52 protein-coding genes and 1 tRNA gene (1 of these 53 running past the window's edge) are annotated in these 57,671 nt (G+C 42.1%); 28 read left to right on the top strand and 25 right to left on the bottom strand.

What is annotated here, in order from left to right; translation table 11 throughout:
- A protein-coding gene (gene folB / locus IEV61_RS13195; RefSeq protein ID WP_188417410.1) for a dihydroneopterin aldolase crosses the window boundary here: on the top strand, positions 1-102 show its 3' end. The gene continues 258 nt to the left of window position 1, outside the view; the window shows 102 of its 360 coding nt (coding positions 259-360); the start codon falls outside the window, past its left edge; the stop codon is at positions 100-102.
- Here the strand turns inward: folB and IEV61_RS13190 are convergent.
- Positions 99-545: an acyl-CoA thioesterase gene (locus tag IEV61_RS13190; RefSeq protein WP_188417408.1), complete on the bottom strand. Its 447-nt coding sequence runs from the start codon at positions 543-545 to the stop codon at positions 99-101. The genes folB and IEV61_RS13190 overlap by 4 nt on opposite strands.
- 135 nt (positions 546-680) lie before the next feature.
- Here IEV61_RS13190 and IEV61_RS13185 point away from each other — a divergent pair, with 135 nt between their 5' ends.
- Positions 681-1,121: an Hsp20/alpha crystallin family protein gene (locus IEV61_RS13185; protein WP_188417406.1), complete on the top strand. Its 441-nt coding sequence runs from the start codon at positions 681-683 to the stop codon at positions 1,119-1,121.
- A 158-nt stretch (positions 1,122-1,279) separates the two neighbouring features.
- Here IEV61_RS13185 and IEV61_RS13180 read toward each other — a convergent pair whose 3' ends face one another.
- A complete protein-coding gene (locus tag IEV61_RS13180) occupies positions 1,280-1,771 on the bottom strand; it encodes a YajQ family cyclic di-GMP-binding protein (protein ID WP_188417404.1) in 492 nt (163 codons plus the stop codon).
- Between the two features lie 146 nt (positions 1,772-1,917).
- Between IEV61_RS13180 and ppk1 the strand changes: the two genes are divergently transcribed.
- The 10 genes from ppk1 (at position 1,918) to rpmA (ending at position 10,853) form a co-directional block, all read left to right on the top strand.
- Positions 1,918-3,975, top strand: a complete 2,058-nt coding sequence (gene ppk1, locus IEV61_RS13175; RefSeq protein WP_188417402.1) for a polyphosphate kinase 1 — start codon at positions 1,918-1,920, stop codon at positions 3,973-3,975.
- Positions 3,972-4,853, top strand: coding sequence for a Ppx/GppA phosphatase family protein (locus IEV61_RS13170; RefSeq protein ID WP_188417400.1), 882 nt, complete (start codon positions 3,972-3,974; stop codon positions 4,851-4,853). The genes ppk1 and IEV61_RS13170 overlap by 4 nt, the downstream gene beginning before the upstream one ends.
- A gap of 154 nt (positions 4,854-5,007) precedes the next feature.
- Positions 5,008-5,571 (top strand): UbiX family flavin prenyltransferase, encoded by a 564-nt coding sequence (locus tag IEV61_RS13165; protein WP_188417398.1) that lies wholly within the window; start codon positions 5,008-5,010, stop codon positions 5,569-5,571.
- Between the two features lie 22 nt (positions 5,572-5,593).
- Positions 5,594-6,082: a DUF6265 family protein gene (locus IEV61_RS13160; protein WP_188417396.1), complete on the top strand. Its 489-nt coding sequence runs from the start codon at positions 5,594-5,596 to the stop codon at positions 6,080-6,082.
- A gap of 87 nt (positions 6,083-6,169) precedes the next feature.
- Positions 6,170-7,489 carry a tRNA (N(6)-L-threonylcarbamoyladenosine(37)-C(2))-methylthiotransferase MtaB gene (gene mtaB, locus IEV61_RS13155; protein WP_188417394.1) on the top strand — a complete coding sequence of 440 codons (1,320 nt, stop codon included), beginning with the start codon at positions 6,170-6,172 and terminating at the stop codon, positions 7,487-7,489.
- A 28-nt stretch (positions 7,490-7,517) separates the two neighbouring features.
- A complete protein-coding gene (locus IEV61_RS13150; protein ID WP_188417392.1) occupies positions 7,518-8,711 on the top strand; it encodes a prolipoprotein diacylglyceryl transferase in 1,194 nt (397 codons plus the stop codon).
- Positions 8,683-9,174 carry a GtrA family protein gene (locus IEV61_RS13145; RefSeq protein ID WP_188417390.1) on the top strand — a complete coding sequence of 164 codons (492 nt, stop codon included), beginning with the start codon at positions 8,683-8,685 and terminating at the stop codon, positions 9,172-9,174. The genes IEV61_RS13150 and IEV61_RS13145 overlap by 29 nt, the downstream gene beginning before the upstream one ends.
- The gene (locus tag IEV61_RS13140; RefSeq protein WP_188417388.1) at positions 9,155-9,943 is read left to right on the top strand and encodes an inositol monophosphatase family protein; all 789 of its coding nucleotides are present in this window, start codon (positions 9,155-9,157) and stop codon (positions 9,941-9,943) included. The genes IEV61_RS13145 and IEV61_RS13140 overlap by 20 nt, the downstream gene beginning before the upstream one ends.
- A 123-nt stretch (positions 9,944-10,066) precedes the next feature.
- The gene (gene rplU, locus IEV61_RS13135) at positions 10,067-10,375 is read left to right on the top strand and encodes a 50S ribosomal protein L21 (protein ID WP_188417386.1); all 309 of its coding nucleotides are present in this window, start codon (positions 10,067-10,069) and stop codon (positions 10,373-10,375) included.
- 49 nt (positions 10,376-10,424) lie between these two features.
- Positions 10,425-10,853, top strand: a complete 429-nt coding sequence (gene rpmA, locus IEV61_RS13130; RefSeq protein ID WP_188417384.1) for a 50S ribosomal protein L27 — start codon at positions 10,425-10,427, stop codon at positions 10,851-10,853.
- A 64-nt stretch (positions 10,854-10,917) separates the two neighbouring features.
- Here rpmA and IEV61_RS13125 read toward each other — a convergent pair whose 3' ends face one another.
- From IEV61_RS13125 to IEV61_RS13105, 5 genes are all read right to left on the bottom strand, one after another.
- Complete coding sequence (locus IEV61_RS13125) at positions 10,918-11,289, bottom strand: energy transducer TonB (RefSeq protein WP_188417382.1); 372 nt, start codon at positions 11,287-11,289, stop codon at positions 10,918-10,920.
- A 64-nt stretch (positions 11,290-11,353) separates the two neighbouring features.
- On the bottom strand, positions 11,354-12,328 hold the full coding sequence (locus IEV61_RS13120) for a polyprenyl synthetase family protein (RefSeq protein ID WP_188417380.1): 975 nt from the start codon (positions 12,326-12,328) through the stop codon (positions 11,354-11,356).
- Between the two features lie 21 nt (positions 12,329-12,349).
- The gene (gene rnr, locus IEV61_RS13115) at positions 12,350-14,488 is read right to left on the bottom strand and encodes a ribonuclease R (protein WP_188417378.1); all 2,139 of its coding nucleotides are present in this window, start codon (positions 14,486-14,488) and stop codon (positions 12,350-12,352) included.
- Between the two features lie 109 nt (positions 14,489-14,597).
- A complete protein-coding gene (locus IEV61_RS13110) occupies positions 14,598-16,322 on the bottom strand; it encodes an ABC transporter ATP-binding protein (RefSeq protein WP_188417376.1) in 1,725 nt (574 codons plus the stop codon).
- A 122-nt stretch (positions 16,323-16,444) separates the two neighbouring features.
- Positions 16,445-17,146 carry a 3'-5' exonuclease gene (locus tag IEV61_RS13105; protein ID WP_188417374.1) on the bottom strand — a complete coding sequence of 234 codons (702 nt, stop codon included), beginning with the start codon at positions 17,144-17,146 and terminating at the stop codon, positions 16,445-16,447.
- Between the two features lie 182 nt (positions 17,147-17,328).
- On the opposite strand from IEV61_RS13105, the gene IEV61_RS13100 reads away from it, so the two are divergent.
- On the top strand, positions 17,329-18,054 hold the full coding sequence (locus IEV61_RS13100) for a glycosyltransferase family 2 protein (RefSeq protein WP_188417372.1): 726 nt from the start codon (positions 17,329-17,331) through the stop codon (positions 18,052-18,054).
- Positions 18,055-18,148: 94 nt separating this feature from the next.
- On the opposite strand, the gene IEV61_RS13095 is transcribed toward IEV61_RS13100, so the two are convergent.
- Entirely contained in the window at positions 18,149-18,562 is a 414-nt protein-coding gene (locus IEV61_RS13095) for an organic hydroperoxide resistance protein (RefSeq protein WP_188417370.1), read from the bottom strand.
- A 51-nt stretch (positions 18,563-18,613) separates the two neighbouring features.
- Here IEV61_RS13095 and IEV61_RS13090 point away from each other — a divergent pair, with 51 nt between their 5' ends.
- From IEV61_RS13090 to IEV61_RS13080, 3 genes are all read left to right on the top strand, one after another.
- A complete protein-coding gene (locus tag IEV61_RS13090) occupies positions 18,614-19,912 on the top strand; it encodes a putative DNA modification/repair radical SAM protein (RefSeq protein WP_373867842.1) in 1,299 nt (432 codons plus the stop codon).
- Positions 19,913-19,914: 2 nt separating this feature from the next.
- Entirely contained in the window at positions 19,915-20,670 is a 756-nt protein-coding gene (locus IEV61_RS13085; RefSeq protein WP_188417368.1) for a TIGR03915 family putative DNA repair protein, read from the top strand.
- Positions 20,671-21,815: 1,145 nt separating this feature from the next.
- Positions 21,816-23,168 carry a PhoH family protein gene (locus tag IEV61_RS13080; protein WP_188417366.1) on the top strand — a complete coding sequence of 451 codons (1,353 nt, stop codon included), beginning with the start codon at positions 21,816-21,818 and terminating at the stop codon, positions 23,166-23,168.
- Between the two features lie 67 nt (positions 23,169-23,235).
- Here the strand turns inward: IEV61_RS13080 and IEV61_RS13075 are convergent, their stop codons facing one another.
- Entirely contained in the window at positions 23,236-25,434 is a 2,199-nt protein-coding gene (locus IEV61_RS13075; RefSeq protein WP_188417364.1) for an FUSC family protein, read from the bottom strand.
- 186 nt (positions 25,435-25,620) lie between these two features.
- On the opposite strand from IEV61_RS13075, the gene IEV61_RS13070 reads away from it, so the two are divergent.
- Positions 25,621-28,218: a phosphoenolpyruvate carboxylase gene (locus tag IEV61_RS13070; RefSeq protein WP_188417362.1), complete on the top strand. Its 2,598-nt coding sequence runs from the start codon at positions 25,621-25,623 to the stop codon at positions 28,216-28,218.
- A 100-nt stretch (positions 28,219-28,318) separates the two neighbouring features.
- Complete coding sequence (locus tag IEV61_RS13065) at positions 28,319-28,861, top strand: DUF4142 domain-containing protein (RefSeq protein WP_188417360.1); 543 nt, start codon at positions 28,319-28,321, stop codon at positions 28,859-28,861.
- 162 nt (positions 28,862-29,023) lie between these two features.
- On the opposite strand, the gene IEV61_RS13060 is transcribed toward IEV61_RS13065, so the two are convergent.
- From IEV61_RS13060 to IEV61_RS13030, 7 genes are all read right to left on the bottom strand, one after another.
- Positions 29,024-30,277, bottom strand: a complete 1,254-nt coding sequence (locus IEV61_RS13060) for a tetratricopeptide repeat protein (protein ID WP_188417358.1) — start codon at positions 30,275-30,277, stop codon at positions 29,024-29,026.
- Between the two features lie 8 nt (positions 30,278-30,285).
- Positions 30,286-31,410, bottom strand: coding sequence for a tetratricopeptide repeat protein (locus tag IEV61_RS13055; RefSeq protein WP_188417357.1), 1,125 nt, complete (start codon positions 31,408-31,410; stop codon positions 30,286-30,288).
- A gap of 3 nt (positions 31,411-31,413) precedes the next feature.
- Positions 31,414-33,990 carry a DNA gyrase subunit A gene (gene gyrA, locus IEV61_RS13050; RefSeq protein WP_188417355.1) on the bottom strand — a complete coding sequence of 859 codons (2,577 nt, stop codon included), beginning with the start codon at positions 33,988-33,990 and terminating at the stop codon, positions 31,414-31,416.
- 172 nt (positions 33,991-34,162) lie between these two features.
- Positions 34,163-34,564: a hypothetical protein gene (locus IEV61_RS13045; RefSeq protein WP_188417353.1), complete on the bottom strand. Its 402-nt coding sequence runs from the start codon at positions 34,562-34,564 to the stop codon at positions 34,163-34,165.
- 8 nt (positions 34,565-34,572) lie between these two features.
- Positions 34,573-35,484 carry an oxygen-dependent coproporphyrinogen oxidase gene (gene hemF / locus IEV61_RS13040; protein ID WP_188417352.1) on the bottom strand — a complete coding sequence of 304 codons (912 nt, stop codon included), beginning with the start codon at positions 35,482-35,484 and terminating at the stop codon, positions 34,573-34,575.
- A 31-nt stretch (positions 35,485-35,515) separates the two neighbouring features.
- Complete coding sequence (locus IEV61_RS13035; protein WP_188417350.1) at positions 35,516-36,817, bottom strand: MFS transporter; 1,302 nt, start codon at positions 36,815-36,817, stop codon at positions 35,516-35,518.
- A 94-nt stretch (positions 36,818-36,911) separates the two neighbouring features.
- The gene (locus IEV61_RS13030; RefSeq protein ID WP_188417348.1) at positions 36,912-37,109 is read right to left on the bottom strand and encodes a cold-shock protein; all 198 of its coding nucleotides are present in this window, start codon (positions 37,107-37,109) and stop codon (positions 36,912-36,914) included.
- Positions 37,110-37,457: 348 nt separating this feature from the next.
- Between IEV61_RS13030 and IEV61_RS13025 the strand changes: the two genes are divergently transcribed.
- On the top strand, positions 37,458-39,236 hold the full coding sequence (locus IEV61_RS13025; RefSeq protein ID WP_188417346.1) for a glycoside hydrolase family 15 protein: 1,779 nt from the start codon (positions 37,458-37,460) through the stop codon (positions 39,234-39,236).
- A gap of 61 nt (positions 39,237-39,297) precedes the next feature.
- Here IEV61_RS13025 and IEV61_RS13020 read toward each other — a convergent pair whose 3' ends face one another.
- The 6 genes from IEV61_RS13020 to alaS form a co-directional block, all read right to left on the bottom strand.
- On the bottom strand, positions 39,298-41,487 hold the full coding sequence (locus IEV61_RS13020; RefSeq protein ID WP_188417344.1) for a bifunctional alpha,alpha-trehalose-phosphate synthase (UDP-forming)/trehalose-phosphatase: 2,190 nt from the start codon (positions 41,485-41,487) through the stop codon (positions 39,298-39,300).
- A 147-nt stretch (positions 41,488-41,634) separates the two neighbouring features.
- A complete protein-coding gene (locus tag IEV61_RS13015; RefSeq protein WP_188417342.1) occupies positions 41,635-42,135 on the bottom strand; it encodes a hypothetical protein in 501 nt (166 codons plus the stop codon).
- Between the two features lie 235 nt (positions 42,136-42,370).
- Entirely contained in the window at positions 42,371-43,114 is a 744-nt protein-coding gene (locus IEV61_RS13010) for a menaquinone biosynthetic enzyme MqnA/MqnD family protein (RefSeq protein WP_188417341.1), read from the bottom strand.
- Between the two features lie 9 nt (positions 43,115-43,123).
- The gene (locus IEV61_RS13005; protein ID WP_188417340.1) at positions 43,124-43,744 is read right to left on the bottom strand and encodes a histidine phosphatase family protein; all 621 of its coding nucleotides are present in this window, start codon (positions 43,742-43,744) and stop codon (positions 43,124-43,126) included.
- A gap of 3 nt (positions 43,745-43,747) precedes the next feature.
- Complete coding sequence (gene mqnE, locus IEV61_RS13000; protein WP_188417339.1) at positions 43,748-44,941, bottom strand: aminofutalosine synthase MqnE; 1,194 nt, start codon at positions 44,939-44,941, stop codon at positions 43,748-43,750.
- Between the two features lie 239 nt (positions 44,942-45,180).
- A complete protein-coding gene (gene alaS, locus IEV61_RS12995) occupies positions 45,181-47,916 on the bottom strand; it encodes an alanine--tRNA ligase (protein ID WP_188417338.1) in 2,736 nt (911 codons plus the stop codon).
- 1,064 nt (positions 47,917-48,980) lie between these two features.
- On the opposite strand from alaS, the gene IEV61_RS12990 reads away from it, so the two are divergent.
- From IEV61_RS12990 to IEV61_RS12955, 9 genes are all read left to right on the top strand, one after another.
- Entirely contained in the window at positions 48,981-49,790 is an 810-nt protein-coding gene (locus IEV61_RS12990; RefSeq protein ID WP_188417337.1) for a PASTA domain-containing protein, read from the top strand.
- Positions 49,753-50,085 (top strand): rhodanese-like domain-containing protein, encoded by a 333-nt coding sequence (locus tag IEV61_RS12985; protein ID WP_188417336.1) that lies wholly within the window; start codon positions 49,753-49,755, stop codon positions 50,083-50,085. The genes IEV61_RS12990 and IEV61_RS12985 overlap by 38 nt, the downstream gene beginning before the upstream one ends.
- Positions 50,086-50,280: 195 nt before the next feature.
- Positions 50,281-51,336 (top strand): endolytic transglycosylase MltG, encoded by a 1,056-nt coding sequence (mltG, locus tag IEV61_RS12980; RefSeq protein WP_188417335.1) that lies wholly within the window; start codon positions 50,281-50,283, stop codon positions 51,334-51,336.
- On the top strand, positions 51,336-51,743 hold the full coding sequence (locus tag IEV61_RS12975; RefSeq protein ID WP_188417333.1) for an acyl-CoA thioesterase: 408 nt from the start codon (positions 51,336-51,338) through the stop codon (positions 51,741-51,743). Before mltG ends, IEV61_RS12975 begins: the two co-directional genes overlap by 1 nt.
- A 9-nt stretch (positions 51,744-51,752) precedes the next feature.
- Positions 51,753-52,730: a YihY/virulence factor BrkB family protein gene (locus IEV61_RS12970; protein WP_188417332.1), complete on the top strand. Its 978-nt coding sequence runs from the start codon at positions 51,753-51,755 to the stop codon at positions 52,728-52,730.
- 103 nt (positions 52,731-52,833) lie between these two features.
- Positions 52,834-52,920, top strand: a tRNA-Ser gene (locus tag IEV61_RS12965).
- Between the two features lie 248 nt (positions 52,921-53,168).
- Positions 53,169-53,909 carry a phage integrase SAM-like domain and Arm DNA-binding domain-containing protein gene (locus IEV61_RS20600; protein WP_229747132.1) on the top strand — a complete coding sequence of 247 codons (741 nt, stop codon included), beginning with the start codon at positions 53,169-53,171 and terminating at the stop codon, positions 53,907-53,909.
- Positions 53,882-54,403, top strand: a complete 522-nt coding sequence (locus tag IEV61_RS20595; RefSeq protein WP_229747131.1) for a site-specific integrase — start codon at positions 53,882-53,884, stop codon at positions 54,401-54,403. Before IEV61_RS20600 ends, IEV61_RS20595 begins: the two co-directional genes overlap by 28 nt.
- A 473-nt stretch (positions 54,404-54,876) precedes the next feature.
- Complete coding sequence (locus tag IEV61_RS12955; RefSeq protein ID WP_188417330.1) at positions 54,877-55,149, top strand: helix-turn-helix domain-containing protein; 273 nt, start codon at positions 54,877-54,879, stop codon at positions 55,147-55,149.
- 67 nt (positions 55,150-55,216) lie between these two features.
- Here the strand turns inward: IEV61_RS12955 and IEV61_RS12950 are convergent, their stop codons facing one another.
- From IEV61_RS12950 to IEV61_RS12940, 3 genes are read right to left on the bottom strand one after another with little or no spacing between them, the layout of a single operon-like run.
- Complete coding sequence (locus IEV61_RS12950) at positions 55,217-55,870, bottom strand: AI-2E family transporter (protein WP_188417329.1); 654 nt, start codon at positions 55,868-55,870, stop codon at positions 55,217-55,219.
- Between the two features lie 11 nt (positions 55,871-55,881).
- The gene (locus IEV61_RS12945; protein ID WP_188417327.1) at positions 55,882-56,961 is read right to left on the bottom strand and encodes a glycoside hydrolase family 130 protein; all 1,080 of its coding nucleotides are present in this window, start codon (positions 56,959-56,961) and stop codon (positions 55,882-55,884) included.
- A 4-nt stretch (positions 56,962-56,965) separates the two neighbouring features.
- Positions 56,966-57,511: an HAD-IIB family hydrolase gene (locus tag IEV61_RS12940; RefSeq protein WP_229747130.1), complete on the bottom strand. Its 546-nt coding sequence runs from the start codon at positions 57,509-57,511 to the stop codon at positions 56,966-56,968.
- Between the last annotated feature and the right edge of the window lie 160 nt (positions 57,512-57,671).

Genomic DNA, 57,671 nt, shown 5'->3' with positions numbered 1-57,671 from the left:
CCTTACATAAATACCTTGGAAGTAGAGGTAAAAAAATTAAATCCTCCGCTCAAAGGTAAAGTTGCTGCCTCGGGTATAACGGTTTATATAACCAACAATTAATTAGTGTTGGTTATAAGGCCCGGCTCATCATATTCAATCATACGCTGTCTCTCACGTAAAGGAATAGGTACCGATTTATAGTTTTTGTAATCGTAGCTAATGCAAACCGATTTTCCGGTAGTACATATCTCTTCACCCTCGGGTGTCATTTTTACAAGCACATACATCACGTCAAAGCTGCTGTTACCAATGCGCGATGTGCGCAGGTAGCAGGCAATTTGATCATTAACGGTCATAGGTTTAAGGTAATTTACTTCAGATCTGCCTAATATAACACCGCAATTTTCCCAATCCCACTCTACAATTTCTTTCCAATAGCTCAAACGGGCAATCTCAAAGTAGGTAAGATATATGGTGTTGCTTACATTTCCGTAGGCATCAATATCTGAAAAACGGATAGGGATAAATGTTCTGTATTTGTAATTAGCTAAATTTTCAGTCATTAGATGTCAGATTGTCTGATGTGATTTATATTTTGCGACACAATGTCATTGTAAATATAGAAATACCACATTGGTATAACGCTTGTACATATCTCAACGAAAATAAATAAAAGAAACTTTTTGGAGGATATAAAAATGACTTTAGTGAAATTTAACAACGGACAAAGAAGAAACACTGCAGGCCCACGCTTTATTGACGTGTTTGATTCAATTTTGAATGACCAGTTTGTAAACCGTGCGACTGTAAATAAGACCCCTGCCGTAAACATTTTAGAAACAGAAACCGGCTTTGATATTGAGTTGGCAGCTCCGGGTTTAAAGAAAGAAGATTTTAAAATTAATCTGGATAAAAACTTGCTGACCGTAGCCGCAGAAGTGAAAAAAGACGAAACTGCTGAAGCTAAAAACTACAGCAAAAAAGAATTTGGTTACCAAAATTTTAGCAGGTCATTTACCTTGCCCGATAGTGTTGACCCAAACAAAATTGAGGCTGCTTATACCGACGGTATCTTAAAGTTAACCGTTGCTAAAAAAGAAGAAGCCAAATTACAAGCCCGCGAAATTGAGGTGAAGTAATTGAAGAACGTTTTCATAAGTTAGCGTTGGTTTAGTTTGATAAAGGCCGCTTCCATAACAGGAGCGGCCTCTTTCTTTTCAATAACGATGTTGCTTTTCATCTTCAATAGCAATTACTAAAAAATATCTAATTCTTCAAAATTTCATCAGAAAAGTACTTAATTCCTCATATTTATATATTGCAGCGGCTGGCCAAAATCTTCGCCTCGGCAAAGTGTAATTACGGCTTGCAGGTCGTCAATTTTTTTGGCCTGTACGCGTACCTGGTCATCCATAATGCTGGCCTGAACTTTTAGTCCGCTATCTTTAATTTTCTTTACTATTTTTTTGGCAACTTCTTTGTCAACGCCTTCTTTAATGGTAACTTCTTTACGTACCATGTTGCCCGAAGCATATTCTTCTTTTCCAAAGTCGAGTGCCTTGGGGTCTAACTGCTGCTTCACCATACGGCTGATAATAGAATCCTGGATGGCCTTTAGGCGCATATCATTTTCGGTAACAATAGTTATGGAGTTGGTTTTCTTGTCAAGGTCAACCGTGCTTTTCGAATCGTTAAAATCGAAACGGTTCAAAATTTCCTTTTTAGCGGTATTTATCGCATTATCGAGCGTTTGCCCGTCTATTTTGCTTACTATATCAAAAGATGGCATAGGGTGATGTGTTTATTATTTACTTTGCAAAGGTATGCGATGTTAAAAGGTTTTAACAAACACATTAAAAATATTTAAGTTAATATTATCTTAACATCTAAATAGGCAGCTTTGCATACACATGCATTGTATGCTGTGTTCAATCTATGGCTCATAAAACTATTCCTCTGATCAATCGCGAAATAAGCTGGTTGTATTTCAACGACCGCGTTTTACAAGAAGCGGCCGACATAACCGTACCGCTGATTGATCGTGTAAAGTTTTTGGCTATATTTTCTTCCAACCTCGATGAGTTTTACCGTGTAAGGGTTGCTACGCTCACGAGGCTGGCCAATTTGAATGAGAAATCAAAAGCATTATTAGGTTACAATCCTAAAAAGATACTGAACCAAATTAAGACACTGGTAGTAAAGCAGGAAAAAAAATTCAACAACCTCTACGAAAACATTATTGTTAAACAGCTGGCCGAGGAAAAAATATTTCTTTTGAACGAAAAGCAACTCAACGTAGTGCGTGGTGCTTTCGTGAAAAAGCATTTCCGCGAAAAGCTGCTGTCTACACTGGTGCCCATCATGCTGGATGATGCTATGCCCATGCCCGAGCTGCACGACCGGGCCATATACTTTTTTGTAAAGCTAACTAAGGGTAAAAAAACGAGGCTGGCTTTAATTGAATTGCCAGGTAATTTATCTCGTTTCTTAATCCTGCCCGAAACTAATCAGCTGAAGTTTATTATCCTGGTCGATGACATTATCAGGTACAGTTTAGAAGATATTTTTTTCATTTTTGAGTATGACAGCATGGAGGCTTACTCTATACAGCTTACGCGCGATGCCGAACTGGATTTGGATAAAGAAGTAAGCGGAAAGTTTATTGATGCCCTTGCCAAGAGCTTGCAAAAGCGCCGTAAAGGTAAACCTATGCGTTTGCTATATGATGCTGAAATGCCAGCAGATATGGTTAGCCAGCTTATGGTAAAGTTGAACTTAGGTGCCGAAAATTTAATACCAGGCAACCGCTACCATAACTTTAAAGATTTTATCAACTTCCCTAACGTAGGCGGGCCCGAACTGGAGTATAAACGCGTTAAAAGCCTGTCTGTTGATGGCTTATCATTCGGTAAGAGTTTGATGGGGTTAATTGCTGTAAAAGACTACCTTATCAGCACGCCATACCAAAGTTACGATTACGTTATTCACTTCCTGCGCGAAGCTGCCATAGACCCTAAAGTGGTAGAGATCAATATTTCGGTTTACCGCCTGGCCGAAAACTCAAGGGTGATGCATGCGCTTATTAACGCTGCTCAAAACGGTAAAAAAGTGAACTGCTTAATTGAGCTAAGAGCCCGTTTTGACGAGCAAAACAATATACAGTGGACCCGCCGACTGGAAGATGAGGGCATTAAGGTATTGCACGGTATACCCGGCTATAAAGTACATGCTAAAATTTGCATGGTAACCCGTATGGAAAAAGGTAAACCAGCTTATTATGCTTGCTTATCTACGGGTAACTTTAACGAGAAAACAGCGCAGATCTACGCAGATCATACTTTACTCACTGCCAATAAAAAACTCACCGACGACTTAGTACATCTGTTCAGAGCCATTAACAAGGGAGCGTTGCCCAAGGGTATGAAAAGTATGATCGTATCGCCAATTGACTCGCGCCCGGCTATTTACGGCTTAATAGAAACCGAGATAAAAAATGTAAAAGCAGGAAAACAGGCTTACATGATCTTAAAGATGAACAGCCTGGCCGATGAACAATTGATTGCTAAATTATATGAAGCCAGCAATGCAGGCGTCAAAATTCAGCTTATTATACGGGGTATGTGTTGCCTGGTACCCGGCGTTGAAGGATTTAGTAAAAACATCAAGGTAGTTAGTATTGTTGATAAATACCTGGAGCACGCACGGATACATATATTTGCCAACGGCGGTAATGAGATCATTTACTTAACCTCGGCCGATTTTATGACCCGTAATATTGATAACAGGGTGGAGGCAGGTTTCCCAGTTTATGATCCGGCTTTGCACAAGCAGATCAAAGATATGGTGAACATTCAGCTTAAAGACAATACCAAATCTCGCGAGATCAACAAAACCAATACGAACAAATACCACCGCACCCATACAGATATGCAACACCGTGCACAGGTAGAAATTTATGAATATTTGAAACAACTAAATACACCTACACCTTGAGATACGCCGCAATAGATACAGGTTCGAATGCAGTAAGACTGCTCATTGCCGATGTTACCGACAACGACGGTACTTATACTTTCAAAAAGAATACCTTAATTCGTGTACCCTTACGACTGGGTGATGACGCGTTCCTGGAGCAGCACATCTCCGACCGCAAGGCTAACGATCTGGTAAAAACTATGGCTGCCTTTAAAAACCTTATGGATGTTTATAAGGTGAACGACTATATGGCTTGTGCTACTTCTGCCATGCGCGAAGCTAAGAACGGCCCCGAGATTATTAAACGCATTAAAGAAGAAGCTAACCTTGACCTCGAAATTATTCACGGTGAACGTGAGGCAGGTATTATTTACGCCAGCCATACCGGTATAGATCTGGATGAAAGTAAGAATTATTTATACATTGACGTGGGTGGGGGCAGTACAGAACTCACGCTTTTTTCAGATGGTGAACTCGTAGCCTCACAATCCTTTAACATCGGAACTATCCGTATTTTGGATAATCAGGACAAGGATGAAACCTGGAAAGAAATGCAGGATTTTGTACGCAAACATACTAAAGCATTCAAAGATATTTATGGCGTAGGTACCGGTGGAAATATCAATAAGCTATTTAAGCTGAGCAATGAAAAAGACGGGGAACCAATGAGTTATAGTAAATTGAAATCACTGTACTCTTACTTGTCGTCTTACTCGTTAAAAGACCGCATTAATGTACTGAAGCTCAACCAGGATAGGGCGGATGTAATTATACCTGCCTGCGAAATTTATACTACCGTAATGAAGTGGGCCAATATCAAGCAGATATATGTTCCTAGCGTGGGCATGGCCGATGGAATCATTCAAACGCTCATAGAAAAAAATCTAATAAAATAAGCTTCAATTATTTTATTAATTAAAAAAGAGTTATTACATTTGTAATGCCCTCCAAAAGGGCATGTTTTTCATAGGTAGATGTAGGGTCGGGTACAAGTTATTCGACCCTTTTTTATGCTCTAACTTTTTTAGCTTTGTTCTGTTAATCAACCGTATGAAAAAGAAGATCGTAGTTGCTATTACCGGTGCCAGTGGCTCAATTTATGCTCAACAATTGCTTCAGCAGCTACAACACCTTCAAAGCCAGATTGCTGATGTTGGTGTGGTAATGTCTAACAACGCCAAACAGGTTTGGGAGTTTGAGTTAGGAAACGAAACTTACAAAGACTTTCCGTTTAAATTTTACGACAAGCACGACTTCATGGCTCCCTTTGCATCAGGGTCGGCCCGGTACGATACCATGGTGGTTATTCCCTGTTCTATGGGTACAATGGGCCGTATAGCCGGTGGTATATCTGATGATTTGATCACACGTGCTGCTGATGTAATACTGAAAGAGCGACGCAGGCTGATACTGGTAGCGCGCGATACGCCTTTGAACCTCATCCAAATCCGTAACATGCAAACCGTTACCGAGGCTGGTGGTGTAATTTGTCCGGCAGTACCATCTTTCTACAGCCTACCAAAAACGGTTGAAGAAGTGGCCATGACGGTTGTGAACCGGGTAATAGACTTGATAGGGCTGGAGCAAGACACCTACCGGTGGAGCGAAAACTAAAACAAGCAATTATATTTAAGCAATGAAAAAGCTTCTACTCTTAATTGGATTTCTATTCATAGTGGCTATTGGGTATGCTCAAACCATTAAGGCCGAAGTAAAAGATCTGTCCTTCATGTCGGGCATCTGGACCTTGAAACACAAATGGGGTGACATGGAAGAATTTTGGGGACCGCCCATGGGCGATAATATGGTGAGTAGTTACCGCTGCGTAAAAGATGGCAAAGTTGTTTTTTACGAGTTTGTAGTCATAGAGCAAACTAACGGATTGCCTGTGATGAAAATGCGCCACTTTAATCCCGGAAATATAGGGTGGGAAGAAAAAGACAAGCCTTTGATGTATAAACTCATTGCCCTGACAAAATCTAAAGTCGTTTTTGAATCGCCTGATAAAAACCTGAAACTCTCCTACGAGCGCTTAAACCCATCAAAAATGAATGTCGTTTTAGACGAAAGGGATAAGAAAGGTGTTTGGCAAAAAGAGGTGTTCAGTTACACGCTCAAGCCATAGCACCGTCATTAAAACAATTCTATAAAAGCTTATCGTAATAGCTGTTTTTTACTACTCAATCAAAATTCTTATCTTTGCCGGCTGATAATGAATAAGAAAGTAGCTTTTTATACGCTTGGCTGTAAGCTCAATTACTCCGAAACTTCTACGTTGGGGCGCTTGCTCAATAACGCTGGCTTTGAGACGGTTGAATTTACTGATATGCCCGATATTTTTGTGATTAATACCTGCTCGGTAACCGAGAATGCCGACAAGAAATGCAAGAAGATCGTAAAAGAAGCGCTTAAGATTTCTCCCGCTGCACATGTAACTATAGTAGGTTGCTATGCTCAGTTGAAACCGCAGGAAATTGCCGAAATACCAGGTGTGGATTTAGTTTTGGGGGCTGCAGAAAAGTTTCAGCTGGTTGATCACTTAACCGATTTGACCAAGCAGACCAAGGCAGCCGTATTCAATCAGCCAGTATCTGAGGCTAATCAGTTTGTATCCTCTTATTCCTTTGGCGACCGCACCCGTACTTTCTTAAAAGTTCAGGACGGTTGCGACTATTCGTGCACGTTTTGTACCATACCTATGGCCCGTGGGGCAAGCCGGAGCGATACCATTGAAAGCGCCGTAGCGCAGGCTTATGAAATTGCCGCATCGGGTGTAAAAGAGATCGTGCTAACCGGTGTAAACCTGGGCGATTTTGGTATACGTGATGGCCAGCGTCATGATAAGTTTTATGATTTGGTCAAGGCATTAGATGAAGTAGAAGGTATAGACCGCATTCGCATTTCTTCAATAGAGCCAAATTTATTGACCGATGAGATCATCGAATTTGTAGCCACTTCAAAGCGCTTTGTGCCTCACTTTCATATCCCGTTGCAATCAGGTTCCAATAAAATTCTAAGCTTAATGCGCAGGCGTTACAAACGCGAATTGTATACCGACAGGGTAGCCAGAATAAAAGAACTGATGCCGCATTGCTGCATTGGGGTTGATGTAATTGTGGGTTTCCCCGGTGAAACGCGAGAAGACTTTATTGATACCTATAACTTCCTGAACGATTTAGATGTGTCTTACCTGCATGTGTTCACATACTCTGAGCGTGAAAAAACCTTAGCCGCCGAAATGGCTGGCGTTGTACCGGGATCTACCCGTGCTGACAGAAGTAAGATGCTGCACATTCTTTCTGATAAAAAGCGCCGTGCTTTTTATGATTCTCAGTTAGGTAAAGAGTTTGAGGTGTTGTTTGAAAAAGAAAGTAACGAAGGTATTATGCACGGTTTTACGCGTAATTATGTAAAGGTGAAAACCAAGTTCGACCCCATATTGGTGAACGAACTAAAGACCGTGAAACTTACCGCTATAAGCGCCGACGGCGACGTTGAAATAACCGAAAGCGAAGAAATATTAGTGCATTAAGCTTATATTCGCTGCAAATTACTACCTGATGTTTCCAACCATATCCGACCTTCTTCATTATTTAACCGGGTTAAATATACCACCGCTGCCTATTCAAACTTTTGGTTTTTTTGTGGCGTTGGCCTTTATGGCCGGGTATTGGGCTTTTACACAAGAGTTTAAACGTAAGGAGCAGTTAGGGTATGTTCACCCTTTTCAGCAAACTGTAACTGTGGGCCAGCCGGCATCGGCAGGAGAGCTCATAGGTAACGGGATATTTGGTTTCCTGTTAGGCTATAAGTTGGTTGATGCTGTATTGAACTATAGCCTGCTCATTCAAAATACGCAGGAGTTTTTACTATCCAGCAGGGGTAACTTGTTGGGAGGTATCATAGGTGCAGCGCTTATTGCTTACTGGGCCTATTACGAAAAAAAGAAGGAACAACTGGCTGAACCCGTTACTAAGCAAGTAACGGTTCATCCGCACGAGTTAATGGGAAGCATATTGGTTTGGGCTGCCATTTGGGGCTTTGCCGGTGCTAAACTGTTCAATGCCCTGGAAAACTGGGGCGAGTTTATGGCCGACCCTGTGGGCATGCTCATAGGTTTAAGCGGTTTAACTTTTTACGGTGGTTTAATTTGTGGTGGCGCAGCAGTGCTTTACATTGCTAATAAGCACGGTATAAAACCCTTAACCATGCTTGATATTGGTGGCCCGGGTATGATGCTGGCCTATGCGGTTGGCCGTATTGGCTGCCAAATGGCCGGCGATGGCGATTGGGGCATTCCTAACCTGGATGCTAAACCTAACTGGTTAAGCTGGGCACCCGATTGGATGTGGTCTTTCAAATACCCGCACAACGTTAACGGTGCCGATCAGGGTAATTTTATTCCGGGTTGCGTAGGCAAATTTTGTAACGAGTTAAAACTACCTGTATATCCTACGCCATTCTATGAAACGGTGGCTTGTCTGCTATTGTTCCTGTTTTTATGGAGCCTTCGCAACAAGCTTAAAACACCCGGAATGATGTTTGGTATCTACCTTATACTTACCGGTGTTGAGCGTTTCTTTATCGAACTCATCAGGGTAAATACTCGTTATGAAGTAGCAGGCATTTCGTTTACCCAGGCCGAAATGATCTCGTTGTTCCTGGTTTTGGCCGGTATTATCATGATCGTGAGCGTACGTAGCAAGAAACCTTCCATTGCTGCCGATGCCGAACACAGCAGTATTAATGGCTAACTCTTCTACCTGGCAGCGCATTCTGCAAAACAAGTTTGCCCGCTTCCTGCTTTCGGCTGGTACAGGCTTTTTGGTAGATATACTGGCATTCTACTTTTTTGATGGATTTGTGTTCACTCAAAAGACCTACACTATCTTAGGTCATGTTACCAGTAATCATGCACTATCGTTAATTGTGTCATTTTCGCTTGGCGTATTAGTAAACTTTCTTATTACCCGTTACCTGGTGTTCTCCGAATCACGGTTGCCATTTGCACAGCAATTAATGCGGTTTGGCCTGGTGGCGTTCATTGGGTATTTTGCCAATCTCGAAGTATTAAAGCTCTTTATTCGCTATTTGAATTTTGCGCCGCCCGTTGCCCGTATCACTGCTGCATTAAGCTTGTTTTTAGCCAGTTATTTTATTCATAAAATATTTTCGTTTAACTTATCGTTACGTAATCATGCTGCAAAATCTAACTAATCAAGTCACCGAGGTTGCTAAAGAAGCAGGTGAGTTTATTCGCCAGGAGCGTAAAAGTTTCAGTGCAGACCGCATCGAGTTCAAAGGCCTGAACGATCTGGTTTCTTATGTCGACAAAACAGCCGAACAAAAAATAGTAGCATCGCTCGAAAAAATTCTGCCCGAGGCAGGTTTTATCACAGAAGAAAAAACGACCACCAAGGTTGGAGAACGTTATAACTGGATCATTGATCCGTTGGATGGAACTACGAACTTTATACATGGGTTGCCTGTATTTTCGGTAAGTATTGCTTTGCAGGACAAAGATAAGCTGGTGGCAGGTGTAGTATACGAGGTAAACTTGGATGAGTGCTTTTATGCCAGCATAGATACGCCTGCTTATTTAAACGGTAACGAGATCAAAGTTAGTAATGCACCAACTATAGCAGATAGTTTACTGGCAACCGGCTTTCCGTATTATGATTTTAGCAAGCAGCAGCAATATATAAACCTGTTTAGCGAATTAATGAAAAGCTGCCATGGCTTACGTCGCATGGGCTCGGCCGCAGTAGATTTGGTGTACACTGCCTGCGGACGGTTTGAGTCGTTTTACGAATACAATTTAAATCCGTGGGACATAGCTGCAGGTGTAGTCATCGTTAAGCAGGCTGGGGGAGATGTGGTTAACTTCAGCGGTGGGGAAGAGGTATTGAACAGTCGCGAGCTTTTAGCTACCAATGGCAAGATCACAGCCGAGATGCTTTCAATGATAGACAGGTTCTTTAAATAGATTATAACCTGCTGTTTGAAAGGTATATTTTACCAGCCAAAAATAATATTAGGGCAATTGTAATTGTAAAAAGCAATTCATATATTTGCACCTCAAATTTTTAAACAATTTAATTAACAAACAATGTACGCAATAGTAGATATAGCCGGACAGCAATTTAAAGTTGCAAAAGACCAGCACCTCTTTGTACACCGCTTGCAGGGAGATGAGGGCGCTAGTATTGAATTTGACAAAGTATTGTTAGCTGAAAACGAAGGTAAATTTTCGTTAGGTAGTGCCCTTTCAGGTGCTAAAGTATCTGCTACGATCGTGTCTCATGTTAAAGGTGAAAAAGTTCTTATTTTCAAGAAGAAGAGAAGAAAAGGTTACAAAAAGAAAAATGGTCACCGCCAGCAGTTCACTAAAATAACCATTACAGGCATCACATTATAATTGAAGGTTTAACGCGGGACTGTTTACAGTTTCGATAAAATATTAAAAAATGGCTCACAAAAAAGGTGCGGGTAGTTCCAGAAACGGCCGCGAATCTCATAGTAAACGTTTAGGTATCAAAATATTTGGTGGTCAGGTAGCAATTGCCGGTAACATCATCGTTCGTCAGCGTGGTACCCGTCATAACCCAGGTCTTAACGTAGGTATCGGTCGCGATCATACCTTGTTCGCTTTGATCGATGGTCAGGTAGTATTCAAAAAGAAAGCTGATAACCGTTCATATGTATCGGTGTTACCTTACGAAACTGCTGATGTAGCTGTTGAAACTGCTCCTGTTGTAAATGTACAATTAGAAGCTGCAGAAGTTGCTGCCCCAACTAACGGTAAAGCTAAGAAAGCTGCCGCAACACCAGCTGTAGAAGAAGAAGCTCCTAAGGCTGAAACTGCTACTGAAGGTGAAGAAGTTGTAGCTGAGTAATTTTAGAAACACTTAAAATATAAGAAAGGCTTACATCATTTGATGTAAGCCTTTTTTCGTTATGTTACTTGTCAAATGGCGACTGGTATGGAAACGTTATTGGTATTATCGATGATCTGCTCTTAGTAGTTGGTTCGCCAGGTTGTTGACTGATAGGCTCATATTTTGGCAAGAGTTTAATTACACGCAATGCTTCAGCATCGGTTTCAGGAGTGAGGCTTCTTACTACTTCAAATTGAGTAAGCGTACCATCATTTTCAATGGTATATTTAACCTCGACTGTTCCGGTGACACCAGAAGCATTAATCTCTTCGGGAGATTTTATGTTATCTCTGATAGTAGTAAACATCTTTTTTAAATTAATAACAGGAGGTGCTAAAACAAATTCAGCAACTTTTACTTTGTGAATCTCATCATCAAACTTTGACTCTTCCATAAATAGGTTTTAACTTAAGTTTTGCTCTGACTTGTGCTCTTAAAGAATCACTTACAATTTCTTGCTATTTTTCTCTAACCATTAGCCCATCCGCAAAATCTCGCAAGTATTGTTTACGGTCTTCGGGCAAGCTTATTTGATCAAGGGCGTCAAAAGCCTTAGCAGCAAACTCTTGCATAGCTTGTTCGGCATATTGTCTTACATCGAGTTGATTATATAGCGCTGTTACCGCTGCAACTTTATCTGTTACGCTAAAATCGGTTGCTGTAAGCCATTGATCAAGTTCTTTCTTTTCTGCCGGGCCGGCAAGTTCTAATGCTTTTATAAGCAGGTAAGTTTTTTTATTAGCGATAATATCACCACCTACTTGCTTGCCAAACTTGTCTGGATCCCCATAAACATCCAAAATATCGTCTTGCAGTTGAAAAGCTGTACCAAGTTTTTCTCCGAAAGAACAAAGCAGGTCCGCATCAACCGGGCTGGCACCACCTATCAATGCCCCGATCTTTAAAGCTCCGCCTAATAAAACGGCGGTTTTGAGACGAATCATATTCAGGTAATCATCAATTTGTACCTGGTCTTGCTGCTCAAAGTTCATATCAAACTGTTGGCCCTCACAAACGCCTACAGCAGTATTGCTGAACACTTCAAGCACTTGGCGCAGGACAGTAGTTTCAACCTGCATCATGAGCTTGTAGGCTTCCACAAGCATTACATCGCCTGATAGGATGGCTACATTAGGGTTCCACTTTTCGTGTACCGTAACTTTGCCGCGCCTTAATGGGGCATTATCCATAATATCATCATGTACCAGCGTAAAATTATGGAACACTTCAATAGCCAAAGCAGGTGGAACTGCTGCTTTAACATCGCCATCAAATAGATCACAGGCCATGAGCAACAGTGCAGGGCGCATGCGTTTTCCTCCTACAGAAAGTATGTAGGTAATGGGTTCATAAAGTTCAGCCGGATATAGGGGATATTGCAGTTTAGTTACTGCATCCTCAATAAGAATTTGTAAATCTTTAATTGTATTCATAAAATGCTTCGCCTGATGCAATTAGTCTTGAACCAGCGAAAAGTCGATTTGCTTTTTAGTTAGATCTACGTTTTTTACCTTGATTCGGATTTCATCACCCAGCTGGTAAACCTTCTTTTTTCGCTGACCTATGATTGCGTAGTTCTTTTCATCCCAGGTATAAAAATCGTCGGCTATATCGCGCAGGCGTATCATTCCCTCGCAGTTGTTTTCTGTAATTTGTACATACATACCCCATTCTGTTACGCCCGATATAACACCACTGTATATACTGCCGATATGATCTTTTAAGTATTCGGCCTGTTTGTACTTAACCGAAGCACGTTCCGCATCAGCAGCCTTTTTTTCTTTTTCAGAGCTATGTTTACATAACGCCTCGTAATGTTCTGCATTAGCAGATTCACCTCCGTTTAAATAATGTAATAACAGACGGTGCACCATTACATCGGGGTAGCGACGGATGGGAGAGGTAAAGTGGGTGTAATGGTCAAACGCCAAGCCGTAGTGACTACTGCTTTTGGTGGTATATACCGCTTTAGCCATAGACCGGATAGCCAGTTGAGTAAGTACATTTTGCTCTTTCTTACCCTCCACATCGGCCATTAAATGGTTTAGCGAGCGGGCAACTTCCCTATCCGATTTCATGTTGATCTTATAACCAAAGCGCGCTGCAAATTGGGCAAAGTTACCTAAGGTTTCGGGGTTAGGCGCGTCGTGTGCACGATAAACAAAAGTGTATTTCTTTTTGCCTTTGCCTTTTTTGCTTACAAATTCGGCCACCTTGCGGTTGGCCAGCAGCATAAAATCTTCAACCAGTTTATGCGCATCTTTGCGTTCTTTTACGAATACGCCGATAGGTTTACCTGTTTCGTCGAGCTTAAATTTAACTTCGGTACTCTCAAAACTTATGGCACCATTCTTAAACTTTTGCTCGCGTAGCTTATAGGCTAAAGCATTGAGTTGATGTATCTCCTCCACATATTCGCCTTCGCTGTTTTCAATTACTTCCTGTACTTCTTCGTAAGTAAACCTGCGGTCGGAGTGGATAACAGTTTTGCCAAACCATTCTGTTAAAACATGCCCGGCTTCATCCAACTCAAAAACTGCCGCAAAGCATAGCTTATCCTCATGTGGTCGCAGCGAACATAACCCATTAGAAAGTCGTTCGGGCAGCATAGGGATTACCCTATCTACCAAATAAACCGAAGTGCCACGATCATATGCTTCTTTATCCAGTTCCGAATCGGGGATGATATAATGTGCTACATCAGCAATGTGTACGCCGACTTCAAAGTTGCCGTTTTCTAACTTTTTATAAGATATGGCATCATCAAAATCTTTGGCATCGTATGGGTCAATGGTAATGGTGAGCACGTCTCTGAAATCGCGTCTTTTGGCTATTTCCTCGGGCGTAATTACATCTGATATTTCTTCTGAATCGCGTTCAACTTCAGCCGGAAAACTCAACGGGAAACCGTAGTCGGCCAGGATGGCGTTCATTTCCGTATCGTTTTCGCCCTGCACACCTAAAACGGTTTTAATACGTCCTATAGGATTTTTGGCTTCAGGTGGCCAGTCGGTAATGGTAGCAACGGCTTTCATTCCATTTTTGGCCCCATTCAAGTCCCCTAATGGGATAAAGATATCGTGCAGCATCTTGCGGTCGTCTGGCACAAAGAAAGCAAAACGCTCCGAAAGCTTTACAATACCTGTAAACTCCATCTTAGCCCGCTTAATGATCTCTATTACTTCACCTTCCTTGCGCTTGCCTTTGCTTTTTGCATAAACATAAACCTTAACCCGGTCGCCATTCAAGGCATTACGCAATTTGCGCGGAGCAACAAAAATATCGTTCTCAAACTCGTCATCTGTCACAATAAAGGCCGAACCTTCGCTGGTCATATCCACTTTGCCTTCCACAAAGGTTTTCAGCTCAAGTACTTTGAATTTGCCGGGCGATATTTCCTGCAGTATGTCTTTCTTCGCTTCTTCCTTTAAAATTTCGAGTATAGTTTCGCGCGACTCGGGCTCGCGTATATTTAACTTGGCAGCAACTTGTTTATAATTAAGTGCTTCCCTTCCGTTTTGCTCAAACACATCCAGCACAAGCTGGGTAAGTACTTGGTTTACCGAAGGATTTATGTTTTTCTTCTTTGACATTTGGTATCAGTATGGTGCTAATATACACAACCTATGTTAATTAAACGGGTTGGTACAAGAGCGTTCCACAACATAACAACACAGTGCTTATAATGTTGAATTGCTAATACTAAATTGCAATTTGAGGAATTGATGCAATAAGCTTTTGAGTGTAAGCAGCTTTAGGGTTATGATAGAGTTCGTCGGCATCGGCAATCTCCTCAATTTTGCCTTGATTAATAACCATGATACGGTCGGATATGTGTTTAATTACCGATAGATCATGCGAAATAAAAATGTAAGTCAATCCTAATTCTTGCTGCAAATGCTTTAATAAGTTAAGTATTTGTGCCTGTACCGAAACATCAAGCGCCGAAACTGACTCATCGCAAATGATGAATTCTGGCTCCAGGGCTAAAGCACGTGCAATAACCACCCGCTGGCGTTGCCCACCCGAAAACTCGTGCGGATAGCGGTTAAAGTGCTCGGGAAGCAAATTTACTCTTTGGAGCAATTCCATAACTTTTTGCTTTCGCTGGGCATTGTTTTGATGTAGGTTATGCACCTGCATAGGCTCCATCAATAGTTCGCCAATGGTTTGGCGAGGATTTAAAGAGGAGTAAGGGTCCTGAAAAATGATCTGTATTTTACGGCGCATGCGCCGTAAGTCATTGGTATTCAATTGAAGCAGGTTAGTACCTTTATAAGCGATACTGCCTGCTGTAGGTTCTATTAGCCTTAAAATGCTGCGGCCTAAAGTGGTTTTACCACTGCCCGATTCGCCTACCAAGCCAAGTGTTTCACCGGGATACACTTCAAAACTTACATCATCAACTGCTTTAATATACTGTTTATTCGAAGTAAACCAGCCGGATTTTATTGGAAACCAAGTGCATAAATTATTTACTTCAAGTAGTGCTTTATTTCTGTACAACAGTTGTTTATGATTTTCTAATTCGGGTAGTGGGTAGGCAAAATTCTTGTTAACCTCGGCTAGTGTTAAGCCGGTGCTGACTAAGTGGCCGTCTGGCTCTATTTTCAAAAAATCTGCAATTATGGGTAATGCTTTTAACCGTTGATGAGCAGCAGGCCGGCAAGCAAGTAATCCTTTAGTGTAGGGGTGCTGCGGGTTATTAAATATATCTTTTACAGTGGCTTGCTCTACAATACTGCCTTTATACATCACCAAAACTTCATCGGCTACCTGGCTAACTACGCCTAAATCATGCGATATAAACAGCAGACTCATATTACGCTCTGCTTTTAGCTTAAGTAATAGATCTATAATAGTCTTTTGTACAGTTACATCCAGGGCCGTGGTAGGTTCGTCGGCAATCAGGAGTTCGGGGTTGCAGGATAACGCCATGGCAATCATTACCCGCTGGCGTTGGCCGCCCGATAGTTGGTGCGGGTAACTATCTAATAGGCTCTCAGGACGAGGGAGTTGTACTTCTTTGAACAGATTAATGGCCTCGGCGCGTGCAGCGTCCTTGCTTAAATTACAATGCAATTGGATGGCCTCCGTTATCTGCCTTCCGCAGGTCAGCACCGGGTTTAGCGAGGTCATGGGCTCCTGAAAGATCATGGCTATGCGGTTGCCGCGCAGGGCCTGCATGTCTTTTTCGGCGGTTTGGGTAATATTAATATTGTCGAATATAATATCGCCGGTAATTTTTGTTTGCTTAACATCCAGTAAACGCATGATGCTCAATGCAGTAACCGATTTCCCGGAGCCCGATTCGCCTACGATACCCAGCGTTTTGCCTTGAGGAATAGCAAAAGAAATACCTTTAACGGCATCGAACCAGCCATCAGCAGTGCGAAATTGTATGCGCAGATCAGTTACTTTTAGCACGTTCAGATTTTATATTAAAGTACAAAATTCTTCACCAAATCTTCGTAAATCTTCATAAAAGTACAAAAAATTAGAAAGTGGTTTTAGGGTGGAGATTAAGCCTTGGTTAACTACTAAAATTGTTATTCCACAATAGTGATCAGTTCATCGGCTATCAGCGGTTCGCCTTTAAAGCGTTTGAGAAGTTGGGCTGTGGTCACTACATCTTTTTGGCAATAGATGCATATGCGGTCCAATTGATTATCTACCCAATACACGCTACCCACCATGCTGCCGTCTATATCATCCTTAGGTGTTGGGATGTTGAATACGGCCGCCAGTAAGGATAGGGATGTGAAGTTTTTGTAGTCGCCAAACTTCCACAGGTCCATGGTATCCAGGTGACATATCTCCCAGGGCTTTTTGCCCGTTATGCAAAGCTGCTCGGGTAACTTGATGCTATTGACCAGCATTCGACGGCAGATGTAAGGGATATCAAACTCCTTAGCATTATGACCGCATAAGATCAGGTTATTTGGCCGGCCTTTTAACATTTCGCTAAAGGCCGATAATATTTCAGCCTCGTTGTGTGAGGCGAAGGATTTTACCCTGAACCCGCCGCCCTTGGTGAACATACCCGCCGAAATGCAGATGATCTTACCAAATTCGGCCTGGATGCCCGCATTACGGTAAAACTCTTCGGCGGTTTCTTCTTTACGCTGGTACTGCGTTTTTTTATCCCAAAGTTTTTGAAAATGTTCGGGTAAAAGATCGTAACTGCTGTACTGAGGCACAGTTTCAATATCAATCACCATCACATTATTCCAGTCCAAATTTTCGAGCATTTTGCGGGGCTATCAGTTAAAACAAATACTAAAATAGCGCATTTTTATTAATGTTACGGGCAATCGTGTTACTTTTGCGGTGTAAGTGGCGATGAGCAAGGATAATATGTTACACTATTAAAGTAGTTTAATACGTTTAAAAGCAGTAAAACTTTTTTAGCCGATTACTTACAACAGAGCCTATGATCATCAACAAGCTATCCATCATCATCCCGGCATATAACGAGGGCCGCACTATTCACCTCATCCTGGATAAGATTAAAGCGGTACAACTGCTTAACGATATTCAAAAGGAAGTTATTATTGTGAACGATTGTTCGGCCGATGATACCGAGCAGGCTATTCGCCTTTACCAGCAAACCAACCCCGACTTCAATATCCAGTATTTTAAGCACGAGGTAAACAAAGGTAAAGGTGCGGCGCTGCATACCGGCATAGCCAAAGCTACGGGCGATTACCTGATTATTCAGGATGCCGACCTGGAGTATGACCCTACTGAATATAACGACCTTTTAAAGCCGGTGGTTAATGGCTTTGCCGATGTGGTTTATGGTTCACGCTTTATGGGCAGTAACCCGCACCGTATCTTGTTCTTTTGGCATACCATTGGTAACCGGTGGTTAACGTTCGCCTCCAACATGTTTTCCAATTTGAATTTAACTGATATGGAAACCTGTTATAAGCTGTTCAATACCAAAATGATACAGGCCATTAGCTTAACCGAAAGGCGATTTGGTTTCGAGCCCGAAATTACCATTAAAATAGCCCGCATACCACACATTCGAATTTATGAGGTAGGTATATCTTACTACGGCCGTACCTACCATGAAGGTAAAAAAATAGGATGGAAAGATGGCGTAAGGGCTATATTTTGTATTTTGAAATACGGGTTGTTTAAGGCTAAATAAGCGTAAGAGACAAGAACTGAGAACCAAGAAACAAGATATTGCCGGAACTCGTATGTTAACTTGGCTCTTGTTTCTTAGTTCTTGTCTCTAATATTTACACCGCTAACACCTTCACGTCAATATTTCCTCTTACCGCTTTGGAGTAAGGGCAAGCGCGGTGTGCTTTATCGGCCAGCTTTTGTGTTTCATCAAGGCTTAAGCCCGGAATGTGCACATGCAACTCGGCCGATAGGGCATAGGCGTTTTCATCTTTATTAAAGCTTACGTGCACTTCGGCAGTGGCTTCGCTTACGTCGGCACCATCATGTTTGGCTATAGTGCCAAGCGCACCAAGATAGCAAGCGCCGTATGCACCTGCAAATAACTGTTCGGGGTTGGTGTAGCTGCCGCCTTGTCCGCCCATTTCAACCGGCTTTTTCAAATCCAGGTCAATTACACCATCCGATGATTTAATATGACCGTCGCGGCCTCCTTTTGCAGTTACCACTGCGGTATATACTTTTTCCATTGCGTTTTAATTTTAGGGTTAACCCCTCAGGTTGTGTAAAGTTTTACTGGCATGTTATTTGAAATACTAAAAATATTAGTAAATTTGATTGCCATGGATGAAGTAAGGATAACGGAAAAGCTGAACATATTAGCCGATGCTGCCAAGTATGATGTGTCTTGTTCATCGAGCGGGAGCAAGCGAAAGAATGAAAATGGTGGTTTAGGTAACGCGAGTAACGGCATTTGCCATACCTATACTGAGGATGGCCGCTGTGTGTCTTTACTTAAAATATTATTAACCAATCATTGTATTTTTGATTGTGCTTATTGTGTATCGCGCAAGAGCAATGATATTAAGCGTGCCGCTTTTACTGTACAGGAAGTGGTTGATCTGACCATTAATTTTTATCGCCGCAATTATATTGAGGGACTGTTTTTAAGTTCGGGCATATTTAAGGATGCCGATTTTACCATGGAGCGCCTGGTGCGCGTAGCCAAAAAGTTGCGTACAGAGCATAACTTTAACGGCTATATTCATTTAAAAACCATTCCGGGCGCCAGCGATGACCTCATGCGCGAGGCAGGCATGTATGCCGATAGGCTTAGCGTTAACCTGGAAATGCCTACTGAGGAGGGGCTGAAACTATTAGCCCCCGAAAAAAACCGGCAGGATATGATAGCGCCTATGAGTTTCCTCAAAAATGAGATTATACAGCGTACCGAAGAAAAAGCTTTATTTAAAAAAGCACCCCTATTTGCACCAGCTGGTCAAAGCACGCAGGTAATTATTGGTGCAACACCCGAAACCGATTTGCAGGTATTACATACTGCTAATCATTTTTACAAAAATTTCAACCTAAAGCGGGTTTATTACTCAGGCTATGTACCTGTTTTGAGCGATGTGCGCCTGCCGGCATTAAATACCAGTGTACCTATGGTGCGCGAAAACCGCCTCTATCAGGCCGATTGGCTCATGCGTTTTTACGGCTTTAAGGTGAACGAAATTGTAGATAACCATAACCCGCTGCTCGATTTGGATATTGACCCTAAGTTAAGCTGGGGACTACGCAACCTGCATGTTTTTCCTATTGATATTAATACGGCCGATCTGCAGTTGATCTTACGTGTGCCTGGTATTGGGTTACTCTCGGCGCAAAAAATTGTAAGCGGCCGCAAATTTGGCAAGCTCAACTGGGACCAGCTAAAAAAGATAGGCGTATCACTTAACCGCGCTAAATATTTTATTACCTGTAATAGCCCCAGGTTTGAACGGCGCGATTTGACGGGTACGGCCATTAAGCAATACATCTTGTCACAATCGCAAAGCAAGTATTTAAAAAATTCGGTAACACAACTTAACCTATTTTAAGCATGACCACCTTAATTTACGACGGAACCTTTGAGGGCTTACTCACAGCCGTATTTGAAATTTATACCCACAAGTTACAGCATGTAAAAATTCAGAAAGGGGAGTGGCTAAGTACGGCCTTGTTTGAAGATGTAATTAAGGTAATTACCGATCAAACGCGTGCCGGTCGTGTATTGCAGGGGCTGCAAAAAAAGCTTTCAGCAGGAGCGTTACAGCGTTTATATGCCGTACACATGGCCGGTATGGATGAACAGGATGCTGTAATAGTTGGCTATATACGTTACGTTATTGATACCAACCAAAATGTAGAAGAAGATTACGGTAACAAATACGTGCTGCGCGTGGCAGAGATGGTGCGCATGCTCCGTCGTGAAAAACACAGGATGGAAGCATTTATCCGCTTTCAAAAACTACAGGATGAAACTTTTTACTCGGCCATTGAGCCTGATTTTAACATTTTGCCGCTGCTATCAAAACACTTTAAAGACCGGTATACCGATCAAAAATGGATTATTTATGATATGAAACGCAATTATGGCCTGTTTTATAACCTGCACGCTGTCGAATTCATCGCACTCGATTTCTCCACCTCCCGGCCCGATAACGTAATATCAACCTATACCGAAGATGAAGGCTTGTATCAAAACCTGTGGAAGAACTATTTCCAGAGCGTAAACATCCCTGCCCGAAAAAACACCAAATTACACATGCGGCACATTCCTAAAAGATATTGGCGTTTTTTAACGGAGAAAATATGATACAAGAAAGCCGAATAAAAATGCTGTCATCTCGAACGATAGTGAGAGATCCTGTTCAAAATGCATATCGGCAGGTCGACTAAAGAACAATAAGAGTGCTGAATCTTTCTTCACATGCAGCCTGACAAATTAAATTCTTTTAAAAGAAAGTTATTTGCTTATAGATGATTTACGCTTTTAAGCAATAATTAAAAACCGAAATAAGGTAAGTAACTGTTAACAAGTAGGTTGTTAATTATTCTGATAAATTAATGGTTAATAGCTATCCATTAAGCATATTGAATATATTTGGCTGTTAATAAAATTATATAGCTGGTTAACAACTTGTTAATAATTAATTTCATTTTTTACTTGACACACATTGTATAGGATGCTATCTTAGTATTGTTAAGAACGACGTACATTGACAGCCTTGGGATACGGAAAATGAATCGGGCGAATTTTCGGAGGAGCTAAAGATCATGGGAAGTCTCTAACATCAATACAAAAACTTTAAGACATGCGAGTGTTGTATAGGGTTTGTTTGAAAAGTTAAAAGAGGTATTACCAAAATTACCACCGTACTTTACGGAGAACAGTGTAAATTAAACGGTAATGGACTTTGCAGGAGTAAGCGCTAAGGACAGAACGCAAGTTATGTGTATAAGCGGTAACAGAGAGCAGTTCGGTAAATGCACATTAAATCGTACTTAATGCTTTTGAAGCTGGCTACGGCCGGAGTTAGGAGTTAAGAAAACGGAAGAAGAAACTTAAACGTGGGCGCTTCCGTTTTTGTTGTTTAAAGCGGTTTTTGCAATGCTAAAAGCAATGCTCAGTCGCAACGCAAATATATAGCTGTCGGTCTGAGTTTGTTGCAGACATATGCGCTTACTAAGTCTATTACAAATTCAAACTGCTAAGGGAGAAACGCTGAGGCTTTTGCAGCTCTTTAGCAACGCTCAAGCGCAACGCAAATACAAAGCTGTCAGTCTGAGCTCGTCGAAGATCTTTACGCCTGCCAGGTTTTTCATAGCCAAATCTGATAAATAATCTGGCTGATAAATGCATGCAGTATTTTCCATGCCAACCCATACGCTCTAACTAAACCAAACAACAACTCATCATTTTTAATTGCTTATACCGTAAAATAACTATTTTTACCCTACATGAGTAAAGAGGTTAAGAGCAGGGCAAGTAAGCAAACCCAGAAAATCTTCGTGCTGGATACATCGGTTATATTGTATGACCATAATGCATTTGAAAACTTTCAGGAGCATGATGTTACCATTCCTATCCAGGTGTTGGAAGAACTGGATAACATGAAGACCGGTAATGACACGCGCAATTTCGAAGCCCGGGGCTTTATCCGCCTTATGGATAATTACTCGCAAAACCATGTGCTAACCGAATGGTTACCGCTAAACGGCAAGCAAAAAGGAAGTTTTAAAGTAATTATAGACAAAGTATCGCATACCAATGCCGAAGCTATATTTGGCAATAACAAGATAGATCATCGCATCCTTAACGCTGCACTTAATTTGCAGGAAGAAAACCCGGCTAAGAAGGTGGTGCTGGTATCTAAAGATATTTGCCTGCGGCTGAAAGCTAAAGCCCTTAACCTGCATGCCGAAGATTACGAAACCGGCAAGGTGAAAAACCTGGAAGAACTGTATACAGGCAGAGCAGTACTCAACAAAATACCCGAAAAAACATTATCGCAGCTTAATAAGCAGCAAACGTTATCTATCGATCAGTTTAACATTACGCCACCGGGTGGCAACATGTTTTATACATTGGAAAGTAAGAAAGTTGCCATCCCTGCTTTTTACAATCAGCAACGTGGTGAAATGCAAAAGTTAGGGGAACAATCGGCCTTTAACATACAACCCAGAAGCACCGAGCAGGCTTTTGCGCTGCATGCGTTGTTAAATCCCGACATTAAGCTGGTAACTATTCAGGGCAATGCCGGTACCGGTAAAACCCTGCTGGCCTTGGCCAGTGCATTAGAACAGCGTAAGCATTACCGGCAAATTTATGTTACCCGGCCCACCATACCTTTGGCTAATAAAGATATTGGCTTTTTACCAGGCGATGCCAAATCGAAAATAGACCCTTATATGGCACCCATTTGGGATAACCTGAAATTTTTGAAAGATCAGTTTGCAGGCGACGAAAAGATGCAGCATAAAATAGACGAACTGGTTTCTACCGATAAGATCTCCATTACACCATTGGCCTTTATACGTGGCCGCACGCTAACCAAAATATTTTTCATGGTAGATGAGGCGCAAAACCTTACACCGCACGAAATAAAAACCATCATATCGAGGGCAGGAGAGCATAGTAAGGTGGTTTTTACCGGCGATATTTACCAAATAGATACCCCTTACCTGGATGCGGAAAGTAATGGCCTTTCTTATCTTATTGATAAAGCCCGCAACCACCCTTTATATGCGCATGTTACCCTGCAAAAAGGCGAGCGGAGCGAATTGGCTAATTTGGCTAACGAATTATTATAGAGTACGGTTTAGACATTAAAAGCCGTCATTACTTCGTACCTCGCAATGAAGTAATATTTATTAAGATTTAAGAAGCATTCTCCAAAAAGCTATCGCTGATTTTCGCCACGTCGGTACTTATCTTGTGAATAAAGCCCAGTTGTTCTTTGATCAGGTTATCATCGGCGGTGGCAGGAGTGGCTTCAGGTTGCTCAGTGGGTAGTTTTTCAGCACTGAATTCTATGGCTTTGCCGCCCAGCTTTTTAGCGGCATCATTCAAAATAACAATACTTCGTTTAATTAACTTCAGATTTTCGCCGCTTGAGCGTTGTATACCTTTACCTGATATGGCCGATGCCATGGTAGCCACATAAGATGACAGGATGTGGTTAAGCACCACAAACTTATGTACATCTTTACTTTTACGTTGCTTTGTTTTGGGTTCAGAAGTCATGCGCTCAAACGCGGCCGAAAGGTTGGCCGATTTAATGTACACATCTTTACGCGCCAGCTTATATTCGGTAACACTTACTGGTATGCCGGTAATGCTTTCAGCTATCTTAACCAGGTAATTTACGTTCGACGTTAATACTTCGTGCAAGCTCTGCTTCACTTGATCTGACTCCCAGGTAGGGAAAATAAAATAGTTAGCTGCCAGTGCAATAACAGACCCGATGATGGTATCAACAATGCGTTCCTCAGCAATATTAATGTGCCCCACACCCAAAAAGCGAAAAAGGATAAGCACGTAAGGCGTCATCAGTATAATACTGATCACATAATTTACCCTGACAAAGCTATAAGCACCAATCATGAGCACCGCCAGAAAAATGAACTGCACATTATCGTTATGTACAAAAGTAAGGATAGCCACACCTACAGCGCCCCCTACAATGGTACCTATTAAACGCTGGTAGTTGCGTTGCTTGGAAAGGCTAAAGGCAGGTTTGATAATTACAATAATGGTCAGTATCACCCAATAGCTATGCTGTCCGAAAGCGATTTTGTGACCCGTAATGGCATTTATTAAATGCAGCAGCGCACTGCTTTTGGTAATGATAAAGCCCGTAAGACAAACCAAAGACACCCGTAGCGCGAAACGGAATGTGGTAGATTTAAGCGTTAAGTTATCTAAAAGCAACCTTGGCGAAAAATCCTGGTGGGCTACAAATTTATCGTATTCCACTTCCGGCGTTTTTTCGATCCGCTGCTTTTTAGAAGATCTTATTTTGTGGTAGCGGTGTATGCTGATGATCTTGTGGTTAAGATCGCGCAGGTTAATGAGTACTTTCTTTAGAACCAAAACGCTTCCTGTATGCTCATCAGCACTAATGGCATCCATTTTTGCTTTCAGCTCTTCTAATTCTGCATTAAAGTTATCTATAGAACGGTACGAGGTATTGGATAGCACCGCATAACCAATATTATCCAACTCATTAGCCATGCGATGCAATAGATGGCCTATATCTTCCAAAATGGTGGTCTTGGCAAATTGTTCGCGCATGTGACTGTAGTCATAATGCGTGGCCATAATTTGCTCAAACAAGTCTACCAGGTCAACAAAGGTAAGCACCAGCATGCGGCTGTAATTGGTAGACTCTTTAACCACCAAACGGCTTTTAAACAACAGCTCTCGCACGGCATCCTGGTGTTGGCTTACCTGTATCTGTTTAGATACCAGCTTGCGGTAATTGTCCTCAATACTGGTTTCGGGTAAATAAAAATCGGCTTTAATGCGCAGAAAATCCACAATATCGCTGATATTTTCACCCAAAGCCTGCTGTGCGGCACGATAGGGGCGTATGCCAAAAAAAACCAGGCTCATGAGCATATACCATATGCCGCCAGAAAGTACAGTTAAGGCATTTTGAAAAATATCCGGACGAGGTATGGCTTTATCCATCACAAAAATCATGGCCAGCAAGCCGGCGGTACCAATGGCAGCAGCACGGTTGCCATAGATAACCAGGAACGAGAAAAGGAAAGAAAGTAAGGTAACCTCAGCACCCAGCGTCCACAAGTTAAGGCGGGCGTAACCGGTTACTACAATAACCATAAACATGAGCGCATTGCCAATAAGCATGGCGTTACGCTTATGAATAACAGGGCCAGGGTTGTCAATTACGCTCATACATGCTGCACCAAGCGAGAGGGTGATGCCTGTTTGCAGCATTCCAAACTGTGCAAATAGCACTGCCGGAAGCAATAACCCGGTGCTAATGCGCAGTCCATCAGAAAAGTACTGGCTAAAAAAAAAGCTTTTTATTTCGCGGGTTTGAACAGACATTGGCTTGTTAACAGATGGGCGCTATGATGCAAAAATATATAATTGCCGCAGCATGTTACACAATTATTAAATAGTCTACCAAATAACTATATTTTATCACCTTAGTTTGAATAATTGTACATAAGATGCGTATTTTAACCCCGTTAAGCAATAACAGTGTTTAACGCAAAATTTACCGAGTTAACTATGCCCGCACCACAACACTCCAGTAACCGCGAAACTACGTTTACCCAAGAAGTAGTTACCCGTTTTGAATTGTATAATAGCTTATTTTTAACGCTGCCGTTTTACCAGGTAAAAGATACTGGTATACTGCTTCCTTTCTTCGCATCGCATTGTGAAAAGGGGGTAGCCCAGCTTAAATCACCTTCAGATATTATTACATCATTTTTTGATGAGCATGTGCCGGGCGTGGATGAACGCGAACAAGTTAACCGCCTGTTTCGCTTCATACAATATATTGAAAGGCAGGTAGTATTGTTTGATGCCATTGAAGATTCATCGTTCAATAAGTTGAGCCGTACCGATGATAGCGGTACACTTCAAGGTTTGTTACAGCAAATTTCGGCCGATGACGAAATGCGCGATAAGATTAGGGAGAAGCTGAAAAACTTCTCGTTACGCTTGGTATTAACGGCGCACCCTACGCAATTTTATCCTGGCACAGTGTTAACCATTATGACCGATTTGATTGAAGCGTTAAAAACTAACGACATCAATACGGTTAACCTTTTACTACAACAATTAGGTAAAACTCCCTTCTTCAATAAAACATCGCCCACGCCGGTTGATGAAGCTATTAGCCTGATCTGGTTCCTGGAACATGTGTTTTATTATGCGCTGGCCGGCATTCAAACCCGCTTAAACGAGGAGTTCGATTTGCAGGAACTCACCAGCCAGATATTTGAGTTAGGCTTTTGGCCCGGTGGTGATCGCGATGGGAACCCCAACGTGCGTACCGATTCTACCCGTACAGTTGCCGCCACCTTGCGTCAAATAATTTTCAGGTGCTATTACCGCGATTATCGCATTTTGAAGCGCCGGATAACTTTCAGAGGGGTGGAAGAGCCAATGGCGAAACTGGGCGACTTGTTATATCTCAACGCCTTTAACCCACAGCCCGAAGCCGGTAATTTACAGCAGGAAATGATTGATTTGCTGGATGGTATTAAAGACACATTGGTTAAAGATCACGATGGCATCTTTTTAGATATTATAGATGATCTATCGCTCAAAGTAAAATTATACGGCTGCTACTTTGCCGGGTTAGATATACGTCAGGATAGCCGGGTGCTCCGTAGCGTATTTCAGTATGGTCTGGAACAAACTGAACTGAATAATGGATTGCCCAAAAAAGGGTTTGATGAATTGAGCGAAGACGAAAAAATAAAACTCATCAGCTTTAATGAGGTAGATTATCCTTGTATAGAGGGAGAAAAAAAGGGTATGGACCCGATGATTAACGATACGCTGTGTACCATTCGTTTAATGCATCAAATACAGCAACAAAATGGAGAAAAGGCAAGTCACCGTTTCATTATCAGCAATTGCCAGCAGGCATCGGATATATTAATCCTAATGAACTTGTTTTTATGGAGCGGCTGGAAAAAGGAAAACCTCACCATAGATTTTATGCCGCTATTTGAAACTGTAAACGATCTTAAACACGCAGCCGAAGTAATGGAGCGCTTGTATACGCATCCATTTTACCAAGAACATCTGAAGAAGCGTGGTAACCGCCAAATGATTATGCTGGGTTTCTCTGATAGTACTAAAGATGGTGGCTATTTGATGGCTAACTGGTCTATCTATCAGGCTAAAGTGGAACTAACGGCAATCACTAAAAAGTATGACATAGAACTTGCGTTTTTTGATGGGAGAGGGGGACCACCGGCACGTGGCGGCGGTAAAACCCACCGTTTTTACGCGGCTATGGGTAAAGAAATTGCGAATGACGATATTCAATTAACTATACAAGGACAAACAGTTAGTTCACAATATGGATCTATAGATACGGCAAAATACAATATTGAACAGCTGGTTAATGCCGGCGTAACATCTGCACTTCATCCAAATCACCGCGATTTTCTGGACGAAGAACACAAAAAGCTGATCACTACCATGGCCGATGAAAGCTATGAGAAGTTTATTGCTTTACGCAAACATCCGCTATTTACAGAATACCTGGAGAATTTGAGTCCGCTAAAATTATTGTCAAACATCAACATCAGCAGCAGGCCAACCAAACGCAATGCCGGTGCACCGCTTAAATTAGAAGATTTGCGGGCTATTAGTTTTGTAACCTCATGGAGCCAACTGAAACAAAACGTACCCGGATTCTACGGAGTTGGTTCGGCCTTACAAAAAGCCAAAGATACCGGCAAATGGCAGAACGCTGTAGACCTTTATAAATCTTCAGGTTTCTTCAAAACTATGATCGATAACTGTATGATGTCGATGTCTAAGTCTGATTTCAGGATCACGGCCCATTTGGAGCATGACGAGCATTATGGTGATTTTTGGAAGCAGTTAAAAGCAGAATACGATCTGACCAAAAATATTTTGCTGGAATTGACCGGCAACCAGGAACTGATGCAGGAATACCCGATAGAGAAACGTTCCATCGCTATGCGTGAGCGTATTATTTTACCTTTGGTAGTGGTACAGCACTATGCATTGCAAAAGTTGAAGAGCGTTGAAGATGAAGAGTTAAAAAGCGCGTACAGCAAGTTGGTAATACGTACTGTTTATGGTATTGTGAACGCAGGGCGTAACTTAGCTTAAGCAAGGAGTATTGTTTTTAGATTAATAGCAGGCTTTGTAAACCAGTTTAACATTTAATTGTTATTAAAATAATTATCTGCAAACTTCATCTGTTTACAAAATGAAAAACATACTTTATTTAAGTGCAATTGCTTTGCTTGCTGTATCAACTATGGCCTGTAATGACAATAAAAGGGCGAAGAATTTTAACGAAAAGACTTTGGTAGACGACCAAGGCATGGGTTTTATCAAAGGTGCTCACGAGGCTGGTATGACCGAAATTAAGGCGGCAACTGTAGCACAATCAAAATCGCAAAACCCGCGTGTTATCAACTTTGCTAAAATGATGATTGCAGATCATAGCAGCATGGATAAAGATATTGCTAAACTTGCTGAAGATAAATATGTGACTTTAAAAGCGGCTACCGATACGCTGAGCCCTGATCATCAAATGATGATAGACAATATGGCTAAGCTATCGGGACCGGCATTTGATAAAGCCTACATGCAAATGATGGTTAAAGATCATAGCAAAGTAGTTGATATGTTTAAAGATGCCACGAATAATACGAATAAAGCGCTAAATGATTTGGCCGAAAAAAGTATTCCTAAATTAATGACGCATCTTGATTCGGCCAAAGCCATCAATGCTTCTTTGAAATAAAACAATAATTCCCAATAACGAAAGCCTTGCAATTAGCAGGGCTTTTTTGTTGGTCATTCAATTTACAATGCCGAAAATTTTGTTTTTTTATTCTCATAATTAACATTATGTTAAATAGAAGTTTTAAAATTAAGGGGTTCCAATTATGAACCCCTCTTTTATTTATTGAGCAGCGTCGAGTCTTTTCTTGATCTCAGCGCTTTTCACATTATCTTTTTTGATGATGTAGTAATTTCTTAAGTTGCCTAAAGCACTTTGATCTTTAGGTTGCAATTCTACAGCTTTTTCTAAGTAAGGCTTTGCTCTGTCGGCAGCAGCGTTTACTTTAGCCATTAAAGCATTGTATTCTTTCTGCTTGCTCATTGGCATTTTGTTAGCTGTATTGAAATCTTCAACTGCAGATGTCATTAAGATGTAACCCATGTTCAGGTTAGCTTCAAAATAAGCAGGATCAATTTCTACTGCTTTTTTGTAAGCGTCAGCAGCTTTTTCAGTGTTATCGGTTACAGCTTTTTGTGCAGCAGCTTTTGCAGCCGGATCTTTAGCAGTTTTAGCAATTTTTGCCTGTGCATCAGCTATTTTACCGTAAGCAATACCTGAATAAAAATATAAGGTTTTGTTTTTAGGATCGTTAGCGATAGCAGCCTGAATTTTATCTACAAACTCAGCTTGTTTACCTTGCTGCAAAGCAATTTCAACTTCACGACCGCGTAACGATGCATTGGCAGGGAATTTACTAACGCCCTCTCCTACAGCTGCAAGCGCTGCTGCAGTGTCTTTTTGCATCAGGTACATGTTAGAAAGGTCAGAATAAATATCTGCTCTTCTGCTGTAGTTAGTAGTTACCAGCTTTTTATAATTGCTAATAGCAACCGGGTAATTTTTTGAGTTAGCAGCAGCTAAACCGCTGTAATAAATGGCCGTAGTATCTTCAGGGTAAACACTGCGGTAAAAATCAAATGCTTTGTAAGCATCTTCATATTTTTTAGCCTGAAACTCCTTTACGCCTTTATTCAACTGGTAGTAACCCAGGTATTGATTAGAGGCATCGATCAGCCTTTTGTACTCACCTTTAGCATCAGCCTCTTTAGCTTTTTTTAACGCTTCGCTGGCAGTTGTAAATAACGGTGTTGATGTGGTTGCTACAGTATCATTATAAGCTAAGGTGCTGTAAATAGCCGCTTTTAACGCATAGGTTTGTGGTAAAGCAGCAGTTTTTTCGTTTGCCGATGCTTTGTCTATCGAGGCTTTTGCAGTATTGATACTGGTTGAAGCCATAGTGGCCATTGACTTGTTTTGACGCAGTGTTTCATACTTGTCATACTCCTGCTGGGCCGTGGATAATTCGCCTTTCTGCGCATAGGCCGATAATGAGAACAGGCCAATCGTACCTGCGATAAGAAACTTAATTTTCATAGATATTTCTAATTAGTTAATTGTTGCAATTTATAATTTATATAGTTCAGTTGGTCTTCGTTGCCATTTTTTGCATAAATAAGCTGCAGCAACTTTAATGTATTAACGTTTTTTGGTGCCATTTCATATGCCTTTTGCAACCATTGGGCAGCAACCAGCCTGTTTTTTTCGGCATCAGCGGCATTTTTATTGTTTGCGCTGCGCTTTAAATACAATAAACCAAGGTTATAAACCGGGTCATAACCCGATGAATTGAGCTCTATGGAACGCAGGTACAATGACTCTGCCCTGTCTGCCTGGTCTAAATGATCATAGCAATTACCGGCAATAAAATACACCTCTGCATCATTAGGATAGCTATCCAGCAGTCCTTTTAGCATAGGTTCCAGCGAACGGTAATCTTTTTTATTATTATAAATGTTGGCTTCCTCCAGCATCAGGCTTTTGTCGGCCGGTAAAAACCTACGGCCTTTTTGCAGTATATCAAGCGCCTTTGATGTATCGCCCATGGTTTTGTAAATATTGCTGGCTGCAATAACGTACTCCGTTTTTACACTATCTGCAGTAATGAGCGTATTATAAAATTTAACAGCTTCGGGTAAGCGTCCCGCACGGGTATTAGCGTAAGCAATATAAGCGTTGATCTGAGAAAAATTTGGTGCATAAGCTTGTGCACTTTCAAATGATTCTACCGCCTTATTAAAATCTAAGTGCCGTGTTTGGTCAAATCCCCTACGTATAAATACATTGGCCAGGCAGCGCTTGGAAAAGTTGAGCTCAGTTTGATATTTATAGATCTTTTTGCTGGCGGCAAGCCTGTTAACCAATGCAACCGTTTGATCAAAGAAGTTGTCGGGCTGGTTAAGCTTGTTGGCAGAATCTATGTAGGCTATGCTGGAGTAAACGATAGCCTTATAAATGTTCTTACCTAAACTGGAAGAGTCTGACCGGGTTTTGATCAAACTATCTACCGATTTTTTGGCATTGGCCAGGTACTTAAGCTCGGAGTGTTGTTTATAATAAGCCAGGTTGTTTACCACAACCTTTAATGCTTCTGATTGGCAAAAGCCGGTTAAAGGTGCGGTAAACAATCCAAATAAAACCAGTGTTATGATTTTACGGCTTAACTTCATATATTATTCGTTTTCAGTGTCTTCAGGTGCATCATCTAATGCTTCTCTATCGTCATCTTCGGTGCCAACATCGGTACCAGTTACGTCGAGGCTGCTTTCAATGGCCTGTTCTAATTCTTCTTCTTCGCTGTGTTCAATTTTAGCTACCGAAGCAATTTCATCACTCTCTTTAAGCGATATCAACCTCACCCCTTGCGTTGCACGTCCCATGGTACGCAGTTGGTTCATGGCAATACGTATAATAACGCCCGAGCGGTTAATGATCATAAGGTCATCACCATCAGTAACATCTTTTATGGCAACAAGTTTTCCTGTTTTTTCAGTAACGTTGATGGTTTTAACACCTTTACCGCCACGGTTGGTTACGCGGTAGTCTTCAACATCGGTACGTTTACCATATCCTTTTTCAGAAACCACCAGTATAGTAGTCTCTAAATCGTTGATGGCAATCATACCCACAACAGCATCGGCATCATTCTCTAAAGTAACACCTCTTACACCTGTTGCGGTACGTCCCATTGGTCTAACGGTAGACTCGTTAAAGCGGATAGCACGGCCCGATTTCAGCGCCATTATAATTTCGCTGCTACCGGTAGTTAAGGTTGCTTCCAATAGAGAATCACCATCGTTAATGTTGATAGCGTTGATACCATTGGCACGAGGACGAGAATAAGCTTCTAAAGAAGTTTTCTTGATGGTACCCTTACTGGTACACATGATGATAAAGTTATTCTCCAGGTAATCCTGATCTTTCAGGTTCTTCACCTTGATGTAAGCCTTGATCTTTTCTTCTTTAGGAATGTTGATGATGTTCTGGATAGCACGGCCTTTTGATGTACGGCTGCCTTCCGGAATTTCAAATACCCTTAACCAGAAACAACGCCCTGCCTCGGTAAAGAACAGCATGTAGTTGTGGTTAGACGCAATGAGTAAGTGCTCAATAAAGTCTTCATCGCGGCTGTTGCTGCCTAATGCACCCTTACCGCCCCTGCCCTGACGGCGATACTCGGTTAACGGCGTACGTTTAATATAACCTTCATGCGAAATAGTGATCACCACATCTTCATCTTCAATGAAGTCTTCGGTCATCATCTCAGCGCTTGAGTGTACCATTTCGGTACGGCGCTCATCACCGTATTTTTCTTTAATTTCGAGTAGTTCGTCTTTGATGATCTGCATCTGCAAAACTGGATCGGCAAGGATAGACTTATAATATTCTATCTGTTTCATCAATTCGGCGTACTCATCTTTTATTTTATCACGCTCCAGTCCGGTTAAACGGCGCAGGGTCATATCCAAAATAGCACGGGCCTGTATCTCGGTTAAGCCAAACTGGGTCATTAAACCGTCGCGGGCCTCTTCAGGAGTTGATGAAGCTCGTATTAAGCGGATAACCTCATCCAGGTGATCTAAAGCGATCAGCAAACCTTCTAAGATGTGGGCACGTTTTTCGGCCTCGGCAAGCTCGTAACGGGTACGGCGTACCACCACTTCCTGACGGTGCTCCACAAAGTAGTGGATCATATCGCGCAGGTTCAGCAGCATTGGGCGGCCTTTAACCAGTGCAATGTTGTTTACACTGAAAGAGGTTTGAAGTGAAGTGTATTTGTAAAGATTGTTGAGTACGATAGCGGCATTGGCATCGCGTTTAATTTCATAAACCACGCGGATACCCTCACGGCTCGATTCATCACGAATAGTAGAAATACCTTCGATCTTTTTCTCGTTCACCAGTTCGGCCGTACGCTCAATCATGTTGGCTTTATTTACCTGGTAAGGTATTTCGGTAACGATGATGCGTTCGCGGTCGCTGTTAAACGTTTCAATTTCGGCACGTGCACGTAAAACGATACGGCCACGTCCGGTTTCAAAAGCATCCTTAGCACCCTCATAACCGTAAATAATACCGGCTGTAGGGAAATCGGGGCCCTTAATATGTTCCATTAATTGGGCAACCTCAATATCGCGGTTTTCAATTAAGGCAATGGTGGCATTAATAACTTCGGTTAAGTTGTGAGGCGCCATGTTGGTGGCCATACCTACCGCAATACCCGATGCACCGTTAATAAGCAAGTTGGGAATTTTAGCAGGCAATACGCTCGGCTCTTCCAATGAATCATCAAAGTTCAACTGGTAGTCGATGGTATCTTTATTAATGTCGGCCATCATCTCTTCGGCCAGCTTTTGCATACGGGCCTCGGTGTAACGCATGGCCGCAGGGCTGTCGCCGTCAATAGATCCGTAATTTCCTTGTCCTTCAACCAGTGGGTAGCGTAAGCTCCAGTCCTGGGCCATACGTACCATGGTATCGTAAACCGAGGAATCGCCATGCGGGTGGTATTTACCTAAAACCTCGCCCACAATACGGGCCGATTTTTTATAGGGCTTGTTACTGGCTAATCCTAAATCAAGCATACCGAACAATACGCGTCTGTGTACGGGTTTTAAACCGTCGCGCACATCGGGCAGTGCTCTTGATACGATAACCGACATTGAATAATCAATGTAAGCCGACCGCATTTCTTCATCAATGTTTATAGGAATGATTCTGTCTTCGTTCTGTGAATTGTCTTCAGCCATTTCAGTTTTTATGTGAGAAAATCTTGCTCAAATATTCAGGTTGATGCGAAAAATTTGACTTGCGAAGATACGAATTTTAAGTAAGAATCAGTGTCTTTTTACTAACATTTAGGGGTGTTGAGAAACACTCTGCAAGCAATTGCATGAGCAATAAAATATCAAAGTTTTTAGGCTATTTTACTTTGGTCCAGTGTTCTTCTACTTGTACTCCGGTGGGCAACTTACCTGAAAAAATCAGTGTATCGTTTTTTAGCTTGTATTGGTAGTGCACAGCTACACCAGTAAGTTTGGAGGGTTGGGTGCTGAAAGTTTCGGTCTCCAGGCAGCTATCGCCATTGAGTTTATAATCGCCTGCCTGATACTTTTGTGGCTCGCTCGCTCCTTCTATCAGGAACGCCTCGAAATTTTTACCGGTATAGGTGCGTTGCAGTTGGTAACCATCGGTACCACCTTCTTTTTTGCCATTGTAAGTGCCACCGGCATATTGCCACTTGCCCTCTAAACTGCCCGAATTATTGCACGCTGCAGATAAGATAAGGATGCCAGCTGCTAAACCTAATTTTCCAGTTACCATGTTGTAAATTATATCCAGTTAATGTTTTTCTTCAGTAAACTTATAGTTCTTTCTTCCTCGCTCCCGCTTTGCGGCTCGTGGTTGTAGATCCATTTTGCAGTGGGCGGCAAGCTCATCAAAATAGATTCGATTCGCCCGTTGGTTTCCAGCCCAAATTTGGTACCGGCATCATACACCAAGTTAAACTCGGCATAGCGGCTGCGGCGTACGTATTGCCATTCCTGCTGCTCGGGTGTAAACTCTTTAAAGCGGTTACGTTTAATGAGTTCTGTATAAGTAGTGGCAAATGACCGGCCGAGCGCTTTAGAAAATTCAAAGATGCTTTCCCAACTTAGTTCATCGGTAGCAGTTAAACGGTCGTAAAATATGCCGCCTATACCCCGTGTTTCGTTACGGTGTTTAATGAAAAAATAATCGTCGGCCCAGGTTTTAAAGCGCTGATAAAAGTCGGCGTTAAATTGATCGCAAATAGTTTTTAAACGCTGATGAAAATAACGGGCATCTTCGTCGATCACATAGTGAGGCGTGAGATCTATCCCACCGCCAAACCAGCGCAATGGCTGTCCTTCATCAAAAGATGATGGCATTTCAAAGTACCTGATATTCATGTGAATGATGGGCACCATAGGATGGTTAGGATGCATTACAATGGAAACGCCCGTGGCAAAGAAATCGCTTTGTTCAACTTTTAGCGCTTTTTTTACGCTATCGGGCAGTTTACCTTCTACAGCAGAGAAATTTACGCCACCTTTTTCGAGTACGCTGCCGTTTTGAATAATACGCGTGCGGCCACCACCACCACCTTCGCGTTCCCAAAGTTCTTCTTCAAAGCGTGCAGCGCCATCGGCAGCTTCCAGGCTTACACAAATTTCGTCCTGAATTTGCTGATAGGCAGCTGCTATTTCTTCTTTAGTTATCATTGGCACAAATGTGCAAAAATTGTGCGCAATGTTAAACGTTCATTTCAGATGCTACATTTAACCGACCGGTTTCGCCATCGTTATGTTCAACGTAGTTCAAATCTTTGCCAAAGCTTTCTTTTAAACGGCTTAAGGCAATAAGCGATATAATGGTCACTATAGCCATCATTATATAGGCACTTAAAATAATACTATTGGTATAACCGCGGGCTGTAAAATATTTTACAAAATACTCATAACCCAAGGTGATAGGAATGAGTGCACCGCGTACAAAATTGGGGACGGTAGTGGTTACTGTAGCCCTGATATTGGTACCAAACTGCTCTGAAGCAATAGTAACAAATGTAGCCCAGTACCCTATAAAGAAGCCGATGAATAAGCAAATGCCAATAAATTGTCCCTGGCTTATGCCGTGAGCATTTAAGTAAACCAGCACGCTAACTACCGACATTAATTGAAATACGAGCATAGTTAGCCTACGCGATTTGGTCAACTGTGCAAACAAACCCGCAAACATATCACCAACAGAAAGGCCTATGTAGGTATACATAATACCGGTACCTGCGCTTAGTGGTTGCAGGGCTCCAAGTTCTCTACCTATCTCGGGCGATTGAGTAATTAAGATACCTACCACAAACCACAGCGGCATACCAATTAAAATACAACACAGGTATTTAACAAAGCGTTTTCTATCGTTAAAAAGCATCATGAAGTTTCCTTTAGCTACGTTGCTTTGCTCTGCCTGCTTAAACATGCCCGACTCAAAAGTGCCCACACGAAGCAATAACAGCAACACACCTAAGCCACCGCCAATAAAATAAGCCTTTTGCCAGCCATATTGTGCTACGGTAGCTGCTGCCGCCGCACCTAACAAGCCTACTACTGCTACGATCATAGTGCCATAGCCACGCTTTTCTTTGCTCATGGTTTCGCTCACCAGGGTAATACCGGCACCAAGTTCGCCGGCCAGGCCTATGCCCGCAACAAACCGCACTAAAGCATACATGTTGTAACTGGTAGCCATACCGTTGGCAAAATTGGCGAGCGAATAAAGCAGTATCGAACCGAATAAAACCTTAATGCGGCCTAGTTTATCGCCAATGATGCCCCAAAGAATGCCGCCCAATAACAAGCCAAACATCTGCATATTGATGATGAATTCTCCTTTGGTGCGCATATCTGCGTCGCTCACGCCAATGTCGTGCAGGCTTTTTACACGCACTATGGAAAATATGAGCAGGTCATAAATATCAACAAAGTAGCCCAGCGATGCTACAATGACCAGGAAGATTACGTTTTTGGCTTTAGGGGTTGTGGTGTTACTTAACGTCACGTTTGCTTGATTTTAACAATTGCTAATTAATATAAAATAATGGGCAAAAAAAAACCCTTGCTAATGCAAGGGCTTATATAACCATAACGGGTAATTATATCTTTTTAACTTTTACAGCCTGTAATCCTTTTCTGCCTTCTTCAACTTCGTACTCAACGTCGTCGTTATCTTTTATAGCGTTTACACCGCCCTGAACATCTTTAAAATGCACAAACAGGTCTTTTCCTTCTTCGGTTATAATAAAGCCGAAACCTTTTTGAGTATTAAACCATTTTATTTTTCCAGTTTTCATAATATTAATTGTATAAGTTTATAAGAGATTGTAATAGTAAACTGAAACTCGAAATGCTAACATTCAGACAGGTAACAGTAAATTAGGCTATATTTTACTCCAAATATATAAATTTTAGAATAATACAATAATATTTTATTTTTTTTCATTAAACCGCTCAACTGTCTGTTTATGTGGTAATTATAAGGACGTATTTTAAAGGACAACGATTTTCATATTGCGTTATAATTATAGCCCGTTTGAGAAAATTTAACAGTATTTATCCTTCATTTTCTTACAACATTAACTTTAAAACGTTGTTGCTTTGATTTGGATGCATACTTGACCGCTCCTCTAAATATTGATTAAATGAAGCATACGTATAACACCGGTATAATCGGGAACTGTAATTTTTTAGCCCATATTAATAAAAACACCAATGTAGACTGGCTTTGCTGGCCGCGTTTTGACAGTACTTTTATTTTTGGAGGATTGCTGGATAAAGAAAAAGGCGGTGAGTATTCTATTTTGCCCGAAGGTGAATATACTTCTTATCAATACTATCTCGAAAATACCAACGTGCTTATTACCGAAATTACGATAAAAGCAGGCGGACGTTACCGTATAACCGATTTTGCACCCCGTTTTCAGGAGCACCAACGCTACTACAAACCACTCATGTTCATTCGTAAAATAGAAGCTTTAGATGGTTCGCCGCGTATTAAAGTAAAGTGTGCGCCGGTTTCAGAATATGGCGCGGTTAAATTAGATGTAAACCGTGGCAGCAATCACATTCAGTATTTGGGTGGCGAAGAAAAGATCAGGTTAACCACAAACATCCCTATCAGTTACGTTTTTGACGAGCAGCCATTTGTGCTTAACGATTGTAAATACCTGGTGATGACCTACGGCGAACCGTTGGAAGCACCCCTTACCAGCACAGCCGAACGCTTTTTACGCGAAACGGTACAATATTGGCGCACCTGGATCAAACACTCCTCCATTGCAGGGTTTTACCAGCAATACGTTATACGCTCGGCCCTGGCTTTAAAAATACATCAGTATGAAGATACCGGCGCAATCATAGCAGCGAGTACTACCAGTTTACCCGAATCGCCGGGTAGCGGTCGCAATTGGGATTACCGCTATTGCTGGCTGCGCGATACGTACTATGTAATAAGTTCGCTTAACCATATTGGCCATTTTGAAGAAATGGAAAAGTATTTCAATTACGTAACCGATCTTTCTTTTTCTGAAGATTTCAGGTACCAGCCCTTGTATGGCATTACCGGTAAAAAAGACCTTGAGGAATTTACGGTTGATTTAGCCGGCTACGAGGGCAACCAGCCTGTGCGTATAGGTAACCAAGCCTCAGAGCACATCCAAAATGATATTTACGGACAAGTAATGGTTTCGGTACTGCCGTTGTATACCGATCAACGTTTCATTTTTGATGAACGTAAAGATTCTGCCCGTTGGGTTGACTACTTGTTAAGTAAGATTGAGCGTACCATTGACGAGAAAGATGCCGGTATATGGGAGTTCCGTAATATGGCTAATATTCATTGCTACAGTAACCTGTTTCAATGGGCAGGTGCCTGTGCTGCCGAAAAAATGGCCCGTACTATTGAGAACGAGGGCTTGCTTAGCCGGGCGCTGGCTATGAAAGCAAGAGCATCCGAGCATATAGAGAGCTGCTACGATGCCGAACGTAAGGTGTACACCAACGCTGCCGGCAGCAGCTACCTGGATGCAAGCACACTGCAACTCATACTGATGAATTATTTAGACCCGGCATCAGACAGGGCCAAAGATCATTTAATTGCATTAGAAAAAGAGTTGAAAACACCTAAAGGCTTGTTTTACCGCTACCTGCATGCCGATGATTTTGGCAAACCTAAAACTACATTTTTAATCTGCGCGTTTTGGTATGTAGAGGCTTTGGCCTGTGTAGGCCGCATGGACGATGCGGTACGCGAATTTGAGAACATTTTACAATACTCTAATCACCTGTTGCTGTTTAGCGAAGATGTTGCCGAAGAAGATGGCAGCCAATGGGGTAATTTCCCGCAGGCATATAGCCACGTAGGTTTGATGAATGCAGCTTACCGTATTGCCGCTAAATTAGATCGCCCAATATTTTTGTAAAATATAGAGCACAAAAAAGGGCTGATCTTGCTTAAGATCAGTCCTTTTTCTTATTATCAAATTAAAGCACGGGTACGTTAGCGCTCATTGTTTTCAATAAGCCCCTCACCTCTTTAGGATTGTTGAGATAAAATTTAGCAGCTGAAGCTCCGGTTCCAATCTTGATAGATATAGAGCTGTCTGGCAGTGATTTAAATAGGTCTTCATCCGTAAAGTCATCACCTAAAGCCATAATGAAATCATAGTCGCTTTGCTCCACTAAACTCAGGGCTGCCTTGCCTTTATTGATCTCCATATTCTTCACCTCCACCACTTTATCGCCGGGAAGAAGTTGCAGGCCTTTATCTGTTGCCAGGAACTTCAGGGTGTTCATTAACTCATTGGCACGTAACTCGCCCAAGCCGCGCTGCGCTTTGCGGTAATGCCAAACCAGCGAATAGGTTTTTTCTTCAATAAACGATCCCGGCGTACGGTCTACATACTTTTCAAAAATTTGCATAATGTCTTTCTTCCATGAGGTAGACAGGCCATTTATTTTATGCCACTCCATACCTTGCTGTTTAAACCAGGCACCGTGCTCGGCAATCAGATAAATGTTTTTATCGCCAAACCAATCGCCCAGATTTTCATGTTTACGTCCGCTTATAATAACCAAGTGGTTGTTAGGGTCGGCAGATAACTGGGCTAAAATGCTGTAAAGCTCCTTATCGGGTGTAGCTTCATCAGCTGTTGGCTTAAAATCTACCAGGGTGCCATCGTAATCTAAAAAGATAATGCGCTTACTGGTATTATGGTAACGGTTAACAATAGATTGCGCCGTAGCCGAATGTACATGCCTTGTTTGCATTGATCGTTGCATTAGTTTTACTTCGTTAAGGCGCTCCATAAAAAGGGCTACCCAATGGTTTATGTTAAATTTTGTTACCAGCGCACGCATTTGTTTCATACGCTGCTGCTGTTCTTTAAGCGGCATGTTCAGCGCTTCAATAATTGCATCTTTTACCTGGACAACATTATTAGGATTAATGATCAGTGCATCAATTAATTCGTGAGATGCACCTGCCATTTCACTTAATATCAGTACCCCATCGTTATTGGTGCGTGTAGCTACATACTCTTTACTCACCAGGTTCATACCGTCGCGCATTGGGTTAACCAAACACACGTTGGCAGCACTGTATAGCGCAGCAATGGTTTCTATGGGGAAAGATCTGTAATAGTAACTTATAGGTGTCCAATTAATGGTGCGGTAACGTGCATTAATGTTGCCCACTTTTTTATCTATTTGGTCGCGCAGGTGCATATATTGCGGAACGCTATCGCGCGATGGTACCACCAGCATATATAACGTAATGTTACCAATATATTCAGGATGTTCTTCTAAAAGTAGTTCAAGCGCCTGTAAACGCTGAAGTATGCCTTTGCTGTAATCAAGGCGGTCGATAGACAAGATCAACTGATTATTTTTAAAGATGTCTCTAATCTCTTCTGCTTGCTGCTGTACCGCCGGTTGTTGGGTTAGCGAAGCATACTTTTCGGCATCTATACCCATAGGGAAAGATTCTATCACGATGGATCTTTCGCCGCAGGTAACCACGTTTGATGATACAGGTGTGGGCAATATACGCGTTACCGAACTTAGAAAGTGGCGCACATCATCAAACGTATGAAAGCCTATAAGATCGGCGCCCAACATACCCTCCAGTAATTCTTTACGCCAGGGAATAAGCCTGAACATTTCATGCGACGGAAAAGGTATATGAAGAAAGAACCCGATAGCCACGTCAGGACGCTCTTTCCTGATGAGTGATGGCAGCAATAACAGCTGGTAGTCATGAATCCAGATGGTATCGCCCGGTTCGGCATTTGCCAGCACTACCTCTTTAAACTTTTCGTTTACGCTTTGGTAATAATCCCAGTTCGACGGTTTGTAAGTAGTATATGTGGAGGCATAATAATGAAACACCGGCCACAATACATCATTAGAAAAACCTTCGTAAAATTCGCTTACATCATCGCGTGTAAGGTAAACCGGTATCAAGCTCAGGTCATGCAAACGGTCTGCTATTTGCTCCTGCTTGTCATCTTCTATTACCTGGCCAGGCCAGCCTATCCAAACGTTATCTCCTTTTTTATAAACCGAACCTAAGCCGGTTGCCAATCCACCCTCACTGGGAATTAAATGGTATTCGTTATTGCTTTCCTGAATTTTTACAGGGAGCCGGTTGGCCACAATTATTGTTTTCGACATAGTAAATGGTTTAAGTCCCCTGTTTATATAAAGCACTTAAATCCTAAGTTGTTTGCCTTTTTATAGCCATTAGCGCTAACAGCGCAATTTTTGAAACAAAAAAAGCCGCACTTTTGGTGCGGCTGTATTATATTATTGAAGCGTTAATTAGTTCTTGCTCAGTATCTCAACAGAAGATGACGGGCTGATTTTCAAAGTAGCTTGTTTATCAGCTTTATTAAGACTTAAAAAGTAAACCTCATCATCATAAATGCTGATGGCAGTTAAACGTGCTAAAGCAGATGTTGGTGCATCAGCAAATTGAAAGCGAATCAATTCTTTTACATGGAAGCCTTCATAGTCGCGGGCAATTTGCTTGCGGGCGGCACTTGGTAAAGCATTGTAAGTAACAACTTCTGTATGACCTATATATTTACCGTTTGCATCGTAAAATGCAGCCATCTTTACGTTATCAGCAGTAAATTCTACTTTGTTGTAGTTTTCGTTAACAGTCCAGGTAACATCTTTTGCATCACCAAATTCGGTTTCAAACTGACGCATTACATAACTTGACACTTTATCAGTGTCATCAATTTTTTTAACACCATCAGCAGCAAAAGCTCCGAAGCTTAATAAAGTAACTAAGGCGATTAAGGTTAACTTTTTCATGATATTCAAATTTTATTATGTCCTAATTTTAAATCCGCAACAAATATACGTCACAGATATAAATATTATAAATAAATTTGAACTTTTATGATAATTTGATAATATATGCTGCTAAATTTTAACAAATTAAAATTACCGCTCATTTGATAATCTTATTTTATGAATATGTTAAGTATAAAATGTTTAATATATTAAGTTGATAACAAAGTCTAATAAAATTTACGATGTATGTAATTTACAAAGATTTGATGTATTCTAAAAATAGGTGTAAAGCTTCTTTCTTAGGTTGGGTAAGCGGGTAGTCGATTTTGTGAAGCAAGTAGTCTTTCAGGTCAAAATCCGAACGCATGGTCATTTCCTCAAATAGCTCGTTGCGATGGTCGAGGCCATATTGTAAGGCTTGGTTAAACTCAGCAATAAATTCTTCAGGAATTGGTTTATTGGCTATCCAAGCCGCAAATGTAAACGGCAAGCCCGTAAAATTGGTCCATTCGGCAGCAAGGTCATACACGTATGGATATTTATCGGCCTTACCAAAAGTACGATCGCCTATCTGTACAAATGCAGCATTTTCATTGCTCAGCGTACCGTAGTTAGCTGCGTTTACTATAAATTCCGGCGCTATCTTCCAATAATTTTTAAGCAGTACTTTTGCCAAATTATTCGATGATCTTGATTCGGGATCTAACTGAAGCGTTTTGACCTGCTCAATTGGGCAATTGCTAAAAATGAATACTGAGTTTACTGCACCCACAGCGCCGATACAATAATCAGACACCAAGTGCCATTGAGGTAAACTTAAGATGGCAGCTACAGGAATAAGGCCAATATCGGCCTCATCGTCTATCAGTTTCTGAGCACAATCTGAAGGCATGTCCAGGCTTAACTCTATTTTGTTTATTATATCGGTATGCTGAATACCGTATAGAAAAGGTTTGGTGTTAGTATAACTAACTGCCGATATTCTGATCTTTTTCAAGAAATTAACTTAGTGAATTTGCAAATGGATGGCGTTGTTAAAGTCGGCTATCTCAAACCGGCTGCCATCATATGTTACTTTGTACAAGACCAGGTTTTGGTGCGGAAATTTCTCCATCTGGGTAAGCGGCTGATTGGTAAGCAGGCACAAAAAAAGGCGCATGGCCCTGCCGTGCATACATATAAGCACATTCTTTTCATCCGGATGGCTCATAATAGTTTTCAGTGCCTCTCTCTGACGCTGCAAAACCTCGTTGGGGCTCTCCCCTTTCTCAAACTTGATGTCGAGATTGCCGCTGGTCCATTCTCTCATGAGTTTCATAAAAGCCGACTTGGTTTCAGGCGTACTTGGCTGACCTTCATGCACTCCCCATGCAAGCTCATCCAAGCCCGAAAGTTTTTGGTAAGGTGTACCCGCATCTATAAATTGTTGAATGCTTTGTTGGGTACGTTTGAGTTCGGATGTATAGATCTTATCAAATGGTACATCCTTGTAACCCTGGTAAAACATATTGGCTTGTAAACGGCCTTCGTCGTTCAGGTTGGTATCCATACCGCGGCCTTGTACTATGCCTTGCTTGTTTAAATCGGTTTGCCCATGGCGGACTATATATAGCGTTTTTTCGATCATGCTTTAATTAATAACCGGTAGCTTGTAAAACTGGGGCTTAACCTCATTGGCAAACTGGTAGTCCATATAATCGGTCACTACATTATACAGCGTATCGCGCTCTATAGGATGACGACCAACGTGCTTAATCAATTCAACCAATTCTTTAGTGCTCATGCCGGGAGTTTGTTCTTCAGCTCCTGCCATAGAATAAATTTTGGTGGTGTCATCCAAAGTTCCGTCAATATCATCTACGCCAAAGTTGAGCGATAGCTGAGCCGTAGTACGGCTGATCATGGCCCAGTAAGCTTTAATGTGGTCAAAGTTGTCCAGGTAAATGCGGGCTATGGCGTAATTACGTAAATCTTCAATTACCGAAGTTTCCTTAACGTTGGACATTTGATTGTCTTTGTTCCTGAATTTCAGCGGGATAAACGTTTGAAAACCACCAGTACGGTCTTGCAACTGGCGCAATTGCTCCATGTGGTCTACCCGGTGCCAGTACTCTTCAATGTGGCCGTAAAGCATGGTGGCGTTTGAGCGCATACCTAACTTATGCCATTCCTCATGTATTTGCAACCATTGGTCGCCTGTACATTTGTCTTTAGCTATCTGGTCGCGCACTTCGGGGTGGAAAATTTCGGCACCACCGCCCGGCATCGACTCCAATCCCGATTCTTTCATGAGGCGCATGCCAGTGGCGTAATCTATCTTGGCTTTCTTGAAGATGTAGTGATATTCTACAGGCGTTAAAGCTTTGACATGCAACTCGGGACGGTGTGCCTTGATAGAACTAAACAGCTGCTGGTAGAAAGCCATATCGTACTGTGGTAATACGCCACCCACAATATGCACTTCGGTAACTGGCTCGTTATCATAGCGTTTAACGATGTTCAGCATATCTTCCATCGTATACTCCCATCCTTCGGAGCGCTCTTTAATAAGGCGTGAATACGAGCAAAACTTGCAGTCGTAAACGCACAGGTTGGTAGGCTCTATGTGGAAGTTGCGGTTAAAGTAAGTGTTATCGCCGTGGCGTTCCTGGCGTATGTAATTGGCCAGAACACCCAGGTAGCTGAGTTCGCCTTTTTGATATAAGGTAACGCCCTCTTCAAAAGTGATACGCTGGTGGTTAAGCACTTTTTGGGCAATGTTTTTCAGATCTTCAGCTAAACGGGTATCATTGAGTAAGACCCTTAGTTGTTGTTCAGCATCCATGTATTCGTGTTTGATGGTCAAAGGTAGCAAATACCAAACTTTGCTGTATCACTTCTTTGTAATAACTCTGCATGTTCAATAACCTTCAAAAATGCACTCAAAAACTTCAGAAAAATACGCAAAACTTCATTTTTCCTCTTTCTGGTGAAAGTGGTCTGTTTAGGCTGCGAATAGTTATAAAAAACACAGGCCGTTACATTTGTGCAACGGCCTGTTAAATTATTTTGAATGTATAATCTCTAACTCAAAAACCCACGGGCTTTTTCCAAGACTCTATCCAATCCGCTTACATCCTTCCCTCCTGCTGTGGCGAAGAAAGGCTGACCGCCACCGCCGCCCTGTACCTCTTTGGCCAGTTCGCGCACGATGTTACCGGCGTTTAAGCCGCGTTCTTTTACCAGGTTTTCGGCTACCATGACGGTGATGTTAGGCTTGCCATCAATATCAGCCACTAAAACCAGGAAAAGATCATTTACCACATCTTTTAAATGATAGGCCAGCGTTTTAATGGCTTCGGCATTGGGCAAGGCTACTTTTTGGGCAATGAAGTTAATGCCGTTAACGCTTTCTGCTTTTTGGGCCAGCTCTGTTTTTAAACCTGATGCTTTTTCATTAACCGCTTTCTCAATTTCTTTTTTCAGGCGGTTGTTCTCTTCTAAAAGCGTTTCAATGCTCTTGGCAATGTCTTTAGGGTTTTTCAACAGTTCTTTTAACTGATGCACTAACTGACTTTGCTCGTTGATGTATTTTTCAACACCGGCACCGGTAATAGCCTCTATACGACGAACACCGGCCGCAACGGCACTTTCGCTAATGATCTTGAAGTAGCCAATTTGACCAGTAGCTTTTACGTGAGTACCACCGCAAAGCTCTTTAGAAAAGCTATCATCAAAAGTTATCACCCGCACAAAATCGCCATACTTTTCGCCAAATAGGGCAGTTACGCCGCTATCTAAAGCTTGCTGGTATGGCACATCGCGCTCTTCTTTTAAAAAGATGTTTTCACGGATCTTTTGATTAACGATGATTTCAATTTGCGCCAGTTCTTCCTCGGTTACTTTACTAAAGTGCGAAAAGTCAAAACGCAGGTAATCGGCATTTACCAATGAACCTTTCTGGTTTACGTGGCTACCCAGCACCTGTTTCATGGCGGCGTGCAGCAAGTGCGTAGCCGAGTGGTTATTGTTGATGTTAAAACGGCGTTCCGGGTCTACATAAGCGGTCAGGGCATCGTCCAGGCTTTCGGGCAGTTCATCGGTAAAATGAACAATGAGGCCGTTCTCTTTTTTGGTGTCGGTTGTCTTGACAATTTCGCCATCAGGGAAGATCAGGTCGCCGGTATCGCCCACTTGTCCGCCGCTTTCGGCATAGAAAGGTGTTTTATCCAGCACCAGTTGAAACTGCTCCTTGCCTTTGGCTTTCACCTTACGGTATTTGATGATATGGGCTACGGTTTCGGTTTCATCATAACCAGTGAAGGTTACGGTGTCATCTTCTTTCAGCAGAATCCAGTCGCCGGTATCAATGGCCGTGGCGGCACGGGAACGAGATTTTTGTAGTTCGAGCGCTTTATGAAAACCTTCGGCATCCACTGTCCATCCTTTCTCACGTGCAATAAGTTCTGTTAAGTCTAATGGAAATCCAAACGTATCAGACAATTCAAAAGCAAAATTGCCACTGACTATTCCGTTTCTCCGGGATTCAATGTTCTCCCTTTTTATTTTTACATGCTCAGAAATGTCTTCATCTATATGTGTTACAATACCTTGTTCATTTGATATATCAAAGTATGTATTAAATCTCCGTAAACCTGATTCCAATGTTCTCAAGAAAGCAAACTCTTCCTCTAAAACTACCTTCTGTACAAAGTCCTTTTGGCTATATAACTCATCAAATACACCCTTGAACTGCTCAGCCAGCAGAGGCACCAATTGATTTAAGAAGGGTTCCTTGAAACCTAAATATTGATAAGAATAACGCACTGCCCTACGTAAAATACGGCGAATTACATAGCCTGCCTTATTGTTAGATGGCAATTGTCCATCGGCGATGGCAAAGCTGATAGCTCGGATATGATCGGCCATTACACGCATGGCTACTGCTTCGTTCCAGTCAGCCCCTCCCAAACCCTCCCCGGGAGGGAGGGCTTCAGGATAGTATGTTTTACCGCTTTTATCGCTGATGAACTCAATCAGTGGCATAAAAACATCCGTATCATAATTAGATGTTTTGCCTTGCAGCACACGCACCAAACGCTCAAAGCCCATACCGGTATCAACATGGCGGGCAGGCAAAGGGTGCAGCGAACTATCTTTCAGGCGGTTAAACTGCATGAATACGTTATTCCAGATCTCTATTACATTCGGGTCGTCGTTGTTAACCAGCTCCGCTCCCGATACTTTGGCTCTTTCTTCATCGGTTCGTCCATCAAAATGTATTTCCGAGCATGGTCCGCAAGGGCCGGTTTCGCCCATTTCCCAAAAATTGTCTTTTTTGTTGCCGGGTAAAATATGGTCTTCCGCTACGTATTGTTTCCAAAAGTCGTATGCTTCCTGGTCTTTAGCCAGTCCTTCTTTTTCGTCGCCCTCAAAGTAGGTTACGTACAGGCGGTCTTTTTCCAGGCCATATACGCTGGTTAGTAATTCCCAGCTCCAGTCAATGGCTTCTTTCTTAAAATAATCGCCAAAGCTCCAGTTGCCCAGCATCTCAAACATGGTGTGGTGATAGGTATCTACCCCTACCTCTTCCAAATCGTTATGCTTACCCGATACCCGCAAACAACGCTGCGTATCGGCCACGCGTGGCGCTTTTGCCGCCGCTTCGCCCAAAAAAACATCTTTAAACTGGTTCATCCCGGCGTTGGTAAACATCAGCGTAGGGTCGTTTTTTACCACAATAGGTGCCGATGGCACAATGGTGTGGCCTTTAGATGCAAAAAAGTCCAGGAACGCCTGGCGTATTTGTTGAGCGGTCATATTCATAATAGTGTGCAAAGATATTATATTAGGAATAAGCGCAAAGATTGAATATGTGTTTTAGCGGTTGATAGTTTGTCTGCTATGGCCGCAGATGCCTTTTTCTTTTTTCTTGATAAAAAGAACCAAAAACTAAGCGTTAGCGACCTCATGAACACCTATGAAAACAAACAACAGTGAATAATCAAGTCACCTCCGCTATGCTTCTTTTCGCACAAGGCCATTGCGCTGCAAAGCCGTGCAGCACCACGGGCTGTTTAGATTTGCGCCTGTGGCTTCGCCTGCACATGGCCAGCGCTACATACAAATTTAAAAGGCCCGTTGCCTTTGCGCTCAAGGCCGCCGAGTGCTGCCCCGCTTTCGGCCGAAGCTGGGAGGATTGCGAAGGACCTTCCTGATCCTCTTCAAGGAGTAAATGGTGGTAACAATTCCCTCCTTGGGGAGGGGTGCGGTTGGTACGTGTATTGGCAGGGAGGGGTTTGCAAGTCTGGTTGATGAGTCGCTTCATTAAACCCCTCCCTGCCCTCCCGAAGGAGGGAATTGAAAAGCAGAATTGAAATACCTCCTTCATTAGCGAGGGGTTTAACAGATACGGTTGGTGAGCCGCTTCATTAAACCCCTCCCTGCCCTCCCGAGGGAGGGAATTAAAAAAGACTAAACGGCTTTGCATGAAATAAGCTACTGTTCAAAGAAGCGAGGGCCCGCCAGCGCACCCGGCCGGGAGTTGGCCTTGCGGGCAAAGGCAGGGATTGCGCTGGCTTGGCCTTTTTGCTACTTTTGTGGCTAAGACAAAAGTAGTAGCCTCTGCGGCAATGAGCGAGACGAAGGTTGTTAACCAGCACCAAACTAAGTTCAAAACGCACGAATGATTACTAATCACTTGACTTCTCGAACAAGATTTCTCGCTCTCGCTAGAAATGACAGTTGGGTTAGCTTTTCAATACTATCAAACCTTAATAAATCTTATTACTTTTGCCCCCTGCTACACAAACGCAGCTTTTTGAAACTTTAGAAATATTAAGTTATGTTTGATAGCCCCAAACGCTTATACTATTACAGCCGCAATGAGTAAACTCTGGACTTATTTTAAAACTAAAGATTTTAGAAACCATTTATTGGCGGCTATAGGTTCGGTATTGGCGGTGGTGCTTATTGCATATTTAAGTTTAGGCTATTATACCCGCCACGATTCGGGCATACCTGTACCCAAGCTCAAAGGGCTAACCGTACAAAATGCTACGGCCATGCTCGAAGAACAGGGTTTCCGTTACCAAATAGACTCGGTTTACGTGCAAGACCAGCCCCCCGGAACCATTATTGAGCAAGACCCTGATGCCGGTACCAACGTTAAAGAAGGACGTACCATTTACCTAACCATGGTTATTACCCAGGCACCGCTGGTTGGCTTGCCCGATCTGGAACAAAGCACTTACCGCGAAGCACTGGCTGTATTATCTAACGCAGGCATCAAAGTGGGTGATACCACTTACCGGTCAGACATTGCGCGCGACCGTATCTTGGAAGTTAACTTTCAGGGACATGTGATTAAAACGGGCGATAAGCTGCCAAAAGGTTCAACTGTTAGTTTAATTTTAGGTGATGGTGCAGGCGCTAATGAGGTTGATATCCCCGATTTGATGAACCAGGATTTAGATGCCGCACGTTTTGCTATACGCGGTGCCGGTTTAAGTATGGGTACTATTACGTATGAAGGCAGTATCACCGATTCTACCAACCTCGTCGTCGTATCGCAATACCCTATGCGCACCGATTCTACCGCTAAAACCAGTATTGGTACCCGCGTAAATTTAACAGTTTCCCAAGGCAAAAAAACGGATGAACCACAACCCGAGCCACCACAGCAACAGCCCTGATATAACCGCGGCAGAACTTCATGAACGTTTAAAGGCGGGAGAAAAGCTATCCATTATTGACGTACGCGAACCTATTGAGTTTCATACGCACAATGTTGGCGGAGAGAATATACCCTTAGGTAAACTAACGCAGGAGCCTGATGAATTACCGTTTGATGAAGGCGAGGAGATTATATTAATTTGCCAGGCCGGATTACGCAGCCGTACCGCACAACAAATTCTGCAACAAAACGGTTATACTCATACGCGCAATTTAAAAGGTGGGTTGCTGGCTTTGCGGAGGTTAGGCGGATGAGTTCTTTAAATACTGATTGTCATTTCGAACGATAGTGAGAAATCCTGTTTAGCCTTGCATAGCTGTAGTAATAGAAGTAACAAGATTTCTCGTTAGCACTCGAAATGACAAAGATGATAATATGCAAATTATTAGAGAAACACACCCCTGCCCCTCTCAAGAGGGGAATAAAAAATAAGATAGAATATTACTTATATGGATAATCAAAAACCGTCGTCGGGCGGCACATTTAAGAAGTTTATTATTGCCTTAGTTGCTATTGTGATTTTGGCATTAGGTATTACCGGTGTGGTATATTACCTACGGTGGTTTGGCCCCAACGTCACCGATAAGCAAGAATACCTGTACATACATTCTGAAGCCGGCTTTAACGATGTGTATCAAACCATCCGCGAGCAAGGCATCGTAAAAGACACTACTACCTTTTTATGGGCAGCGCATAATATGAATTATGTAGGCCGCGTTAAGCCGGGTAAGTACCGCTTAAAGGAAGGCATGAGCAACCGCAAACTCATTAACATGCTGGCCTCCGGCGCACAAGAACCGGTTGATCTGAAGTTTCGCGGTCTGCGTTTAAAAACGCAGTTTGCCGGTTATATATCGAAGCAAATTGAGCCCGATTCTGTGGCCATTATCAGTCTGCTCGATTCGGCCAAATTTGTGGAGCAATACGGCTTCACCACCGAAAACGTGTACACCATGTTTATGCCCAATACTTATCAAATGTATTGGAACACTACAAGCGAACAGTTTTTTAAACGCATGTACAAGGAGTATGAAAACTTTTGGACCCCAGCCCGTAAGCAACTGGCGGCTGCCATTAACCTTACTCCTATCCAGGTTTCTATTTTAGCCTCGGTGGTTGATGCAGAAGCTTTGCACGATGATGAAATGCCTACCATTGCAGGCTTATACTTAAACCGCTTAAAAAGAGGAATAAAAATGGAGGCCGACCCAACCGTAATTTTTGCCACGGGTGATTTTACCATAAAGCGTGTACTCAACAAATACTTAAGTACACCTTCGCCCTATAATACTTACCGAAATACCGGTTTGCCGCCCGGACCTATCATGATGCCATCGGTAAACGCCGTGAAAGCCGTTTTAAATTACAAGCAGCACAATTACATTTACATGTGCGCTAAAGAAGATTTTTCGGGCTACCATAATTTTGCCACCAACGTAGCAGAACATATGGCTAATGCACACCGCTTTCAGCAGGCTTTGAACGAGAGAGGAATTAAGAAATAATGTTTACACACACCACTAAAGTACGCGTACGCTACGGCGAAACAGACCAAATGGGCTACATGTACTACGGCAACTATGCCGAATTTTTTGAGGTAGGCCGTGTAGAAATGCTGCGCAGTTTAGGCCTTACTTACCGCTGGATGGAAGAAGTGGGTGTGATGATGCCTGTGCTTGAAATGAAGTGTAAGTACCTGAAGCCTGCTTTGTACGACGAGGAGATCAGCATCAAAGTAACCATGGAAAAGATGCCGGCGATAAAAATCCACTTTAATTATGAGCTCTTTAATGAAAAACAAGAGCTTATTCATGTAGGCGAAACTTTGCTGGCGTTTATTGATATGAAGCGTAACCGCCCAAGTTTGCCCCCGCAAGAATTTTTAGATAAAGTGAAGCCCTATTTTGAGTAAATTTGGCCAATGGATTGGCTTCACCGCTTTTTACTCAAACTAAGTATCTACAGAGGTTTTCTGGAGTGGACCAAATCCGTTATTTTACCGGGGTTTCGGCCGCTGCCCTTATATACCATTGGCGTTTTCTTTTTCGGGGAACTGAAGAAGAGTTCGCTTATTAACCGGGCATCGGCTTTGGCGTATAATTTCATGCTGGCCCTGTTCCCGGCCACCATCTTTTTGTTTACACTTATTCCCATGGTGCCTATCCCCCATTTTCAGGATACGCTGCTCAAACTGCTAGCCACCATACTGCCTGGTAACACTTACGATGCTTTTGAAAGTACTATTGATGATATTGTAAAACACCAAAACACCAAGCTCCTTACTTTTGGTTTTGCTTCGGCGCTGTACTTTGCCTCTAACGGCGTTTACAACCTCATGCAGGCCTTTAACAAATCATCGTTAATATTGGAGTCGCGCACCTGGCTAAAGCGCCGTATGGTTTCTATAGGCTTAACGGTGGTTATTAGTTTTTCACTCCTGTTTGCCATTGCCATCTTGATTGCCGGACAGGCGCTGCTTAAGTTTTTGCAGTTGCACGTATTTTCTTCCTGGCACCTTTGGTTATGGCTCATTGCGCTTACCCGGTGGGTTATTGTGGTACTTATATTTTTTGTGGTGGTATCGTTACTATACCGCTACGGTCCTGCTCATAAGCGCCGCTGGAAATTTTCGAGCCCGGGCTCTATTCTGGCTACCACTTTAGCTGTGCTCACTTCGTTAGGCTTTTCTTACTATATCAATCACTTTTCATCCTACAATAAAATTTATGGTTCCATAGGTACACTTATTGTGATGATGATTTGGTTGTACCTCAATTCGCTCATTATTTTGATCGGATTTGAGCTCAACGCGAGTGTTGATCTCTCCAAAAGGAGCATAAAAATTGTAAAACCACGCGTAAATACCTTCAAATCCAACAAAATTAAGCAGGTGCATTAAATTAATGTATTGATAATAAACAGGTTAAATGAGCGTTTAAAAAACTTCAAAAAAAGTGCATTCTAAATTTGCCAATTCGCCCCGGATTTGTACTTTTGTCCCCGGAGAGTTGGCAGAGTGGTCGATTGCGGCAGTCTTGAAAACTGTTGACTTGTTAAAGGGTCCTGGGGTTCGAATCCCTAACTCTCCGCAATTTAGTAATCAAATAGCATTAAAAGGCCGTAAAATTAAGTTTTACGGCCTTTTTTGCTTTAACGAAGTAGCAAAAACAATCAAATAATCGCCGAATTCTGGTGACCTATTAGGGACCTTTTTCAAGGTCTCCCCTAAAGGTCCCGAATTAGCTTATAAATTGCTGTAAATCAAGATGTTCAATCATTGAACATCTTGATTTAAGCAGGATAATTAATTAATTTTATTCACTTTAAGCGATGTGTGATGAACAAATTTTTTGCAGTACTTTTCCATGTAAAGAAGTCCAAGGTAACGACTAACGGTACCGCTCCTATTTTTATGCGCGTGACCATAGACGGTGAGCGTATAGAAATTTCCACTAAAAGACTGGTAGAACCTAATAAATGGAATGCGGCCGGTCAGAAAGCAGTCGGTACGACCGAAGCGATCAGGTCACTAAATGTCTATCTTAAAACTTTGGAACAAAAGGTTTATGAGGTGCACAGGAAAATGATGGAAGAACAAGAACCATTAACCGCAAGCACATTAAAAGCAATGTTATTAGGCGGCCATAAGCCTGCTAATATTAAGTCCTTAATCCCGATCTTTAAAGAGCATAATCAAAGAATTGCTGATTTGGTTGGGAAGGAGTATTCGAAGGGTACATTCGACAGATATGAAACAAGCCTGAAGCATACTTTGGATTTCCTACTTTGGAAGTACAATTTGACTGATATAGATATTAAAAAGATTGATAACGAATTTATCACTTCTTATGACTTTTACCTGCGTTCACAAAGAAATTGCAACAATAACTCTACGGTTAAATATCTGAAAAACTTTAAAAAAATCATTTTGATCTGCATCGCCAATGGATGGCTCGAAAAAGACCCGTTCGCAAAGTATAAGAACAAGGTTAATGAGGTTAAAAGGGAATTTCTAAATAGTGCAGAACTTGAAATACTGGCGACAAAAAATTGGTTAGTGAGCGTGTATCCCAAGTAAGAGATATATTTCTTTTTAGCTGTTATACTGGCCTGGCTTATGCAGATGTTAAAAAATTAAAACGTTCAGAAATCGTATTAGGGCTTGACAACGAAAAATGGATTTACACAAGCAGACAAAAAACTGATACCGATTCCAGGATACCTCTCCTTCCACCAGCGCTTTCATTGATTGAGAGGTACAGAAGTAACCCACTATGCATCAACTCCGGTTTAATCTTTCCTGTATTAAGTAACCAGAAAATGAATTGCTATTTAAAAGAGATTGCGGATGTATGCGGCATTCATAAAACGTTGACTTACCACATTGCAAGGCATACATTCGCAACTACGGTTACCTTGTCCAACGGTGTATCTATTGAAAGTGTATCAAAGATGCTTGGACATAAGAACATGCGAACCACGCAGCATTACGCAAAAATTTTGGACAAGAGAGTGAGCGACGATATGCATTCGCTTAGACAAAAGTGGAATGGTAAAACGAGTCTGTTCTAATTAGTCATGACTGAATCGATGCTATTAGTAGTAATACTCGCTGAATTAAAAATAGCTGATATTACAATTACCATCAGTAACTTATTAATGAGTTGACCATATTAAGCCTTTCGAATGGCAATGCTTTAGATTTTCGCTTTGATTCAACAATGAGTTCGTTCATTTATGAAGAACGGACTCATTGTTGAATAATTAAATTTTTTGTCTCGTTTAAAATAAAACGATGCAACTAATTTGATCACTTATTTGGTTTTAGTAATTTGATTCTACAATGAATTATAGTTTCTCAATCGCAGATCAAATTGTAAATAATTTAATTATTAGTTTGGAATAGCACTTGATTAGTTTTCCTATACTAAGTATATTTGCTTAATCGCCAGTGAGAAATCTTCTTACTGCAACCCTCTTCCATAGTCGGCAGATTAAAGTTCTGCTTATCATCAATACACTTATTTACTGTACTGTCAATGACTATGGCATCAATAGAAATTATTACTAAAGAAGATTTAATGGCTTTCAAAGCCGATTTGTTAAAGGAATTAACTTCCTTAATTCAACCTCAGCTAAAAGACGAGAGGCAATGGCTTAAAAGCAGGGAGGTCAGGGATTTACTCGGCATCTCAGCAGGGACTTTGCAAAACCTACGAATAAACCGAAAGATCAAATTCACTAAGATAGGCGGTACTGTTTTTTACAGTAACTCAGACATCAAAAAATTACTTACTGGCGAAGGAGAAGTTATGTGATGTGCACAAAAGATTATTTAACAGCTTTTACAGTAAGAGCAGTGAATGACAAGCATATTACTACCAATCATATTTGCTTGTTCTTGGCTATATACCAGCACTGGAATGAGCAACACAAAAATCCCTTGTCTGTCTCAAGAAAGCAATTGATGTATTGTTTTGTGTTTACCTGATCTTCGGGTTTTACTAGTTTTAATATGAATTTTTTAAAATGTGCCCGGGAATTGATAAAAAGAAACATATAGATCAACAACAATACCGTTGTAGTTAATGAACCTAATAAGGTTGCTACAAATCCTGCAATATAAGTAGCTGCACTCCCTGCACCGGATGACCCTTGCTTTTTCAGCATCTGATCCTGCTGCTGTTTGGACACACCAAAACTATTGTTAACGTAGTTCTGTGCCTGCCCCAGGTATTTATTGAATTGTTGCTCGATCTGATCAAGGTTTGCCTGCAAGTTAGAAACCCGCCAGCTGATTAAATAAAGGAAGCCGGCGAAGACCAAAATAAGGGTCAGCACACATATCACGGCCGCAACTGTACGGTTCATGCCTTTTTTCTCCATCCATCTGCTAAAAGGCAGAAAAAGCATAGCCAATATACCTGCCAGTGCAACTGGAGTTAAAAAACCAGCTGAAAAATACAAGCCGCCGAAGATCAGGAACATCAAGAACAGTGTTAATACACTGCGTGGAAGGAAATCATTTACTTTATTCATTCATGCAAAATTTATAGCCATTCCAGACTTTGAGGAAGGTCAAGGCGCGCAACTCCGATCCGGTTGTCGGCCATCCCATAATAAACATCATATCGATCAGGCATACCGATATCAGCCCGCTGGTCAATACCAGTTGGGAATACCACATCAGCAATCACCCCGACTTTTTCTTCGGGAAGTGTTGGAGTCAATATCGGCTCAAATGACCTGAACCCAATATCATAAGGATTATCTGATGATAAAAACATTACACCTGCAGAATAGATCAATTGTTCTTTTTCAGGAGTCCCACTTGCATGAACACCATGGTACAAAAACATCCAACCAAACCTTGTCATCACCGGAGGTGTACCAGAACCAATCTTTACTTTTTCCCAATCAAAAACAGGCACAGCGAGCGGGCGGTGTGAAGTAAATTCAGCAGGGTTCCATTTTTCGCTTGCCTGTTTCTCCGGGTGAATGTGGCAATAGGATAACCAAATACTTTCCTTATGCTCTTGTACAGCTTTGTCCCAGGGGTGTGCCGCTTTTTCCTCGGGCGAGGTGCCTGGAAAAAGCGGGCGATGCAGCATGCCCAACGCACGGTGTCCATGTGGGCTCGGTATCTGCATGGGAAAAACGCAGGCATCTTTGTTACTTACGTTATCGAAATCGATGTTTTCATAAGGTTTATAGTGAACCAAACCCAAACGCTCCCAATGGAAGAGATCGTTAGATTGCGCCATAGCAATTCTTGAGCCATTTGGGGAGAACGCGGTATAGGTCATAATATAACGCTCCAAAGGCTCCACATAAGTTATACGGGCATCTTCACAACCGCCGCCGCCATCAGGTCGTTTCTCGTAGTCCGCTTCCGGTTCGAGCGCAACACCAAGGCGTTCCACACCCTTTGGGTTTCCCACTTCGTCAAACAGCACTTTAACGATCCCGATTCGGGAATAATTATCTTTGGTTGCCATACGCGGGAACAAATACAAATTTACATCTTTTCCTCTTGCTACCGCCGGATTCAATACGCCGCCTGCCTCCATGGGATTATTCATATCAGGCTCCATAATAGTGCCCAGGCGTTTCAATTTTAAGGATTGCATATCTTTATTTTTGGCAGGTAATAATGGTTTGGATAATGATTTTGGTGTCTTCCGGGTCACGCACCTGAATACAGTCTACACCGGTGGTTTTTGCGGGATGGTCGTTGCCACCCTCAAATAGTGCATCACCTAAAAAAAGCATTTCCGAGATGCTGATCTTAAGCACTTCTTCCAGCTTATGCATTCCGTAAGCTTTATCTATACCTGGTTTGGTAACATCAATAGATGTAGCACCACCCAGGTTGATTGCGAACTCGGGGATCATCTTTTCTAACAGCAATTTGATCTCTTTTCTCTTTTTAAAATCAGGGTCCCAGCCTTTTTTGGGTTCCAGCGGAGCCTTTTGGCCTAAGGCAGAAAAAGTGATCTGGCTGTCACGGTCTTCAATTTGCTCGCCCCATGTCTGTTCTGCTTTGAAACCAGATTCATCAACGGCCTTTTTTAACGACGTTTCTATTTTTTGTTTTTGTTCATCCGTAAAGTTTTCGGCATAAAGCTTTGTCCAATCACCGTTCTCGTAGCTATAGAATTTGGTGCCACAGGTTGGCAAAATAGATAAATTATCGAGGTCGCTTCCCTTCGGCTGGATATACCGCTGATATTGACCACCTGATTCCGGCGGAATGTGACCATTGATTCCGCGTCAAATTGACCACCCCATTCCGGGGCAAACTGACCAGGCATTCCGGGCCAAATTGACCACCCCGAAC

It is taken from the genome of Mucilaginibacter galii (assembly GCF_014635825.1).
Taxonomy (GTDB): domain Bacteria; phylum Bacteroidota; class Bacteroidia; order Sphingobacteriales; family Sphingobacteriaceae; genus Mucilaginibacter; species Mucilaginibacter galii.
Note: the sequence above shows the minus strand (reverse complement) of the source record. Positions and strands in the feature narration are given on the sequence as shown.

What these genes read in the sequence shown, in the direction of transcription:
- IEV61_RS13095 (WP_188417370.1), bottom strand. Translation starts at nt 18,562, where the DNA reads ATGGAAAAAGTATATACCGCAGTGGTAACTGCAAAAGGAGGCCGCGAC.
- IEV61_RS13165 (WP_188417398.1), top strand. Translation starts at nt 5,008, where the DNA reads ATGAAAAAGAAGATCGTAGTTGCTATTACCGGTGCCAGTGGCTCAATT.
- IEV61_RS13120 (WP_188417380.1), bottom strand. Translation starts at nt 12,328, where the DNA reads ATGAATACAATTAAAGATTTACAAATTCTTATTGAGGATGCAGTAACT.
- rplU (WP_188417386.1), top strand. Translation starts at nt 10,067, where the DNA reads ATGTACGCAATAGTAGATATAGCCGGACAGCAATTTAAAGTTGCAAAA.
- IEV61_RS13070 (WP_188417362.1), top strand. Translation starts at nt 25,621, where the DNA reads ATGCCCGCACCACAACACTCCAGTAACCGCGAAACTACGTTTACCCAA.
- IEV61_RS13060 (WP_188417358.1), bottom strand. Translation starts at nt 30,277, where the DNA reads ATGAAAATTAAGTTTCTTATCGCAGGTACGATTGGCCTGTTCTCATTA.
- mltG (WP_188417335.1), top strand. Translation starts at nt 50,281, where the DNA reads ATGGATAATCAAAAACCGTCGTCGGGCGGCACATTTAAGAAGTTTATT.
- ppk1 (WP_188417402.1), top strand. Translation starts at nt 1,918, where the DNA reads ATGGCTCATAAAACTATTCCTCTGATCAATCGCGAAATAAGCTGGTTG.
- hemF (WP_188417352.1), bottom strand. Translation starts at nt 35,484, where the DNA reads ATGATAACTAAAGAAGAAATAGCAGCTGCCTATCAGCAAATTCAGGAC.
- IEV61_RS13045 (WP_188417353.1), bottom strand. Translation starts at nt 34,564, where the DNA reads ATGGTAACTGGAAAATTAGGTTTAGCAGCTGGCATCCTTATCTTATCT.
- IEV61_RS13100 (WP_188417372.1), top strand. Translation starts at nt 17,329, where the DNA reads ATGATCATCAACAAGCTATCCATCATCATCCCGGCATATAACGAGGGC.
- IEV61_RS12945 (WP_188417327.1), bottom strand. Translation starts at nt 56,961, where the DNA reads ATGCAATCCTTAAAATTGAAACGCCTGGGCACTATTATGGAGCCTGAT.
- IEV61_RS13055 (WP_188417357.1), bottom strand. Translation starts at nt 31,410, where the DNA reads ATGAAGTTAAGCCGTAAAATCATAACACTGGTTTTATTTGGATTGTTT.
- IEV61_RS12990 (WP_188417337.1), top strand. Translation starts at nt 48,981, where the DNA reads ATGAGTAAACTCTGGACTTATTTTAAAACTAAAGATTTTAGAAACCAT.
- IEV61_RS13190 (WP_188417408.1), bottom strand. Translation starts at nt 545, where the DNA reads ATGACTGAAAATTTAGCTAATTACAAATACAGAACATTTATCCCTATC.
- IEV61_RS12950 (WP_188417329.1), bottom strand. Translation starts at nt 55,870, where the DNA reads ATGAATAAAGTAAATGATTTCCTTCCACGCAGTGTATTAACACTGTTC.
- IEV61_RS13015 (WP_188417342.1), bottom strand. Translation starts at nt 42,135, where the DNA reads ATGAAAAAGTTAACCTTAATCGCCTTAGTTACTTTATTAAGCTTCGGA.
- rnr (WP_188417378.1), bottom strand. Translation starts at nt 14,488, where the DNA reads ATGTCAAAGAAGAAAAACATAAATCCTTCGGTAAACCAAGTACTTACC.
- IEV61_RS13075 (WP_188417364.1), bottom strand. Translation starts at nt 25,434, where the DNA reads ATGTCTGTTCAAACCCGCGAAATAAAAAGCTTTTTTTTTAGCCAGTAC.
- IEV61_RS13085 (WP_188417368.1), top strand. Translation starts at nt 19,915, where the DNA reads ATGACCACCTTAATTTACGACGGAACCTTTGAGGGCTTACTCACAGCC.
- alaS (WP_188417338.1), bottom strand. Translation starts at nt 47,916, where the DNA reads ATGACCGCTCAACAAATACGCCAGGCGTTCCTGGACTTTTTTGCATCT.
- IEV61_RS13065 (WP_188417360.1), top strand. Translation starts at nt 28,319, where the DNA reads ATGAAAAACATACTTTATTTAAGTGCAATTGCTTTGCTTGCTGTATCA.
- IEV61_RS13185 (WP_188417406.1), top strand. Translation starts at nt 681, where the DNA reads ATGACTTTAGTGAAATTTAACAACGGACAAAGAAGAAACACTGCAGGC.
- IEV61_RS13160 (WP_188417396.1), top strand. Translation starts at nt 5,594, where the DNA reads ATGAAAAAGCTTCTACTCTTAATTGGATTTCTATTCATAGTGGCTATT.
- IEV61_RS13125 (WP_188417382.1), bottom strand. Translation starts at nt 11,289, where the DNA reads ATGGAAGAGTCAAAGTTTGATGATGAGATTCACAAAGTAAAAGTTGCT.
- IEV61_RS13020 (WP_188417344.1), bottom strand. Translation starts at nt 41,487, where the DNA reads ATGTCGAAAACAATAATTGTGGCCAACCGGCTCCCTGTAAAAATTCAG.
- IEV61_RS13150 (WP_188417392.1), top strand. Translation starts at nt 7,518, where the DNA reads ATGTTTCCAACCATATCCGACCTTCTTCATTATTTAACCGGGTTAAAT.
- IEV61_RS12975 (WP_188417333.1), top strand. Translation starts at nt 51,336, where the DNA reads ATGTTTACACACACCACTAAAGTACGCGTACGCTACGGCGAAACAGAC.
- IEV61_RS13090 (WP_373867842.1), top strand. Translation starts at nt 18,614, where the DNA reads ATGTTATTTGAAATACTAAAAATATTAGTAAATTTGATTGCCATGGAT.
- IEV61_RS13180 (WP_188417404.1), bottom strand. Translation starts at nt 1,771, where the DNA reads ATGCCATCTTTTGATATAGTAAGCAAAATAGACGGGCAAACGCTCGAT.
- IEV61_RS13080 (WP_188417366.1), top strand. Translation starts at nt 21,816, where the DNA reads ATGAGTAAAGAGGTTAAGAGCAGGGCAAGTAAGCAAACCCAGAAAATC.
- IEV61_RS13005 (WP_188417340.1), bottom strand. Translation starts at nt 43,744, where the DNA reads ATGATCGAAAAAACGCTATATATAGTCCGCCATGGGCAAACCGATTTA.
- IEV61_RS20600 (WP_229747132.1), top strand. Translation starts at nt 53,169, where the DNA reads ATGAACAAATTTTTTGCAGTACTTTTCCATGTAAAGAAGTCCAAGGTA.
- IEV61_RS13030 (WP_188417348.1), bottom strand. Translation starts at nt 37,109, where the DNA reads ATGAAAACTGGAAAAATAAAATGGTTTAATACTCAAAAAGGTTTCGGC.
- IEV61_RS13025 (WP_188417346.1), top strand. Translation starts at nt 37,458, where the DNA reads ATGAAGCATACGTATAACACCGGTATAATCGGGAACTGTAATTTTTTA.
- mqnE (WP_188417339.1), bottom strand. Translation starts at nt 44,941, where the DNA reads ATGGATGCTGAACAACAACTAAGGGTCTTACTCAATGATACCCGTTTA.
- IEV61_RS12985 (WP_188417336.1), top strand. Translation starts at nt 49,753, where the DNA reads ATGAACCACAACCCGAGCCACCACAGCAACAGCCCTGATATAACCGCG.
- gyrA (WP_188417355.1), bottom strand. Translation starts at nt 33,990, where the DNA reads ATGGCTGAAGACAATTCACAGAACGAAGACAGAATCATTCCTATAAAC.
- IEV61_RS13140 (WP_188417388.1), top strand. Translation starts at nt 9,155, where the DNA reads ATGCTGCAAAATCTAACTAATCAAGTCACCGAGGTTGCTAAAGAAGCA.
- IEV61_RS12955 (WP_188417330.1), top strand. Translation starts at nt 54,877, where the DNA reads ATGGCATCAATAGAAATTATTACTAAAGAAGATTTAATGGCTTTCAAA.
- rpmA (WP_188417384.1), top strand. Translation starts at nt 10,425, where the DNA reads ATGGCTCACAAAAAAGGTGCGGGTAGTTCCAGAAACGGCCGCGAATCT.
- IEV61_RS13105 (WP_188417374.1), bottom strand. Translation starts at nt 17,146, where the DNA reads ATGCTCGAAAATTTGGACTGGAATAATGTGATGGTGATTGATATTGAA.
- mtaB (WP_188417394.1), top strand. Translation starts at nt 6,170, where the DNA reads ATGAATAAGAAAGTAGCTTTTTATACGCTTGGCTGTAAGCTCAATTAC.
- IEV61_RS12970 (WP_188417332.1), top strand. Translation starts at nt 51,753, where the DNA reads ATGGATTGGCTTCACCGCTTTTTACTCAAACTAAGTATCTACAGAGGT.
- IEV61_RS13145 (WP_188417390.1), top strand. Translation starts at nt 8,683, where the DNA reads ATGCCGAACACAGCAGTATTAATGGCTAACTCTTCTACCTGGCAGCGC.